This window comes from Paracoccus sp. (in: a-proteobacteria) (assembly GCF_030538695.1).
Classification (GTDB): Bacteria; Pseudomonadota; Alphaproteobacteria; order Rhodobacterales; family Rhodobacteraceae; genus Paracoccus.
The window spans coordinates 1-50,064 of the sequence record NZ_JAUNTN010000025.1 but is presented as its reverse complement, the minus strand read 5'-3'; the positions used below and the strand labels follow the sequence as shown (position 1 = coordinate 50,064).

General features: G+C 62.1%; 53 protein-coding genes, 1 tRNA gene and 2 pseudogenes. 12 read left to right on the top strand and 44 right to left on the bottom strand.

Going from position 1 to position 50,064, the window contains the following annotated elements; all coding sequences use genetic code 11:
- The 4 genes from Q4G24_RS13935 to Q4G24_RS13920 all read left to right on the top strand — a co-directional run.
- Positions 1–950, top strand: a 950-nt coding sequence (locus Q4G24_RS13935; RefSeq protein ID WP_303367146.1) for a 3-isopropylmalate dehydratase large subunit, incomplete at its 5' end; no start/stop codon positions are given.
- Complete coding sequence (locus Q4G24_RS13930; protein WP_303367145.1) at positions 947–1,684, top strand: DUF3800 domain-containing protein; 738 nt, start codon at positions 947–949, stop codon at positions 1,682–1,684. The genes Q4G24_RS13935 and Q4G24_RS13930, both read left to right, overlap by 4 nt.
- Before the next feature lie 115 nt (positions 1,685–1,799).
- Entirely contained in the window at positions 1,800–2,405 is a 606-nt protein-coding gene (leuD, locus tag Q4G24_RS13925; RefSeq protein WP_303367144.1) for a 3-isopropylmalate dehydratase small subunit, read from the top strand.
- Positions 2,396–3,451, top strand: coding sequence for an endonuclease/exonuclease/phosphatase family protein (locus Q4G24_RS13920; RefSeq protein WP_368660945.1), 1,056 nt, complete (start codon positions 2,396–2,398; stop codon positions 3,449–3,451). The genes leuD and Q4G24_RS13920 overlap by 10 nt, the downstream gene beginning before the upstream one ends.
- A 41-nt stretch (positions 3,452–3,492) precedes the next feature.
- Here Q4G24_RS13920 and Q4G24_RS13915 read toward each other — a convergent pair whose 3' ends face one another.
- Complete coding sequence (locus Q4G24_RS13915) at positions 3,493–3,888, bottom strand: hypothetical protein (RefSeq protein WP_303367143.1); 396 nt, start codon at positions 3,886–3,888, stop codon at positions 3,493–3,495.
- Between the two features lie 143 nt (positions 3,889–4,031).
- Between Q4G24_RS13915 and leuB the strand changes: the two genes are divergently transcribed.
- A complete protein-coding gene (gene leuB / locus Q4G24_RS13910) occupies positions 4,032–5,135 on the top strand; it encodes a 3-isopropylmalate dehydrogenase (protein ID WP_303367142.1) in 1,104 nt (367 codons plus the stop codon).
- Here the strand turns inward: leuB and Q4G24_RS13905 are convergent.
- Positions 5,113–6,663: a Na/Pi cotransporter family protein gene (locus Q4G24_RS13905; RefSeq protein ID WP_303367141.1), complete on the bottom strand. Its 1,551-nt coding sequence runs from the start codon at positions 6,661–6,663 to the stop codon at positions 5,113–5,115. The genes leuB and Q4G24_RS13905 overlap by 23 nt on opposite strands.
- Before the next feature lie 122 nt (positions 6,664–6,785).
- On the opposite strand from Q4G24_RS13905, the gene Q4G24_RS13900 reads away from it, so the two are divergent.
- Positions 6,786–6,862: transfer RNA gene (locus tag Q4G24_RS13900), tRNA-Pro, on the top strand.
- 82 nt (positions 6,863–6,944) lie between these two features.
- Here the strand turns inward: Q4G24_RS13900 and Q4G24_RS13895 are convergent.
- The 3 genes from Q4G24_RS13895 to Q4G24_RS13885 are packed head-to-tail and all read right to left on the bottom strand — an operon-like array spanning position 6,945 to position 8,775.
- Complete coding sequence (locus Q4G24_RS13895; protein WP_303367140.1) at positions 6,945–8,006, bottom strand: 5-(carboxyamino)imidazole ribonucleotide synthase; 1,062 nt, start codon at positions 8,004–8,006, stop codon at positions 6,945–6,947.
- Positions 7,999–8,499, bottom strand: a complete 501-nt coding sequence (purE, locus tag Q4G24_RS13890) for a 5-(carboxyamino)imidazole ribonucleotide mutase (protein WP_303367139.1) — start codon at positions 8,497–8,499, stop codon at positions 7,999–8,001. The genes Q4G24_RS13895 and purE overlap by 8 nt, the downstream gene beginning before the upstream one ends.
- A gap of 57 nt (positions 8,500–8,556) precedes the next feature.
- Complete coding sequence (locus Q4G24_RS13885; protein WP_303367138.1) at positions 8,557–8,775, bottom strand: YdcH family protein; 219 nt, start codon at positions 8,773–8,775, stop codon at positions 8,557–8,559.
- A 165-nt stretch (positions 8,776–8,940) separates the two neighbouring features.
- Between Q4G24_RS13885 and Q4G24_RS13880 the strand changes: the two genes are divergently transcribed.
- Both Q4G24_RS13880 and Q4G24_RS13875 read left to right on the top strand, forming a co-directional pair.
- The gene (locus Q4G24_RS13880; protein WP_303367137.1) at positions 8,941–9,351 is read left to right on the top strand and encodes an Hsp20 family protein; all 411 of its coding nucleotides are present in this window, start codon (positions 8,941–8,943) and stop codon (positions 9,349–9,351) included.
- A 13-nt stretch (positions 9,352–9,364) separates the two neighbouring features.
- A complete protein-coding gene (locus Q4G24_RS13875) occupies positions 9,365–9,589 on the top strand; it encodes a DUF1150 family protein (protein ID WP_303367136.1) in 225 nt (74 codons plus the stop codon).
- A gap of 18 nt (positions 9,590–9,607) precedes the next feature.
- Here Q4G24_RS13875 and Q4G24_RS13870 read toward each other — a convergent pair whose 3' ends face one another.
- The 3 genes from Q4G24_RS13870 to Q4G24_RS13860 form a co-directional block, all read right to left on the bottom strand.
- A complete protein-coding gene (locus Q4G24_RS13870) occupies positions 9,608–9,976 on the bottom strand; it encodes a hypothetical protein (RefSeq protein WP_303367135.1) in 369 nt (122 codons plus the stop codon).
- Positions 9,973–10,527 carry a hypothetical protein gene (locus tag Q4G24_RS13865; protein WP_303367134.1) on the bottom strand — a complete coding sequence of 185 codons (555 nt, stop codon included), beginning with the start codon at positions 10,525–10,527 and terminating at the stop codon, positions 9,973–9,975. The genes Q4G24_RS13870 and Q4G24_RS13865 overlap by 4 nt, the downstream gene beginning before the upstream one ends.
- An 88-nt stretch (positions 10,528–10,615) precedes the next feature.
- Complete coding sequence (locus Q4G24_RS13860) at positions 10,616–12,328, bottom strand: bifunctional sulfate adenylyltransferase/adenylylsulfate kinase (protein WP_303367133.1); 1,713 nt, start codon at positions 12,326–12,328, stop codon at positions 10,616–10,618.
- 258 nt (positions 12,329–12,586) lie between these two features.
- On the opposite strand from Q4G24_RS13860, the gene Q4G24_RS13855 reads away from it, so the two are divergent.
- Positions 12,587–13,066 carry a hypothetical protein gene (locus Q4G24_RS13855; RefSeq protein ID WP_303367132.1) on the top strand — a complete coding sequence of 160 codons (480 nt, stop codon included), beginning with the start codon at positions 12,587–12,589 and terminating at the stop codon, positions 13,064–13,066.
- Between the two features lie 44 nt (positions 13,067–13,110).
- Here the strand turns inward: Q4G24_RS13855 and trxB are convergent, their stop codons facing one another.
- Complete coding sequence (gene trxB / locus Q4G24_RS13850; protein WP_303367131.1) at positions 13,111–14,076, bottom strand: thioredoxin-disulfide reductase; 966 nt, start codon at positions 14,074–14,076, stop codon at positions 13,111–13,113.
- A gap of 98 nt (positions 14,077–14,174) precedes the next feature.
- Here trxB and Q4G24_RS13845 point away from each other — a divergent pair, with 98 nt between their 5' ends.
- Entirely contained in the window at positions 14,175–14,681 is a 507-nt protein-coding gene (locus Q4G24_RS13845; protein ID WP_303367130.1) for an Lrp/AsnC family transcriptional regulator, read from the top strand.
- A gap of 57 nt (positions 14,682–14,738) precedes the next feature.
- On the opposite strand, the gene aroA is transcribed toward Q4G24_RS13845, so the two are convergent.
- From aroA to Q4G24_RS13710, 27 genes and pseudogenes are all read right to left on the bottom strand, one after another.
- A complete protein-coding gene (gene aroA / locus Q4G24_RS13840; RefSeq protein ID WP_303367129.1) occupies positions 14,739–16,070 on the bottom strand; it encodes a 3-phosphoshikimate 1-carboxyvinyltransferase in 1,332 nt (443 codons plus the stop codon).
- Positions 16,071–16,165: 95 nt separating this feature from the next.
- A complete protein-coding gene (locus Q4G24_RS13835; protein WP_303367128.1) occupies positions 16,166–16,864 on the bottom strand; it encodes a tRNA (guanosine(46)-N(7))-methyltransferase TrmB in 699 nt (232 codons plus the stop codon).
- 2 nt (positions 16,865–16,866) lie between these two features.
- Positions 16,867–18,543, bottom strand: coding sequence for a ribonuclease J (locus Q4G24_RS13830; RefSeq protein WP_303367127.1), 1,677 nt, complete (start codon positions 18,541–18,543; stop codon positions 16,867–16,869).
- Entirely contained in the window at positions 18,536–19,315 is a 780-nt protein-coding gene (locus tag Q4G24_RS13825) for a type III pantothenate kinase (protein WP_303367126.1), read from the bottom strand. Before Q4G24_RS13825 ends, Q4G24_RS13830 begins: the two co-directional genes overlap by 8 nt.
- A gap of 3 nt (positions 19,316–19,318) precedes the next feature.
- Positions 19,319–20,077 carry a biotin--[acetyl-CoA-carboxylase] ligase gene (locus tag Q4G24_RS13820; protein WP_303367125.1) on the bottom strand — a complete coding sequence of 253 codons (759 nt, stop codon included), beginning with the start codon at positions 20,075–20,077 and terminating at the stop codon, positions 19,319–19,321.
- Complete coding sequence (gene nuoN / locus Q4G24_RS13815; protein ID WP_303367124.1) at positions 20,070–21,539, bottom strand: NADH-quinone oxidoreductase subunit NuoN; 1,470 nt, start codon at positions 21,537–21,539, stop codon at positions 20,070–20,072. Before nuoN ends, Q4G24_RS13820 begins: the two co-directional genes overlap by 8 nt.
- A gap of 11 nt (positions 21,540–21,550) precedes the next feature.
- Positions 21,551–23,095 (bottom strand): NADH-quinone oxidoreductase subunit M, encoded by a 1,545-nt coding sequence (locus tag Q4G24_RS13810; protein ID WP_303367123.1) that lies wholly within the window; start codon positions 23,093–23,095, stop codon positions 21,551–21,553.
- Between the two features lie 3 nt (positions 23,096–23,098).
- Positions 23,099–25,195 carry an NADH-quinone oxidoreductase subunit L gene (nuoL, locus tag Q4G24_RS13805; RefSeq protein WP_303367122.1) on the bottom strand — a complete coding sequence of 699 codons (2,097 nt, stop codon included), beginning with the start codon at positions 25,193–25,195 and terminating at the stop codon, positions 23,099–23,101.
- A 6-nt stretch (positions 25,196–25,201) separates the two neighbouring features.
- A complete protein-coding gene (nuoK, locus tag Q4G24_RS13800; protein ID WP_303367121.1) occupies positions 25,202–25,507 on the bottom strand; it encodes an NADH-quinone oxidoreductase subunit NuoK in 306 nt (101 codons plus the stop codon).
- 85 nt (positions 25,508–25,592) lie between these two features.
- Entirely contained in the window at positions 25,593–26,195 is a 603-nt protein-coding gene (locus Q4G24_RS13795) for an NADH-quinone oxidoreductase subunit J (protein WP_303367120.1), read from the bottom strand.
- A complete protein-coding gene (locus Q4G24_RS13790; RefSeq protein WP_303367119.1) occupies positions 26,192–26,599 on the bottom strand; it encodes a carboxymuconolactone decarboxylase family protein in 408 nt (135 codons plus the stop codon). The genes Q4G24_RS13795 and Q4G24_RS13790 overlap by 4 nt, the downstream gene beginning before the upstream one ends.
- 9 nt (positions 26,600–26,608) lie before the next feature.
- Positions 26,609–27,103 carry an NADH-quinone oxidoreductase subunit NuoI gene (gene nuoI / locus Q4G24_RS13785; protein ID WP_303367118.1) on the bottom strand — a complete coding sequence of 165 codons (495 nt, stop codon included), beginning with the start codon at positions 27,101–27,103 and terminating at the stop codon, positions 26,609–26,611.
- Between the two features lie 3 nt (positions 27,104–27,106).
- A complete protein-coding gene (nuoH, locus tag Q4G24_RS13780) occupies positions 27,107–28,138 on the bottom strand; it encodes an NADH-quinone oxidoreductase subunit NuoH (RefSeq protein ID WP_303367117.1) in 1,032 nt (343 codons plus the stop codon).
- Positions 28,139–28,157: 19 nt separating this feature from the next.
- Positions 28,158–28,925, bottom strand: a complete 768-nt coding sequence (locus tag Q4G24_RS13775; protein ID WP_303367116.1) for a hypothetical protein — start codon at positions 28,923–28,925, stop codon at positions 28,158–28,160.
- Between the two features lie 4 nt (positions 28,926–28,929).
- Complete coding sequence (gene nuoG, locus Q4G24_RS13770; protein ID WP_303367115.1) at positions 28,930–30,936, bottom strand: NADH-quinone oxidoreductase subunit NuoG; 2,007 nt, start codon at positions 30,934–30,936, stop codon at positions 28,930–28,932.
- 12 nt (positions 30,937–30,948) lie between these two features.
- Positions 30,949–31,359: a DUF5333 domain-containing protein gene (locus tag Q4G24_RS13765; RefSeq protein ID WP_303367114.1), complete on the bottom strand. Its 411-nt coding sequence runs from the start codon at positions 31,357–31,359 to the stop codon at positions 30,949–30,951.
- Between the two features lie 101 nt (positions 31,360–31,460).
- Complete coding sequence (locus Q4G24_RS13760; protein ID WP_303367113.1) at positions 31,461–31,922, bottom strand: TM2 domain-containing protein; 462 nt, start codon at positions 31,920–31,922, stop codon at positions 31,461–31,463.
- A 3-nt stretch (positions 31,923–31,925) separates the two neighbouring features.
- Positions 31,926–33,221: an NADH-quinone oxidoreductase subunit NuoF gene (nuoF, locus tag Q4G24_RS13755; RefSeq protein ID WP_303367112.1), complete on the bottom strand. Its 1,296-nt coding sequence runs from the start codon at positions 33,219–33,221 to the stop codon at positions 31,926–31,928.
- Positions 33,222–33,263: 42 nt separating this feature from the next.
- Positions 33,264–33,470, bottom strand: coding sequence for a DUF5337 domain-containing protein (locus Q4G24_RS13750; protein WP_303367111.1), 207 nt, complete (start codon positions 33,468–33,470; stop codon positions 33,264–33,266).
- Positions 33,470–34,303 carry a hypothetical protein gene (locus Q4G24_RS13745; protein ID WP_303367110.1) on the bottom strand — a complete coding sequence of 278 codons (834 nt, stop codon included), beginning with the start codon at positions 34,301–34,303 and terminating at the stop codon, positions 33,470–33,472. Before Q4G24_RS13745 ends, Q4G24_RS13750 begins: the two co-directional genes overlap by 1 nt.
- A gap of 22 nt (positions 34,304–34,325) precedes the next feature.
- Positions 34,326–35,027: pseudogene (gene nuoE, locus Q4G24_RS13740) on the bottom strand (NADH-quinone oxidoreductase subunit NuoE); the annotation flags it as partial.
- Between the two features lie 208 nt (positions 35,028–35,235).
- Positions 35,236–36,474 (bottom strand): NADH-quinone oxidoreductase subunit D, encoded by a 1,239-nt coding sequence (locus tag Q4G24_RS13735; protein ID WP_303367109.1) that lies wholly within the window; start codon positions 36,472–36,474, stop codon positions 35,236–35,238.
- A 3-nt stretch (positions 36,475–36,477) separates the two neighbouring features.
- Positions 36,478–36,915, bottom strand: coding sequence for a GFA family protein (locus Q4G24_RS13730; RefSeq protein WP_303367108.1), 438 nt, complete (start codon positions 36,913–36,915; stop codon positions 36,478–36,480).
- Positions 36,915–37,346: a thioesterase family protein gene (locus Q4G24_RS13725; protein WP_303367107.1), complete on the bottom strand. Its 432-nt coding sequence runs from the start codon at positions 37,344–37,346 to the stop codon at positions 36,915–36,917. Before Q4G24_RS13725 ends, Q4G24_RS13730 begins: the two co-directional genes overlap by 1 nt.
- Entirely contained in the window at positions 37,343–37,963 is a 621-nt protein-coding gene (locus Q4G24_RS13720; RefSeq protein ID WP_303367106.1) for an NADH-quinone oxidoreductase subunit C, read from the bottom strand. Before Q4G24_RS13720 ends, Q4G24_RS13725 begins: the two co-directional genes overlap by 4 nt.
- A 3-nt stretch (positions 37,964–37,966) precedes the next feature.
- Positions 37,967–38,500, bottom strand: a complete 534-nt coding sequence (locus Q4G24_RS13715) for an NADH-quinone oxidoreductase subunit B family protein (protein ID WP_303367105.1) — start codon at positions 38,498–38,500, stop codon at positions 37,967–37,969.
- Positions 38,491–38,856 (bottom strand): NADH-quinone oxidoreductase subunit A, encoded by a 366-nt coding sequence (locus Q4G24_RS13710; RefSeq protein ID WP_303367104.1) that lies wholly within the window; start codon positions 38,854–38,856, stop codon positions 38,491–38,493. Before Q4G24_RS13710 ends, Q4G24_RS13715 begins: the two co-directional genes overlap by 10 nt.
- Before the next feature lie 370 nt (positions 38,857–39,226).
- Here Q4G24_RS13710 and Q4G24_RS13705 point away from each other — a divergent pair, with 370 nt between their 5' ends.
- On the top strand, positions 39,227–39,625 hold the full coding sequence (locus Q4G24_RS13705; RefSeq protein WP_303367103.1) for a hypothetical protein: 399 nt from the start codon (positions 39,227–39,229) through the stop codon (positions 39,623–39,625).
- Between the two features lie 43 nt (positions 39,626–39,668).
- On the opposite strand, the gene Q4G24_RS13700 is transcribed toward Q4G24_RS13705, so the two are convergent.
- From Q4G24_RS13700 to queA, 8 genes and pseudogenes are all read right to left on the bottom strand, one after another.
- A complete protein-coding gene (locus Q4G24_RS13700) occupies positions 39,669–40,025 on the bottom strand; it encodes a DUF4260 domain-containing protein (protein WP_303367102.1) in 357 nt (118 codons plus the stop codon).
- On the bottom strand, positions 40,022–40,345 hold the full coding sequence (locus tag Q4G24_RS13695; RefSeq protein WP_303367101.1) for a hypothetical protein: 324 nt from the start codon (positions 40,343–40,345) through the stop codon (positions 40,022–40,024). The genes Q4G24_RS13700 and Q4G24_RS13695 overlap by 4 nt, the downstream gene beginning before the upstream one ends.
- Positions 40,346–40,402: 57 nt before the next feature.
- Positions 40,403–43,294, bottom strand: coding sequence for an excinuclease ABC subunit UvrA (gene uvrA / locus Q4G24_RS13690; protein WP_303367148.1), 2,892 nt, complete (start codon positions 43,292–43,294; stop codon positions 40,403–40,405).
- Positions 43,295–43,414: 120 nt separating this feature from the next.
- The gene (gene bluB, locus Q4G24_RS13685; protein ID WP_303367100.1) at positions 43,415–44,038 is read right to left on the bottom strand and encodes a 5,6-dimethylbenzimidazole synthase; all 624 of its coding nucleotides are present in this window, start codon (positions 44,036–44,038) and stop codon (positions 43,415–43,417) included.
- Positions 44,039–44,051: 13 nt separating this feature from the next.
- Positions 44,052–45,443 (bottom strand): dihydrolipoyl dehydrogenase, encoded by a 1,392-nt coding sequence (gene lpdA / locus Q4G24_RS13680; protein ID WP_303367099.1) that lies wholly within the window; start codon positions 45,441–45,443, stop codon positions 44,052–44,054.
- A gap of 31 nt (positions 45,444–45,474) precedes the next feature.
- On the bottom strand, positions 45,475–46,059 hold the full coding sequence (locus Q4G24_RS13675) for a DUF924 family protein (RefSeq protein ID WP_303367147.1): 585 nt from the start codon (positions 46,057–46,059) through the stop codon (positions 45,475–45,477).
- Positions 46,060–46,170: 111 nt separating this feature from the next.
- Positions 46,171–47,370: pseudogene (locus Q4G24_RS13670) on the bottom strand (MFS transporter); the annotation flags it as partial.
- A gap of 1 nt (position 47,371) precedes the next feature.
- Positions 47,372–48,436 carry a tRNA preQ1(34) S-adenosylmethionine ribosyltransferase-isomerase QueA gene (gene queA, locus Q4G24_RS13665; RefSeq protein WP_303367098.1) on the bottom strand — a complete coding sequence of 355 codons (1,065 nt, stop codon included), beginning with the start codon at positions 48,434–48,436 and terminating at the stop codon, positions 47,372–47,374.
- Between the two features lie 129 nt (positions 48,437–48,565).
- Between queA and ilvD the strand changes: the two genes are divergently transcribed.
- Positions 48,566–50,064 (top strand): dihydroxy-acid dehydratase (gene ilvD, locus Q4G24_RS13660; RefSeq protein ID WP_303367097.1); only part of this gene is annotated, 1,499 nt, incomplete at its 3' end.

The window sequence follows — 50,064 nt, the reverse complement described above, 5'->3', positions numbered from 1 at the left end:
AGCATGTTCTGGCCACGCAAACGCTGATCCAGAAGAAATCCAAGAACATGAAGGTGGAAATCACCGGCAAGCTGCGTCCCGGCGTCACCGCCAAGGACATCACGCTGGCCGTCATCGGCAAGACCGGCACCGCGGGCGGCACCGGCTATGTCATCGAATATTGCGGTGAAGCCATCCGCGACCTGTCGATGGAAGGCCGCATGACCGTCTGCAACATGGCCATTGAGGGCGGTGCCCGCGCCGGTCTGATCGCGCCGGATGAAAAGACCTTTGAATATGTCATGGGCCGCCCCCACGCTCCCAAAGGTGCCGCATGGGAGGCCGCGCTGAACTGGTGGAAGACCCTGCAATCCGACGAGGGTGCGCATTGGGACAAGGTTGTGACCATCGCCGCCGAAGACATCGCCCCGGTCGTCACCTGGGGAACCTCGCCCGAGGACGTTCTGCCGATCACCGACGCCGTTCCCGCGCCTGAATCCTTTGACGGCGGCAAGGTCGAGGCCGCCCGCCGCAGCATCGACTACATGGGCCTGACGCCGGGGCAAAAGCTGACCGACATTCGCATCGACGCGGTGTTCATCGGCTCTTGCACCAATGGCCGGATCGAGGATCTGCGCGCCGCCGCCGGCATCCTCAAGGGCAAGCATCTTGCCGATGGCGTGCGCGGCATGGTCGTCCCCGGCTCGGGTCTGGTGCGGATGCAGGCCGAGGAAGAAGGTCTGGACAAGATCTTCACCGACGCCGGTTTCGAATGGCGTCTGGCCGGGTGCAGCATGTGCCTTGGCATGAACCCCGACCAGCTTGCACCGGGCGAACGCTGCGCCGCCACCTCGAACCGCAACTTCGAGGGCCGCATGGGCTATAAGGGCCGCACCCATCTGATGTCGCCGGTGATGGCGGCAGCGGCAGGCGTTGCCGGTCATCTGGTCGATGTGCGGGATGTGATGTGACTGACTATTCGGACTTCATCATCTATGCGGATGAAAGCGGCTCGCCAGTCTTAGGCGCCGACATTGACGATTTTCCCGTCTTTGTTCTGGTGTTCATGCTGGTGAGCAAGCGGCACTATGCTGAACAGCTTGTGCCAAAAGTGCAGATGCTGAAGTTCGATTCAGTCGGGCACGATCAACTGATCCTGCATGAACGTGACATCCGGCGTCAGTCCAAGGATTTCGCGTTTCTGCAGGTCAGCGAACCCCGTCGCAATGCGTTTCTGGAACGGCTGAACACGATTATCGGCGACGCCGACATTGAACTTTGCTGCGCCATCATCGACAAATCCAAGCTACAGGAACGCTATAATACGCCGTGGGATCCCTATGCCTTGGCGCTGACCTTCTGCCTTGAGCGGGCTGCGCAAAGCCTTGCCCGCAAGAGGACGACCGGTCACGAGGTCAGCGTCATTTTTGAAGCACGCGGGGCGAAGGAAGACAGGCTGCTGGAACTGGAGTTTCGTCGTATCGCCAGTGGAGCGCCGCGGCTTGGGAAAGCATCAGCACAGGTCAAGGCAATCAAATGGAAACCACGTTTTGCAGATAAGCGCAGCAACTCGACCGGGCTGCAACTGGCTGACTTGGTGGCCCGCCCGCTTGGCCTGCACTACCTACGCCCCAGCCAACCCAATCGCGCGGCAGAGATCGCGCGACGCAAGATCAGTAATGGAGGCCCAAAGTGCTTCCCATGAAAAGCAGACGGGCCACCGAGAGACCCCAGTAGCCCGCCGCCGACCGAAAAACTCCAGCCCATTTGCTACGCAATATGCGAACAGGCGGGCTAAAAGTCAAGAAGCGAGACAGAACATGGAAAAATTCACCACCCTGACCGGCGTTGCTGCGCCGATGCCCTTGGTCAATATCGACACCGATATGATTATCCCGAAGCAGTTTCTGAAAACCATCCACCGTTCCGGGCTTGGCAAGAACCTGTTTGATGAGATGCGCTTTGACCAGCAGGGCAATGAAATCCCCGATTTTGTGCTGAACAAGCCTGCCTACCGGCAATCGCAGATCATTGTTGCGGGCGACAATTTCGGTTGCGGCTCGTCGCGGGAACATGCGCCTTGGGCGCTGCTGGACTTTGGCATCCGCTGCGTGATCTCGACCAGTTTTGCGGATATTTTCTATAATAACTGCTTTAAGAACGGCATCCTGCCGATCGTGCTGCCGCAAGATGCGGTCGATGCGCTGATGAAGGACGCCGAAAAGGGCGAGAACGCCCGCCTGACCGTGGATCTTGAGGCGCAGACCGTGACCGGCGCGGACGGCACCGCCTATCCGTTCGAGATGGACCCCCACCGCAAACATTGCCTGTTGAACGGACTGGACGACATCGGGCTGACGCTGGAAAAATCCGCCGCCATCGACACGTTCGAGGCGCAGATGGCGCAGTCCCGGCCTTGGGTCTGATCCTGAAACTTGGGGCGGCGGCGCTGGCGGCCGCCCTTTGCCATGCGGCGGCGGCAGAAACCATCCGGCTTGCGACATGGGATCCTGCGCTGACACGCGACGGGCCGGGGCTTTTGCTGCGCGACATGGCCCGCAAGGACGCGCAGATCGACGCAGCACTTGCCGTGCTGACCGAAGCCCGCGCCGATGTGATCCTGTTGACCGGCCTCGACTGGGACCATGACGGGCAGGCGCCGGATGCGCTGATCGCACGGCTGGCAGCCGCAGGGCTGGATTATCCCCACCATTTCGCACCGCGCCCCAACAGCGGCATGGCGACCGGGCTGGACCTGAACGGCGACGGGCGGTTTGGCACCCCCGACGATGCGCAGGGTTATGGCCGGTTCAGCGGCCAGAATGGCATGGCGATCCTGTCGCGCCTGCCGCTTGGGCCGGCGCAGGATTTCAGCGCGACCCTGTGGCGCGACCTGCCCGGCAACCTGCTGGACGCCCCGCCCGAGGTCGCCGCCATTCAACGCCTGTCCAGCACCGGCCATTGGGATGTCGCGGTGCAGACGACCTCGGGGCCGCTGCATCTGCTGGCCTGGTCCGGCTCTCCGCCGGTGTTCGGCGGCAAGACCGACCGCAACGCCCGGCGCAATCATGATGAAACCGCCTTCTGGACCGCCTATCTGGACAGCGCCCTGCCCTTTTCGCCCCCCGATGCGCCATTTGTTATCATCGGCAAGGCCAATCTGGACCCAGAGGACGGCGACGGGCGGCATCAGGCGATCCGCGCCCTGCTGAACGATCCGCGCCTGCAAGACCCACGCCCGCGCAGCACCGGCGGCCCGCTGACCGGCCTGCCCGGCAAGGGCGACCCGGCGCTGGATACCGGCCACTGGCCGGGGCGGGATCTGGCCCTGCGGGTCAGCTATATCCTGCCCGCTGCGGGGCTGAGCATCCATGATTCAGGCGTGCTCTGGCCCGCCGAAGGCGTGCTGGCCGATACGGTCGTCACAGCCTCACCGCACCGGCTGGTGTGGGTGGATGTCGAGATGCGCTGATGTTGCCGCCGTCGCACAAAACCACGGGCGACAGCGCCGCCTCAAGGCCCCAGCGGCTTTGTCCCCCCGCCCATGTCGATCAGCCGTTTCAACAACGGTCCAGCCTGCGGGCCGATCCGGTCGCAGGCCGTGGGATCGTCCAGCAGGCGAAAGGCCGGACCATAGTATTTCTGGTCATAGCTGGTCGGGTCCAGCCCAAGCTGCGCCGCCAGCTTGTCGCCGGTGCCGGTAATCAGCGTCCATTCGCCGTCCGTGATCTCATAACCCGGACAGTTCGATGTAATGACATTCACCTGCGCCAGCTCTGCGATCAGGCTTTGCGCCTCGGGTCGGGACAGGCCGGACACGTCGGGCAATTGCACCCGCACCCCGCCATCTGCCAAAGCAGGGCCGGTCAGGATCAGCGCCAGAATCATCGCGCGGGGAAAAATCTGCATGGGCATCGGCCTTCTGTGATTTCGCCCCAAACCACCGCAACCCCGCCCGGACTGCAAGCAAAATCAACGTGAGCTTGACCCCGGCAACCGGCAGCGTTACCCGAAACCCAACCAACGAAACCCCAACATATAAAGGCGAAATCATGTCTGACAGCTATTCCCTGCTGATCCTTCCCGGCGATGGCATTGGCCGCGAAGTCATGGCCGAAGTCCGCAAGGTCATCGACTGGTTCCAGAGCAATCGCGGGATGCGCTTTGACATCTCGGAAGACCTCGTGGGCGGTGCCGCCTATGATGTGCATGGCGTGCCGCTGGCCGATGCGACCATGGCCAAGGCGCAAGACGTGGACGCCGTGCTGCTTGGCGCGGTGGGTGGGCCGGCCTATGACAACCTGGATTTCAGCGTGAAGCCCGAGCGCGGCTTGCTGCGTCTGCGCAAGGAAATGGACCTGTTCGCCAACCTGCGCCCGGCACAGTGCTTTGACGCGCTTGCCGATTTCTCCAGCCTCAAGCGTGACGTGGTGGCCGGTCTGGATATCCTGATCGTGCGCGAACTGACCAGCGGCGTTTATTTTGGTGAACCGCGTGGCATCTCGGGTCAGGGCGACGACCGCGTGGGTATCAATACCCAGCGTTATACCACCGCCGAAATCCGCCGTGTGGCCCGTTCCGCCTTTGAACTGGCGCGCAAACGCGGCAACCGCGTCTGCTCGATGGAAAAGGCCAATGTGATGGAATCCGGCATCCTCTGGCGCGAGGAAGTGCAGTGGGTCCATGACAACGAATACCCGGATGTCGAGCTGTCGCACATGTATGCCGACAACGGCGCGATGCAGCTTGTCCGCAACCCGCGTCAGTTCGACGTGATCGTGACCGACAACCTGTTCGGTGACATCCTGTCGGACGCGGCGGCGATGCTGACCGGCAGCCTCGGGATGTTGCCTTCGGCCAGCCTCGGCGCACCGATGGCGAATGGCCGGCCCAAGGCGATGTATGAACCCGTCCACGGCAGCGCCCCCGACATTGCCGGTCAGGGCAAGGCCAACCCGATCGCCTGCATCCTGTCCTTTGCCATGGCGCTGCGCTATTCCTTTGACGAGGGCGCGGCGGCGGATGAGCTGGAAGCCGCGGTCGAAAAAGTGCTGGCCGATGGCGTGCGCACCGGCGACCTGATGGGACCAGAGGGCGGGACCCCGGTTTCGACCAGCCAGATGGGTGATGCGATTATCGCGGCGCTGACGGCCTGATCCCGCTTTGCGCGGTGGCGCGGTGCCGCGAGATGCTGGCAATATGGTCAGCAACCCGCGCCAGCCACCGCGCCGCATCGCTGCGGGTCAGCAGGTCCGGCACACCAGCCCGCCCCGAGCCAAACGCAACCCGGCGGGCCGCCTTGGCCCGCTGTTTTATCAGCCGGGACAGCCGGTCCAGACGCATCGCATCATCTGCAGGCACCGCCAGCATCAACCGCGCCGGACGCAGCAGCCCCGGCATCATGCCAACCGGACCAATCGCACCGTGATCGTCCAGCCGCGCCTGTAGCCGCACCAGATGGTCCACCTGATGCAACATCGCCGCATAACGCGCCATCAGCGGCTTGTTCCCCCGTGGCAGCCGGATCTGCGCCAGATAGCCCTTGACCGCCGCCAGCGCCGGGCCGCATTGCGCCTCGGCCGCAGCCAGCGGGCGAAGGTCGCCCGGCGGCATCAGCGCCGCCCGCAAGGCTGCCCGCTGCTGCGCGGCCACCATGTCGCAGACGCTTTGCGCCGCATCCATCGCAGCGGCTTCATCATCCAGCAAATGCGCGTCCAGCGCGGCTTCGGCACCTGTCCGGCGCTCTGGCACCATGCGTTCGATCAGCCGGGCAAAGCCAGCGGTAAAGGGCAGAAACACCAGCGTTCCGACCAGATTAAAGCCCGTGTGGAACATCACCAGCGCCGTCTGATCGTCCCCCAACCGTTGCGCCAGCGGTCCCATCAACGACAGCAGCGGAAAGGCCAGCGCCGCCGTGCCAAGGTTGAACATCAGATTGGCCAGCGCCGTCATCCGCACCGGGCGCGAGCCACCAACCGCCGCCAGCAGCCCGGTGAAGGTGGTCCCGATGTTCATGCCAATCACCATGGCCGCGCCCTGCATCAGATTGACTGCACCCGAGCCGATCAGCACCAGCGTCAACGCCACCCCGGCGGTGCTGCTTTGCGTCAGCGTCACCAGCACCAGCCCCACCAGCACCAGCACAAGCCGCCCGATCAGCCCATCCCCCGGCAGGTAACGCGCCAGAAATTCCGCCGGGATCAGCGCGGCATCGCCCGACATCGCGCCCTGCATCATGTCCAGCCCGATGAACAGCAGCGCCAGCCCCGCCAGCATCTGCCCCAGCCGCGCAACCCGGCCACCAGCCAGCAGCGCCATCAGGCTGGCGACCAGCATCACTGGCAAGGCGATCAGGCCAAGCTGCATCTTGAAACCAACCAGAACCACGATCCAGCCGGTGATCGTGGTGCCGATATTGGCCCCGAACAGCACCCCGAGCGCCTGCGTAAAGCCAATCACACCTGCGCCGACAAAGCCAATCGCCATCACCGTTACCGCCGTTGACGATTGCACCACCGCCGTCGCCGCCAACCCGGTCAGCGTGCCGCGCAGTGGCGTCGTGGTGAACCGCGCCAGCCAGTGCCGCAATCCGCCCCCGGCCAATTGCCGCAACGCCGCCGTCATCGTCTCCATCCCGAACAGGAACAGGCCGATACCACCCAGAAATGTAAAAATCGCCGTCATCAGTCGTTGATACAAGCCGCTGCAAGCAAGGACAATCCGCACCGGCAATGCAAAAATCATGGCCTGGCCGCAACTTCCCTCTTGCAATCCCCCCCCGCCCGCGCTACCTGCCCCGTCACGGTCGGAGCGTAGCGCAGCCTGGTAGCGCACCTGCTTCGGGAGCAGGGGGTCGGAGGTTCGAATCCTCTCGCTCCGACCAGTTTTCCCGAATGATATTTCCCCGCGACGGTTCAACCCTTTGCGCATCAGCACAGAGCCGGGGAGCATGCGCTACGTCAGCCTCAGCGCATAATCCGGTTCACATGGCCCATTTTGCGGCCTGCGCGGACCTCGGGTTTGCCATAAAGGTGGATCTGCGTGTCCGGCTGGGTCAGCAGGTCAGGCAGGCGGTCCATATCGGCACCGATCAGGTTTTCCATCACCACATCAGCATAGCGGCGACCGTCACCCAGCGGCAGGCCAGCCACGGCGCGGATGTGCTGCTCGAACTGATCGACGGTGCAGCCCGCCTGCGTCCAATGGCCGGAATTATGCACTCGGGGCGCAATTTCATTCACCAGCAGGCTCTCAGGCGTCACGAACAGCTCAACTCCCATGACGCCGACATAATCCAGCGCATTGACGATCTGACCGGCCATCAGAACCGCATCGGTCAGCAGCCGCGCGGGCAGGCCGCAAGGCACGGTGGTGGTCGCCAGAATCCCGTCGCGGTGGACGTTCAGACCCGGATCAAAAGCCGCAACCTGACCATCCGCCGCCCGCGCCACAATCACGCTGATCTCGGCGCTGAAACTGATGAACCCTTCCAGCACCGCAGGCGCAGCGATCTGCGCCCAGGCAGCCGCCGCATCATCGCCGGGGGACAGCCGCAACTGGCCCTTGCCGTCATAGCCCAGCCGCCGGGTTTTCAGGATACCCCGCCCCAGCTCTGCCTGCGCAAGCGCCAGCGTCGCCGCATCGTCCACCGCGCGATAGGGGGCGCAGCGCAGGCCAAGCCCGGTCAGAAAGTCCTTTTCCGCCAGCCGGTCCTGCGACACCGCCAGCGCCCGGCGGTTCGGACGGATCGGGCGCAGGGTCTCAAGCAGATCCAGCGCCTCGGTCGGGATATTCTCGAACTCATAGGTGATAACATCGACGCCTTCGGCAAAGGCCCGCAGCGCCGCCGCATCATCATAACCCGCCGTCACGCATCTTTCCGCGACCTGCGCCGCCGGACAATCCGCAGCAGGTTCATAGATATGGCAGCGATAACCAAGGCGGCTGGCCGCAACCGACAGCATTCGGCCAAGCTGACCGCCACCCAGAATCCCGATCACCGCGCCGGGCTGCAAAGGCTTATTCATCGCGCGGCACCTCGGGGATGGATGCGGACAGCGCCGCGCGCCAGTCGTCCAATCGCTGCGCCAGCGCAGGGTCGCTGATCGCCAGAATACCCGCCGCCATCAGCCCGGCATTGGCGGCCCCCGCCGCGCCAATGGCCATGGTCGCCACCGGGAAACCCTTGGGCATCTGCACGATGGAATAGAGGCTGTCCACGCCCGACAAGGCCCGCGTCTGAATCGGCACGCCCACCACCGGAATACGCGTTTTCGAGGCCATCATTCCCGGCAGATGCGCCGCGCCCCCTGCCCCGGCAACAATCACCCGCAAGCCACGCGCGGCGGCCTGTTTGCCGTAATCCCACAGCCGGTCCGGGGTGCGATGGGCGCTGACGATAAAGGTCTCATAAGCCACGCCAAGATCGTCCAGAATCACGGCCGCCTCGCGCATGGTGGGCCAGTCGGATTGGCTGCCCATGATGATGCCGACCGGCGGCGCCTTATCTGGAAATTGCATCGCTTGCCCCCTTATGCCTTGTGAAACCGGCATATACGCGCGGGCGATCCGCTGCAATCAGGCGATGATGTCGGGGGTCAGATCGTCTTCCAGACGGCTGATGCGGTCCTTTAACGCCAGTTTTTGCTTTTTCAGCCGTTGCAGCGTCAGGTTGCAACTGGTGCCGGTCCCGGCCAGCGCAGAAATCGCGGCATCCAGATCACGATGTTCGCGGCGCAGCATCTCCAGCCGGGTGCGGGCGATTTCTTCGTGAGACATTTCATGCATGGCGTTCATGGCGGCGGCTCTGAGCGGTTTTTCAAGATTATAGCCCGGCCCGATGCATCTGTTAATGCAAAACTTGTCTGCCCTTGCAGGAAAGCCATGCCGCACACATATTAAAGCCACAGGCTGCCGCAATCGGGGCCTGTCAGATGCCATCGCTTTTGGGAAAGGAACGGCATGAGCAAGGTTTCACTGGGAACCCACCCCTATCTGCTGGGCTTCGACCAGCTGGAACGACTGGCCGAACGCGCAGCCAAGGGGTCCGAGGGGTATCCGCCCTATAACATCGAACACATCGCCCCCGATGGGTTCCGAATTACGCTGGCCGTTGCCGGCTTTGCCGAAGATGATCTGACCATCACCCTGGAGGATCGCCAGCTGGTGATCCGTGGTCGCCAACCCGAAACATCCGACGAACGGGTGTTTCTGCACCGGGGCATTGCCGCGCGTGCCTTTCAGCGCCGCTTTGTGCTGGCCGATGGGGTCGAGATCATGGGCGCAGGCATGGAAAACGGCCTTTTGAATATCGACCTGCGCCGCGAAGAACCGCAGCAGGTTGTCCAAACCATACCGATCAGCCGCAAGTGAAAGGGGATCAGTGATGAACACGACGTTTAACCTTAACGATGACGGCACCCAAACCGTCTATATCCGCCGCATCCAAATGGACGCCCTGCCCGAAGAAGTCCGCGAACAGGCCCCCGGTCTGGACAGCCTTTATGCCGTCTATGGCGTGAATGGCGAGCGGCTGGCACTGGTGCGCGACCGCAGCACGGCCTTCATCCTGGCCCGCCAGAACGACATGGCCCCGGTCAGCGTGCATTGAACCCTGGCTCGGTCCGCATCAACGGACCGAGCCAATCGCCATTGCCGGAAACAGCGCAATGCCATGAATATCATCGCCCACCTGCGGGTCGGGCAGATCAGGCCAAAGCCCCGGCACCAGCACGATACCCAGCGCATATTCTGCATCTGGATCGGGGCTGCGCAGGGCCACCACATCCGCAATCATGTATTCCTTTTCCAAAAACCTGCCGCCGGGGCGCAAGGCCCGGATGGTGCCGCGGAAATAGCAGGCCGTCGGGCCGCCCTCCTCATGCGGAATCAGGCTGGCCAGACCTTTGGTCTGGAAATGAATGTTGCCGTCAGCCTCGACTGGCGCGCCATGATCGACCAGAACCTGAAAATGCCCCGCCTCTGGCGTCAGGATCACCGGCTGCGTATCCGCCAGCCCCACATCCAGAGGCAGGCCAATAATGCGGAAATCATGCTTACCCCCGTCTCCCATAACCCGGCAGCGGACGCATATTCCGGCAGCTTGGCCCAAAGCAGCATATCCTCAAACCCCGGAATCCTCAGCCCGACATAAGCCTGATGCGCGTCGCTGGACCGGATCATGCCGGCGATTTCAGCGATCACCTTGGCCCCACCGGACAGCGAGGGCCACAGCCCGGTCAGACAGGGCTGCCCATCATCGAAGTGCAGCAGCAGGATCAATTGACCCGCGCCGATTTCAGACGGCCAGACCAGCAGCGCCCCCGGTTTCTGCGCGACCGGAATCGCATTACGGCTGCGCACATCGGGCAGCAGCGTGTCCCGAAGTCGGGCATCGGCCAGAATATCACCAATCCGTGCCCGCATGGCCTGAGCATCATAGCCAAGGCCAGCACATTCGCTGACCCATTCAAAGGCAGAATCATCAATCTCAACAGGGATCACATTTTCCATGATCCGCAGCCCGACCAGAACAGGCCATAAAATCAAACACTTAACACTTGCGGCTTTAACGATCCCATATGCAAAAGCCCCGGCGAAAGACCGGGGCTTTGTATTTTCGCACTGAAAGCCGGGATCAGTTCAGACCGATCAGGCCCATTGCTTCCAGCTTCAGCAGCACCTGATGCGCGGCATTGTCCACGTCGATGTCGCTGGTATCGACGCGCAGTTCCGGGTTCTGCGGGTCTTCGTAGGGGTCCGAAATCCCGGTGAACTCTTTGATCTTGCCTTCGCGGGCCAGCTTATACAGGCCCTTGCGGTCGCGGCGCTCACATTCTTCGACCGGGGTCGAGACATGGACCTCGACAAAGGCACCAAAGGCCTCGATCATCTCGCGCACAGCACGGCGGGTCGCGGTATAGGGCGCGATCGGGGCGCAGATGGCGATACCACCGTTCTTGGTGATCTCCGACGCGACATAGCCGATGCGCTTGATGTTGATGTCACGGTGTTCCTTGCTGAAGCCCAGCTCGGACGACAGATGCTTGCGCACCACATCACCATCCAGCAGCGTGACCGGACGGCCGCCCATTTCCATCAGCTTGACCATCAGCGCGTTCGCAATGGTCGATTTGCCGGAGCCGGACAGGCCGGTGAAAAACACGGTGAAGCCCTGCTGCGCACGCGGCGGAGAGTTCCGGCGCAACTCGCGCACAACCTCGGGGAAGCTGAACCATTCCGGGATTTCCAGCCCTTCACGCAGGCGGCGGCGCAATTCCGTCCCCGAGATGTTCAGCACGGTGACACCTTCTTCGATCTCATCCGCCGGCTCATACTGAGCGCGTTCCTGCACATAGACCATGTGTTTGAAATCGACCATTTTCACGCCGATCTCGTCCTCGTGCTTGCGGAACAGCTCCTGCGCGTCATAAGGACCGTAGAAATCCTCACCAGCCGAGTTCTTGCCGGGGCCAGCGTGGTCGCGGCCAACGATGAAATGGGTCACGCCATGGTTGCGGCGGATCAGCCCGTGCCAGACGGCTTCACGCGGGCCAGCCATACGCATGGCCAGGTTCAGCAGCGACAGCGCGGTGGTCGAGGACGGGTATTTGTCCAGAACCGCCTCATAGCAGCGCACGCGGGTGAAATGGTCCACATCGCCCGGCTTGGTCATGCCGACGACCGGATGGATCAGCAGGTTGGCCTGCGCCTCGCGCGCGGCGCGGAAGGTCAGTTCCTGATGGGCGCGGTGCAGCGGGTTGCGGGTCTGGAAGGCCACGACCTTGCGCCAGCCCAGCTTGCGGAACTGCGCGCGCAGCTCGTTCGGGGTGTCGCGGCGCGCGCGGAAATCATAGTGCATCGGGGATTGCAGACCCTTGACCGGGCCGCCCAGATAGATCTTGCCTGCGGTGTTGTGCAGGTAATTCACCGCCGGATGCGCCAGATCATCCGCACCGAACACCTTCTCAGCCTCACGCGCTTTGTTCGGCTCCCATTTGTCGGTGACGGACATGATCGCCAGAATGACACCCTCGGCGTCACGCAGGGCGATGTCCTGCCCCGGCTGAACCGTTTCAGCAAAACCTTCGTTCACGTCCAGGGTGATCGGCATGGGCCAGAGCGAACCATCTTCCAGCCGCATGTCTTCGACGACACCGTTGTAATCGGCCTCGGTCAGAAAGCCCTTCAGCGGATAGAAACCGCCGTTCATCAGCAGCTCCAGATCGCAGATCTGGCGCGGGGTCAGGTCCCAGGACGGCATATTGCCAGCCTCGTCCTTCAGCTTCTTGGCCGACTCGGGCGAGACATACAATTCGGGAATGGGAACAAGGTTCGGTTCGGCGGTCATGGCAGCTTCTCGCGGTTGCGGCCGAGGGGTCCGGCCGGGAATGAGCACGATGCCCGTTGCAGCGGACCTGCACGGGCTTGCAGCGGCCATTAGACCGCAACCCCTCACAAATCAACCGTATTCTTTTACGATTTTGCGCTTTTTCACGACCGTTTGAGAGTCCGGCGACATTCCGCCGGGCAGCTTCGACCCCAATTCGGGAACCCATCCGCGCCTGACCTGTTATCTTAGGGTAATAGGTGAAAAGGGAATGAAAACATGACCAAAGCAGACGCACCCGCCAGCGCCGAGGAAAAACGCGCCCTGACCCGTGACGAGTTGGAACTGGCCGATCAGGCCCGCCAACCTGCTTTGGGGGCTTTGTCAGACCGCGACCTGTCCGATCTGATTTCCCGGCTGCGCGACCGCCGCAATCGCGCCCGAGACATTGGCGACCGTCAAAGCCGGGCCGATCAGGGCAATGCCGGCACCCGCAGCAAGCACGCCTATCTGAACGAGGCGCTGGACCGCGCCCGCAGCGAGCGGGACAGCCGGGGCGTCGAAGCCGATGCCGAAGATGCAGAGGATCAGAAGGTCAATCCGATGATGGAAACCGGCGGCCCGCTGCATCCGCACGACCCGGATGCTGACAAGGGCAAGAAGGCCATGGCCGAGACCCATCTGCGGCAGGCCCCTTCCGGGGCGCTGGATCATTCGGGCGAGCTGGCCTCGCGCAAACGATCCGGCGGGGCGCGATAAAGCCCAAAGCCAAAGGCCCGCCTGTTCCGGCGGGCCTTTGACGTTTATTCCTGTTCCGCCAGCCAGCGTTCTGCATCCAGCGCCGCCATGCAGCCCATGCCTGCGCTGGTGACGGCCTGACGGTAAACGTCATCGGTCAGATCACCCGCCGCAAACACGCCGGGAATACTGGTCCGCGTGGTGCCGGGCTGAACCTTTACATAGCCGCCATTGTGCAATTCCAGTTGATCGCGGACCAATTCGCTGGCCGGAGCATGGCCGATGGCAATGAAAATCCCATCCGCTGCGACCTCTTGCGCCGCACCATCCTTGACCGAGCGCAGAACGGCACCCGTGACCCCCAAAGGCGTCTCATCGCCCTTGACCAGTTCCAATTCGTGATCCCAGATGACCTCGACCTTGGGGTTCTTGAACAGCCGGTCCTGCATGATCTTTTCGGCCCGCAGGCTGTCGCGGCGGTGAACCAGAGTGACCTTGCTGGCGAAATTGGTCAGGAACAGGGCCTCCTCGACCGCCGTATTGCCGCCACCGACGACGATCACCGGCTTGTTGCGGTAAAAGAACCCGTCGCAGGTCGCACAAGCGCTGACGCCAAAGCCTTTGAACTTTTCTTCCGACGGCAGGCCCAGCCAGCGCGCCTGCGCCCCGGTCGCCAGAATCACCGCATCCGCCGTCACCCGCAGGCCGGAATCACATTCCGCAACAAACGGCCGTTGGCCAAGGTCCAGTTTCATCACCAGATCGGTGACGATCTCGGTCCCCATCTCGCGGGCGTGGGCTTCCATCCGCACCATCAGTTCGGGGCCTTGCACCGAGGTATCGCCGGGCCAGTTCTCGACCTCGGTGGTGATGGTCAACTGGCCACCGGGCTGCATCCCCTGAATCAGCAGCGGGTTCAGCATCGCACGGGCGGCATAGACCCCGGCGGTATAGCCCGCAGGGCCAGAGCCGACGATCAGAAGGCGGGTGTGCTTGGTCTCGGTCATGGCATCCTCATGTCTTTGCCGCATAGCTAAGGGCTGACAGGCCCCGCCGCAATGGTTGCGAACAGCAGAAATAATATTGCGCAGACAAGCCATCTAAGGTAGTTTCCGGCAAGATTTTCAACATGGTGGAAAACGTGGCCCGGCTGGATGACATAGATCGCAGGATTCTTGCGGAATTGCAGGCCGACGGGCGGATGACCAATGTTGAACTGGCCCGCCGCGTCGGGATCTCGGCCCCACCCTGCCTGCGCCGCGTCCGCGCGCTGGAGGAACAGGGCTTCATCCGTGGCTATCACGCCGATGTGGACCCGCGCGAATTGGGGTTCGAGGTGCAGGTTTTCGCCATGGTCCGCCTGAACAGCCAGTCCGAGCGCGACCTGTCCGCCTTTGAAGAACAAGCCCGCGGCTGGCCTCTGGTCCGCGAATGTCACATGCTGAACGGCGAAATTGACTTTATCCTGAAATGCGTCTCGCCCGACCTGTCCACGTTCCAGCGGTTCTTGATGCAAGACCTGACCGGCGCAGCGAATGTGGCCAGCGTCAAGACCTCGCTGGTGATCCGGGGCGCCAAGGATGAACCCGGCGTTCCGTTCGACATTCTGGAACAACGGATGGCGGAACAACCGTAAAGGGGGCTGCGCCCCCTTGCCTCCGGCGGGGATATTTAGGGACAAAAGATAGGCGGGTCAGCCCAAATCCGCGCCAAGCCCCTGCATCAGCGGCACAAAATCCGGGAAGCTGGTGGCAATCGGGCTGCCGTCATCGACGCTGATCGGCTGATCCGAGGCCAGCCCGGCAATCAGAAACGACATGGCGATGCGGTGATCCAGATGGGTGACGGCGGTGCCGCCGCCGGGCAAACCGCCCTGACCATGAACGGTCAGGCTGTCGCGGGTTTCCTCGACCTTCGCACCGTTCAGCTCCAGCCCGCGGGCCATCGCGTCGATCCGGTCGGATTCCTTGACCCGCAGTTCTGCCACGCCATTCATCACCGTGGGACCATCGGCAAAGGCAGCAATCACCGACAGGATCGGAAACTCGTCAATCATGCTGGCGGCGCGTTCGGCGGGGACGGTCACGCCCTTCAGCGGGCCGTGGCGCACGATCAGATCGGCAACCGGCTCGCCGCCTTCTTCGCGCGTGTTTTCCCATGTCAGATTGGCGCCCATCTCCTCTAGCGTGATATAAAGACCATCGCGCGTCGGGTTGCGGCTGACGCCCGGCACACGGATTTCCGACCCCGGCACGATCAGCGCCGCAGCCACAGGAAAGGCCGCGCTGGACGGATCGCGCGGAACGGCGACCGCGCAAGGGCGCAGTTCCGGCTGGCCGGTCAGGGTAATGACATGGCCTTCATCGGTGTGTTCGGTGGTCACGGTCGCACCAAAACCACGCAGCATCCGTTCGGTATGGTCGCGGGTCGGTTCGCGCTCGATCACCACGGTTTGCCCGCGCGCATTCAGCCCGGCCAGCAGCGCCGCCGATTTCACCTGCGCCGAAGGCACCGGCGTCGCATAACGCAGCGGCACCGCATCCGCCGCGCCCCGGATCGTCACCGGCAACAGGCCGCCCTCCCGCGCCGTGATCTGCGCCCCGAACAGCGCCAGCGGGTCGGTCACACGGCGCATCGGACGGCGCGACAGGCTGGCATCGCCGGTAAAGGTGGCGGTAATCGGCGTGGTCGCCATCGCCCCCATGATCAGCCGCACGCCGGTGCCGGAATTGCCGCAGTCGATCACGCCTTCGGGTTCTGCAAAACCACCGACACCCACGCCATCGACCAGCCATTCCCCCGGCCCGACACGTTCCACCGTTGCGCCAAAGGCGGCCATCGCCTTGGCCGTATCCAGCACGTCCTCGCCCTCCAGCAACCCGGTGATATGGGTCCGTCCCACCGCCAGCGCGCCAAGGATCAGCGCCCGGTGGCTGACGGATTTATCCCCCGGCACCTGCGCCACGCCAGCAAGCGGGCCAGAGCGGCGGGCGGTCATCGGGCGGGGATCAGCGGAATGGGACATGGCACACCTCTTTGTTGCCCGCGTGATAGCGCAAACCGCGCCCCGCCTGCCAGCATCTTTTGTCCATAAATATCCCCGCCGGAGGCACCGGCGCGTCAGCGCCGGAAGGTCGCGTAATGCGGCACCCGGCCTTCGCGCAGGGCTTTTTGTTCGTAACGGGTGCTGATCCAGTCATCCCATGCATCCGGGCCTTCATGCACCAGCGTGAACCCGGCCTTTGGCACTTCCTCAAGCGTCTGGCGCATATAGTCGGGGATGTCGGTCGCCACCCGGAACTCGGCCCCCGGCGCCATCACCCGGCGCAGCGGTAAAAGATGTTCCGGCGTCACAAAGCGGCGGCGGTGGTGGCGGGCCTTCGGCCACGGGTCGGGATAGTTCAGAAACGCCCGCGCAATCGCACCATCAGGCAGCACATCCATCAGATCCCGCGCGTCGCCCGGATGGACCGAGACATTCGACACCCCTGCCGCACGGATCTTGCCCAGCAGCATGGCCACGCCATTGATGAACGGCTCACACCCCACAATCCCGATGTCAGGGTAACACGCAGCCATATGCACCATATGCTCACCGCCGCCAAAGCCGATTTCCAGCCAGACGGGCCGATCATCCCCGAACCAGTCGGCGGGGTTGACCGGGCTGCGGTCCGGGTTTTCCTCGGGGTGGATGCGCGCCGGGCGCAACTCTCCAAGGTCTTCGGCCAGATAGCCCTTTTGGCTGCCGCGCAGGGTTTTCCCATGTCGGCGGCCGTAAAAATTCCGCTGCGGCGGGATCGGGAAATCGCTGTCAGACATGGTTAATCGGCGGTCAGGCGGCTGATGGTGACGGTGACTTCGGGCTTTTTGCCGATTTCCTCCATCGTGACCTGCCGGGTGATCTTGCGGATGGCCTCATCCAGCTTGTCGTCATTGGCCACGGTTTTCGCGTCGGCGCGTTCCAGAAACTCGGCCAGTTCGGCCTCGATATGGCGATCCAGCGGCACACCGGCCCGGCCCCGCGCGGGCAGGCCCATCAGCTCGACCCAGGCATCGGGCAGCAGGTTGTCGCCCTCATCCACGATCACCGAGACCAGCGCGTGACCGTTCAGCGCCATGCGGATACGGTCGCGCACCACCCCATCCATGGCCCCGATCAGCACCGAGCCGTCCAGATAGACCCGCCCGGTCTCGATCTCATCAACCACGCGCGGGCGCTCGCCCGTCAGGTCCAGCATGGTGCCGTTCACCACCACCGCCGAGGCGATCCCCTTGCTTTCCGCGATCTTCATATGCTCACGCAGATGCATATGCTCGCCATGCATAGGAATCAGAATCTCCGGTTTCAGCAGGTCGTGCATCGCCTCGATGTCGGGGCGGTTGGCATGACCGGAAACGTGGTAAACGCCATCATCAGCATCAAAGACATCGACGCCCATTTCGGAGAAGGCGTTCATAATGCGGATCACACCACGCTCATTTCCGGGGATGGTTTTCGAGCTGAACAGAAAGCTGTCGCCCTCTTTCAACTGCAACCCAAGATAGCGCCCGCGCGAGAGCTGCGCCGAAGCCGCGCGGCGTTCCCCCTGCGAGCCGGTGACAATCAGCATCACCTTATCGCGCGGCAATTCGCTGGCCTGTTCAGGACCAATGACCGGCGGGAACTTGGTCAGGATGCCGGTCTCGATCGCTGCCGTCACCATCTTGCGCATGGCCCGACCCAGCAAACAGACCTGACGGCCCGCCGCCTGCCCGGCCTCGGCCAGCGATTTCAGCCGGGCGATGTTGCTGGCGAATGTCGTCGCCACCACCATATTCGGCTGCGCCATCACGAAATCCAGCAGCGGATTGGCCAGCAACGCCTCGGAACGGCCCGGATTGGGGCTGAACACATTGGTCGAATCGCAGGTCATCACTTTAACGCCCCGGCCTTCATGGGCGATTTCATGCCACAGGATCGGGTCAAAAGCCTCGCCCACCACCGGGCTGCCGTCCAGCTTGAAATCGCCGGTATGCACGATCCGCCCGGCAGGTGTGTCGATCAACAGCGCCGAGCTTTCGGGGATGGAATGGCTGATCGGCACGAATTGCACCGTAAAGGGGCCAAGCCGCGTGACCTCGGGCCGGGGGCCGGTGACGCGCAGGTTGTCGGTGGGCTGGCCGGCCTCCTCCAGCTTCATCCGGGCCAGCGTCGCGGTAAAGGGCCGCGCATAGATCGGCACTTGCAGCTTGTGATACAGATGCCCGACCGCGCCGACGTGATCTTCGTGACCATGGGTGATGAAAACCGCCTCCAGCCGGTCGCGGTTCGCGGCCAGCCAGTCCAAATCCGGCATAATCAGATCAATGCCGGGCGAGCCGTCCATATCGCCAAAGGTCACGCCCATATCGACCAGAATCAGGCGCTCCTGCCCCGGTTTGCCATAGCCGTAAACATAGGCGTTCATTCCGATTTCGCCCGCCCCGCCAAGGGGCAGATAGATCAGGCGTTCAGACATGCCCGTTCTCCTTGTTATAGTTCCAGATCAGCCGGAGACCATGAACGGTCAAGTCATCCTCGATCGCGTCGAACAGGTCGAAACCCTGATCGAACAGCGGCGCAAGGCCCCCGGTTGCGATGACCTTCATCGGGCGGTCACGCTCGGCCCGTATTCTTTTTGTCAGCCCTTCGATCAGGCCGATATAACCCCAGTAAATCCCTGACTGGATACAGGAAACCGTATTCTGCCCGATCACCTTTTCGGGCATGGTAACGTCAACATGCGGCAGCGCGGCGGCGGCCATATGCAGCGCCTCAAGCGAAGTATTTACCCCCGGCGCAATCACCCCACCAATATAAGCACCGTCATGGTCCACCACATCCAGCGTCGTCGCGGTGCCGTAATCGACAACAATCAGATCGCCGCCGTGACGGTCAAACGCGCCAACCGTATTCACCAGCCGGTCGGGACCAACCGTCGTGCCCGGCTCGACCCGAGGCGGCACCGGCAGCGCCACCTCTGGCTTGCCAACCACCAGTGGGCGGGTGTTGAAATAACGGTTGCACAGCACCCGCAGGTTAAAGACCACACGCGGCGCGGTGGCGCTGATGATGCAATCGCTGATGTCCAGGTCGAAATGCTGAACAGAGATCAGCGTTTGCAGCCAGGTGTAATATTCATCCGCCGTCCGGGTGTGGTTGGTCGAGATCCGCCAGTGCGAGATGAACTTGCGCCCGTCCCAGATGGAAAACATCGTGTTGGTGTTCCCGCAGTCGATACACAACAGCATAGATCAGCCCTTCGGGAAATGAACATCGGCCGCCGCAATCACGCTGCGCCCGGCGGCAGTGGTCAGGATCAGCGCACCATCGGGGTCGATGCCCTCGAAAATGCCGGTCTGTTCGGTTGCGCCGGTGCGAGCGGTGATCTGCTCGCCCAAGCGTGCAGCGCGGGCCAGCCATGCCTGCCGGATCGGGGCAAAACCCTGTGCGGCATGGACGGCCTGCCACCCCGCAAAGGCCGGGGCCAGCAGGTCAAGGAAATCATCCGGGCTGACATTCGCCCCGGTTTCCGCAGCCAGACTGACCGGACGCAGCGCCCCCGGCTCCAGCGCCGCAGCATCGGGGGCGCTGGCAAGGTTGACACCAATACCCAAGGCCAGCGCATCGACCTGCGGACCGCGCCCGGCACTTTCCAGCAGGATACCAGCGACCTTGCCGCCGTTCAGAAGCACATCATTGGGCCATTTCAGTGCCAGCCGCGCCGAGGGGCCAGCCACCTGCGCCAGCGCCTCATGCAAAGCCAGCGCCGCAACAAAGGAAAGCTGCGCCACCTGCGCCGGCGGCCCAACGGGGCGTAACGCCAGCGAAGCCGCGAAATTGCGCAGGCCTGAAACCCATGCCCGGCCACGACGACCACGACCCGCGACTTGCTCGCGGGTCATAATCCATGCCGGATTGCTGAGGTTCGGGGCCAGCCGCAGGGCTTCGGCATTGGTGCTGTCGCAACGCGGCAGAATGTGCCGGCCAACGCCGTCAGGCCACTCAGCCACCTTGAGCAACAGCCGCAACCGCCGGGCCAACCAGCGATTCCGCCGCACGGCCCGCCGCATCCTCCAGCCCGAACATGCCAAACACGCCCAGCAGGATAAAGGCCGCCGAAGCCAGCATCAGCACATATTGCGGCAGGCTCATCCGCGCCTCGACGCCTTCGGATTCGTCACCGAAATACATGTAATAAACGATGCGCAGGTAATAGAACGCGCCGATCACCGAGGCGATCACCCCCAGCACCGCCAGCCACGCCATACCCGATTGCACCGCCGCATTCAGCACCGCAAACTTGGCGAAAAAGCCCAGAAGCGGCGGCACACCGGCAAGGCTGAACATCAGCACCAGCAAGGCAGCAGCCTTGACGGGGTCCGCTTTGGCAAACTGGTTCAGATCCGTCAGCTTTGTGACCGGCTGACCGTCACGCGACAGCGACAGGATCACGGCAAAGGCGCCGACATTCATCACCACATAAATCGCCATATAGATCAGCATTGCCTGCACACCATAGACCGTGCCAGCCGCAAGCCCCACCAGCGCAAAGCCCATATGCGCGATCGAGGAATAGGCCATCAGCCGCTTGATGTCCGTCTGTCCGATCCCGGCAATCGAGCCAAGGAACATCGACAGCACCGCCAGCAGCGCAATGATCTGGCCCCAATCAGCGGTGACATGACCAAACGCATCGAACATCAGCCGAGCGATCAGCGCCATGGCTGCAACCTTGGGCGCGGTGGCAAAAAAGGCCGTCACCGGCGTGGGCGAGCCTTCGTAAACATCCGGCGTCCACATATGGAACGGCACCGCGCTAACCTTGAACGCCAGGCCGACCAGCAGGAACACCAAACCGAACAGCAGGCCAATCGACATCTGACCGCCGTCGATGGTCTGCAAAATCCCGGCGAAAGAGGTGGTCCCGGCAAAGCCGTAAACCAGCGACGCCCCATACAGCAGCAGCCCCGAGGACAGTGCGCCAAGAACGAAATATTTCAGCCCCGCCTCGGACGATTTCACGCTTTCGCGGCGCATGGCGGCAATGACGTAAAGCGACAGCGATTGCAGCTCCAGCCCCATATAGAGGATCAGCAGATCGCCCGCCGAAATCATCATCATCATGCCCAGCACGGCCAGCGCGACAAGGATCGGAAACTCGAACCGCAGCATCCCGCGGCGGTCCAGATAATCCGCGCTCATCGCCAGAACGGCGGCGGCGGCGGTCAGGGTCACGGCCTTGGCAAAGCGGGCGAAGGCATCATCGGTGAACTGGCCAAAGAAGGCCGTCGTCGCCCCGGTGCCGCGCATCCCGACCATCGCCGCCAGCGCCAAAAGCACCGCAACCGTCAGCCACAACAGGCCCCGTGCCAGCTTGTCCTTGCCCAGATAGGCACCAGCCAAGAGCGCCAGAAGCGCGTAAAGCGCCAGCAGGAACTCGGGCAGGATCGTTTGAAAATCAAGCGAACTCATCTCGTGTCCCCTCAGTGGCTGGCTTCGGCCGGGGCGGCATCAACCGCGACAGGCAGGCTTTGGTGGTAATTGGTCAGCAGCGCCTGAACGCTGGGGCCGGTGATGTCGGTGACAAGCCGCGGGTAAACCCCAAGCAGCAGCGTCATCACCACCAGCGGCACGAAAATCCAACGCTCACGCACGGTCATGTCGGTGATGGTTTTCAGGCTTTCCTTCAGCAGCTCGCCAAAGGTGACGCGACGGTAAAGCCACAGCGCATAGGACGCCGACAGGATCACCCCCGAGGTCATCACCAGCGCCACCCAGGTATCGACACGGAACACGCCAAGCAGGGTCAGAAACTCACCCACGAAACCCGAGGTGCCGGGCAAACCGACGTTGGCCATGGTGAAGAACATGAAGATCAGCGCGTATTTCGGCATCCGGTTGACCAACCCGCCATAGGCGTCGATCTCACGCGTGTGCATCCGGTCATAAATCACGCCGACGCAGAGAAACAGCGCGCCCGAGATGAACCCGTGGCTGAGCATCTGGAAAATCGCGCCATCCACGCCGACCTGATTGGCCGCGAAAATCCCGGCGGTGACGTAACCCATATGCGCGACCGAGGAGTAAGCGATCAGCTTTTTCATATCCGACTGGACCAGCGCCACCAGCGAGGTATAGACCACCGCAATGGCCGACAGCCACAGCACGAAAGGCGTCAGCATATCGCTGGCTACCGGGAACATCGGCAGGCTGAAACGCAGGAAACCATAGCCGCCCATCTTCAGCAACACGGCGGCCAGCACGACCGAACCAGCGGTCGGCGCCTGAACGTGCGCATCCGGCAACCAGGTATGCACCGGCCACATCGGCATCTTGACCGCGAAACTGGCAAAGAAGGCGATGAACAGCAGCATTTGCAACCCGCCCGGAATGGTCCAGCCCACCACCATCAGCGGATCCGAGGCGAACTCATACCCCAAGAGCGCCGGAATGTCGGTCGTCCCCGAAATGCGGAACATCGCAATCATCGCCACCAGCATCAGCACCGAGCCGAGGAAGGTGTAGAGGAAGAACTTGAACGCCGCATAAATCCGGTTCGCGCCGCCCCAGATCCCGATAATCAGGAACATCGGGATCAGCCCAGCCTCGAAGAACAGATAGAACAGCACCAGATCCAGCGCCACGAACACGCCGATCATCAGCCCTTCGAGGACCAGAAAGGCGATCATATATTCCTTGACGCGGGTGGTGACATGCCATGCCGACAGGATCACCAGCGGCATCAGGAAGGTGGTCAGCATCACGAACAGGACCGAAATCCCGTCCACGCCCAGTTTGTAGTTCAGGCCCATGATCCACGGCCGTTCCTCGACAAACTGGAAGCCGGTGTTGGCCGGATCAAAGCCGAACAGCACGAACAGCGAGATCAGGAAAGTAGCCGAAGTGGCGACCAGCGCCAGCCATTTGGCGTTGCGGCCCGCCGCCTCATCATCGCCGCGCAGGAAAACCCCAAGGATCAGCGCCGCAACGATGGGCAGAAAGGTGATGATGGAAAGAAGGTTCGACATGGTTCAGTGGCTCCCCCGCACCATCATCCAAAGCAACAACCCGACGATGCCGATCACCATCGCAAAGGCATAGTGGAAAACATAGCCCGACTGAACCCGCCCGGCAAAGCGCGTCAGACGCGGGATCAGACCAAGCGCCAGCCCGTTGATGGCACCGTCGATGATTTTCATGTCACCGACCTTCCACAGCATCCGGCCCAGCCACAGCGACGGGCGCACGAAGATCCAGTCGTAAAGCTCATCGAAATACCACTTGTTCAGCAGGAACTGATACAGCGGACGCTGAGCCGCAGCCAGTTTCGCCGGCGCTTTTGGATAGGCGACATACATCAGCCAGGACAGCACCAGACCCAGCACCATAGCGACAAAGGGCGACAGTTTCACCCATTTCGGAACATAATGCGCCTCATGCAGCACATGGTTGTCGGGGTGCATATAGATCGCGCCCCCAACCGGCGCAGCGATTTCCGTCGCCGGGGCATGGCCCTCGGTTGCGGCGTGATCCTCAGTGACCGGGGCATGGTCCGTCGCGGCGGCGTCTGGCGCGGCTACGTCAGTCGCGGGGGCATGTGCCTCAGCCACCGGCATGTGGAAGAAGCTCTCCACCTTGTCGCCAAAGAAGCTGTTATACCAGACCATCCCCGAGAAGATCGCACCAATCGCCAGCAGGCCCAGCGGAATCGTCATAACCGGCGGGCTTTCATGGGCGTGGTCATGCGCATGATGGTCGCCGCGCGGCTTGCCAAAGAAGGTCAGGAAGATCAGCCGCCAGCTATAAAAACTGGTCAGCGCCGCCGCAATCACCAGCAGCCAGAAGGCATAGCCGATCCCCGAAGCATAGGCGCTTTCGATGACCGCATCTTTCGACAGGAAGCCGGCAAAACCGATAGTGGTCAGCGGAATCCCCACGCCGGTAATCGCCAGCGTACCAAGAATCATGATCCAGAACGTGAACGGGATCTTTTTGCGCAGCCCGCCATAGTTCCGCATGTCCTGCTCATGGTGCATCGCATGGATCACCGAACCGGCACCCAGAAACAGCATCGCCTTGAAAAACGCATGGGTCAGCAGGTGGAACATGGCGACCGAGTAAACCCCCACGCCCGCAGCAACGAACATATAGCCAAGCTGCGAACAGGTTGAATAAGCGATCACGCGCTTGATGTCGTTCTGAACCAGACCGACGGTCGCGGCGAACAGCGCCGTGGTTGCGCCGATGATGACAATGAACATCTTGGCTTCGGGCGCGAATTCATACAGTGGCGACATCCGGCAGACAAGGAATACGCCAGCCGTCACCATGGTGGCGGCGTGGATCAGCGCCGAAACCGGGGTCGGGCCTTCCATCGCGTCGGGCAACCAGGTGTGCAGGAACAACTGCGCCGATTTCCCCATCGCACCGATGAACAGCAGCAGCGCCAGCAGGTTGGCCGCGCTGAACTCCCACGACAGGAAGTGAATATTCTGCTGCGCCAGCGCCGGGATTTGCGCGAAGATTTCATCGAACTGGATCGTGCCGGTCAGCCACCACAGCCCGAAAATCCCCAGAAGAAAGCCGAAATCGCCCACACGGTTCACGATGAACGCCTTCATCGCCGCAGCACCAGCCGATTGTTTCTTATAGTAAAAACCGATCAGCAGATAAGAGGCGACCCCCACGCCTTCCCAGCCAAAGAACATTTGCAGCAGGTTGTCCGCCGTCACCAGCGACAGCATCGCAAAGGTAAAGAAGGACAGATAGGCAAAGAACCGCGCCTTGTAATGCGCATCATGGCCGAAACTTTCGTCATGGGCCATGTAACCGATGGAATACATATGCACCAAGGCCGAAACGCTGGTCACAACGATCAGCATGATCGCGGTCAGCCGGTCAAGGCGGATGCCCCAGCTTGCGGTAAAATCACCGGCCACAACCCAGTCAAGGATCTGGATATGGCGGGTTTCGCCGTCAAAACCCAGAAACACGATCCATGACAAGGCGCAGATCAGGAACAGCACGCCCGTGGTCAGGTATTGAGCGCCTTTTTCGGTCAGCACCCGCCAGCCAAAACCGGCGACGATGGCGCTGAACAGGGGCGCAAGAAGGATGATCTTTTCCATTGCCCCTCAGCCCTTCATCACGTTGACATCTTCGACTTCGATCGTGCCGCGGTTGCGGAAGAACACGACCAGAATGGCCAGACCGATCGCGGCTTCGGCGGCAGCGACGGTCAGCACGAACAGCGTGAACACCTGCCCGCCCAAGTCGCCCAAATGGGTCGAAAAGGCGACAAAGTTGATATTCACCGCCAGCAGCATCAGTTCAATCGACATCAGGATGACGATGACGTTCTTGCGGTTCACGAAAATGCCGAAAACGCCGGTGACGAACAGCACCGCGCCCACGATCAGGTAATGTGTCAATCCGATCATCGCCTTTGTCCCCTCTCCGGGTCGGTCCCGGTATCGTTCCTGCCAGTCCGGCGTTGCCCCGCCGGACCGGAAAATCCCTTTGGCCTTACAGCCCCTGCCCCGGTTTGATGTCCCGCAGCTTGACCGCCTCGGCCGGGTCGCGCCACATCTGTTGCAGCACATCCTGACGTTTGATGTCCTTGCGATGGCGCAGGGTCAGCAAAATCGCCCCGATCATTGCCACCAGCAGCACCAGACCAGCAAGCTGGAAGGCCAGCAGATAGTGGTCATACAGCACCGCCGAAATCGCCTGCGTGTTGTGCAGTTCCGCCGGAACCGGCACCTGCCGCAGCGCCGCCGCCTGATCCGAAACCTGCCAGGCCCCAAAGGCGATACCAAGCTGCGCCAGCAGCACCAGCCCGATCAGCAGGCCCAGCGGCAGATAACCCGCCAATTCGCCGCGAAGCTGCGCAAAATCCACGTCCAGCATCATCACCACGAACAGGAACAGCACCGCGACCGCGCCGACATAGACGATCACCAGCAGCATCGCCACGAACTCGGCCCCTTGCAGGACGAACAGACCCGATGCCGAGAAAAAGGCCAAAATCAGCCACAGCACCGAATGGACCGGGTTGCGCGACAGCACCACCATCAGCCCCGACACGATCACGCTGATCGCAAACAGGTAGAAGGCGAAAATCATCATTCCTCGGTCTCCTCTTCGGCATAGACATCTGCGGCGATGTCCAGCGCCTTTTGCATGGCGGGCAGACCGCCGAACATGCTCATCTGATAGATCGTTTCCGCGATTTCGCGTTTCGTCGCCCCGGCTGCCAGCGCGTGACGGATGGTGATGCGCAACTGCGGCGCGGCCAGCGCCCCCTGCGCGGTAATCGCGCCGATGGTCAGCAGAAGCCGGGTTTTGGCGTCCAGCCCTTCACGGTTGAAGGTCTTGCCAAACCACATCTCCAGCATATCGGCGGGCATGGTCGGGATCATCCGCTCGAACGCCGTGGTGTCGAGTTGTTCCAGCGCCGGGTTAAAGGCACGCGCCATCTCCTGCCCCGACTGGAGCATTTGGGAAAACAGCTTGGGAAAGGCGTCGTTCACAGCAAATCCTTAGCGATAGGGCGCGTCCAGAGCGATGTTGCGGGCCAGTTCGGATTCCCACATTTCACCATTTTTCAGCAGCTTGGCCTTGTCATAGAACAGTTCTTCGCGGGTCTCGGTCGCATATTCAAAGTTCGGGCCTTCGACGATGGCATCAACCGGGCAAGCCTCCTGACAAAAGCCGCAATAGATGCACTTGGTCATGTCGATGTCATAGCGCGTCGTGCGGCGGCTGCCGTCCTCGCGCGGTTCGGCGTCGATGGTGATGGCCTGCGCGGGGCAGATCGCCTCGCACAGCTTGCAGGCAATGCAGCGTTCCTCGCCATTAGGATAGCGGCGCAACGCATGTTCACCCCGGAAACGCGGCGACAGATGGCCCTTTTCATGGGGATAGTTCAGCGTGGCCTTGGGGCCAAAGAAATACTTAACACCAAGGCCAAAGCCCTTGATGAAATCCCACATCAGGAAGTATTTGGTGGCGCGGGCAAAGTCGATATTGGCCATTGGTCAAACCCCCGTCCAGCGCGCCCAGAAGCCGCCGAACACTTGATAACGAGCAAGGAACGCGATCAGCACGACCCAGAACAGCGACAGCGGCAGGAACACTTTCCAGCCAATGCGCATCAACTGGTCATAGCGATACCGCGGCACAATCGCCTTCACCATGGCGAACATCCAGAACCAGAACACCATCTTGACGAACATCCACAGCGCCCCGTCCGGGATGCCCGGAATGGGCGACAGCCAGCCGCCAAAGAACAGCACCGAAATCAGCGCACACATCAGCCAGATGGCTATATATTCGCCGGCCATATACAGCAGGTAGGGCGTGGACGAATATTCGACCATGTGACCGGCAACCAGCTCGGATTCGGCTTCGGCAAGGTCAAAGGGCGGGCGATTGGTTTCCGCCAGCGCCGAGACAAAGAACAGCACAACCATCGGCAGATGCGGCAGCCAATACCACGACAGGAACCCGGCCCCGCGTTGTGATTCGACAATATCCGACAGGTTCATCGACCCGGCCGAGATAATCACACCAATGATAATCAGGCCCAGCGACACCTCATAAGAGATCATCTGCGCAGCAGAGCGCAGCGAGGCCAGAAACGGATATTTCGAGTTCGACGCCCAGCCGCCCATAATCACGCCGTAAACCTCAAGCGAGGAGATGGCGAAGATGAACAGGATGCCAACATTCAGGTTCGACATCACCCAGCCGGGGGCAAAGGGAATCACCACCCAAGCCAGCAGGGCCAGCATCATTGACAGGAACGGCGCAAGGAAGAACACAAACTTGTCGGACCCGGCAGGCACGACGATTTCCTTCAGCACATATTTCAGCGCATCGGCAAAGGTCTGCAACAGGCCCCAGGGACCAACCACGTTCGGACCGCGACGGATCTGCACGGCGGCCCAGATCTTGCGGTCGCCATAGACCAGAAAGATCAGCGAAATCATCACAAAGGCAATGACGGCCAGACCTTGCAGCAGCATGATGATGGCCATGCCAAGCGGGGATGCCAGAAATTCAGCCATTACAATCGTGTCCCTCTCATCACGCTGCCGGGATGCCCCGGCTTTCACATTCGCGCAAGGTGGTTTCGGTTTCCATCACCTGCAAACCCATGGGCCGGGTCCGCGACAGGGTAAAGGCCGAATCCACCAGCAGCTTTCCGTTCCGCGTGTCCTTTAGCGTTCGGACATGCCGTGCGTATGGGCTGCCATTCGCCTTGGCCCAACCGGCCAATGCGCAGGTGGCATAGGCGAAGGCGGTGCGGTCGTCCACCCCTGCCCGCAAGTTTGCGACCACTTCGATCAGATCAGAACCCGCACCTTCGCGCGGAACCGGCGTCACCCGCGTGGCGATAAAGCTATCCGCATCCGCGACATAGCCCGCCGGAAAGCGCGGCAGCGCCGGGCCGCTGCGTTTGTTGAACGCTTCGATCTTTTGTTCTTGCAGGGATTTTCCGGCCGGCATCCGGACCCGTGGCAGGCTGGAAACCGTCCGATTGTCCAGCATGTCCAACAGTTCCGGGTTCAGCGCCACCGATTCCGTCGCCATCATGGCCGCCCGCCCGCGCTGTGAATCCAGCGTCATGGTCGAGATCGAGCCATCCGGCTCCAGAATCATGATCTCGCCGGTTTTGGTCGAGACCCGCGCCGTTGTCAGCACCGGACGCGCCTTACCACCCTGCTGGCCTGCGGCCACCAGTTGCGTGGCCAGTTGTTCCGGCTTGGGCTGCGGGCGGTCCTGCACAGCATCCTGCGCACAGGCCGTCAGCCCCGCCGTCAGAACAAGCGCAATTCCCCCCCGCCGCAGCATCGCCTTACTCCGCCGCGAGCGGCGCAGCCTTGCGCGCCGCAGCCTGTGCCGCAACCTCGCCCATCAGGGCCGAAGCGCGGGCGATGGCATTGGTCAGGTAATAATCGCCCCGCTGCGACAGGAAATCGGCCTGCCCCATATCCAGACGGGTCAGCGCCTGCCATGCATTTTCCGGCACGCTGTCCACCTGCCCCAGATGCGGCACCGCCTGAACCAGAGCGCGGCGCAGCGCGGCAAGGCTGTCCCACGGCAGGGTCGCGCCCAGTTCCGCCGACAGCGCCCGCAGGATTGCCCAGTTTTCCTTGGCCTGACCGGGCGCGAAATTGGCCCGGACCGCAAGCTGAGGCCGCCCTTCGGTATTCACGAACAGGCCCGATTCCTCAGTGTAGCAAGCGGCGGGCAGGATCACATCGGCGCGGGCCGCGCCACGGTCGCCGTGGCTGCCCTGATAGATCACGAAAGCACCCGGCGCGATTTCGATTTCATCCGCACCAAGGTTAAAGATCACCTCGGCACCTTCGGTCGCGGCAATCAGCCCGCCTTCGGTCACGGCACCGACATCCATCGCGCCAACCCGACCTGCCGCCGTATGCAGAACCAGCAGCTTGCCGCCGGTTGCCTCGACCAGCTTTTGCGCATTGGCCAGAACCGCCTCGCCATCGGCCTCGCGGATCGCGTTCTGACCGACGATCACCAGCGCGGGCTTGTCGCCCGGCGCGGCAACCAGACGGGCCAGCGCAGCACGGTCGGCGCCAAGATGGTCATAACCATAGGTCAGGTCCACGGCCTCGCCGATCAGGGCAACATCAGCGCCACGCGCCCAAGCCTTGCGGATGCGGGCGTTCAGCACCGGCGCATCGAAACGCGGGTTGCAGCCGATGATGACCACACGATCTGCCGAATCCAGATCGGCAATCTGCGCCGTGCCAACATAGGCCGAGCGATTGCCGGCGGGCAGCCGCGCGTTATCCGTGCGACATTCCACGGAACCGCCAAGCCCTTCGATCAGGGTTTTCAGACTGAAGGCCGATTCCGCCGACGCCAGATCACCGACCAGCCCCGCGACCCGCTTGCCCTTCAGCGCCTTGGTGGCAACGGCCAGCGCCTCAGGCCAGTCCGCCGGACGCAGCTTGCCGTTTTCGCGGACATAAGGCCGGTCCAGACGCTGGCGACGCAGCCCATCCCAGACGAAACGGGTTTTGTCGCTGATCCATTCCTCATTCACGCCATCATGGTTGCGCGGCAGGATGCGCATGACTTCGCGCCCCTTGGTGTCCACGCGGATATTGCTGCCAAGCGCGTCCATCACGTCGATGGTCTCGGTCTTGGTCAGTTCCCACGGGCGGGCGGTGAACGCATAAGGCTTGCTAACCAGCGCACCCACCGGGCACAAGTCAATGATATTGCCCTGCATATTGCTGTCGAGCGTCTGGTTCAGATAGCTGGTGATCTCGGCATCCTCACCCCGGCCGGTCTGGCCCATCTGGGTGATCCCCGCGACCTCAGTCGTGAAACGCACGCAGCGGGTGCAGGAAATGCAGCGGGTCATATGGGTTTCGACCAGCGGGCCAAGGTTCAGATCCTCAGACGCCCGTTTCGGTTCACGATAGCGGCTGAAATCAACGCCATAGGCCATCGCCTGATCCTGCAAATCACACTCTCCGCCCTGATCGCAGATCGGGCAGTCCAGCGGGTGATTGATCAGCAGAAACTCCATCACGCCCTCACGGGCCTTGCGGACCATCGGGCTGTTGGTCTTGATTTCCGAGGGTGCGCCATCGGGACCGGGGCGCAAATCCTTGATCTGCATGGCGCAGCTTGCCGCAGGCTTGGGCGGGCCGCCGACGACCTCGACCAGACACATGCGGCAGTTCCCGGCAATCGACAAACGCTCGTGATAGCAGAAACGCGGAACCTCGATCCCCGCCTGCTCACACGCCTGAATCAGCGTCAGGTTGGGATCGACCTCAACGTCGATCCCGTCGATCCGAATTGTCCGCAGGTCAGCCATGCGTCCTCGTCCTTATCTTGCGCGAAGCAACGATCCACTGACCGTATTCTTCGCAATTTCATCCCGCCCGATGCGGCAAAAACTTTCAGCGTCACCCGCACGGGCGCCGTTCTTTTTCAGGTAATCCTCGGCCACGGCATAGATGCGCTGGCGATCCGGGCGGCTGTCGAGGAAAGCGTCAATCTGCGCCGCGCTGTAACCCTGCCGTTCGGCATAGCGTTTCAGGGCGCGGGCCTCACCCCATGCCTTGACCATTCGCGCGTCGATGCTGGGACATTCGCGGCGCACCCGGTCAGCCACGCGGGCGGCGATCAGACGGTCGTTGATGTAGCGGTTCTGCGAAAGTGGTTCCAAAGCAGCGGCAGGCTGCGCCAGAATCACGGCCCCCAAGGCAAAAGCGGCAAATTGTGCGAGTCGTTTCATCGTTGTGGTCCTGTTCGGGATTTTACCACAACTGTAACGCCCCTGCACCGCGCCGCGCTGCATCAGGCTTTCGTGACCCTTATGTGTGCGATACCCCGCCATCAGAACCATGCCTTCTTGCCCAGTTCATACTGACGGTAAAAATCCTCATCCGAGCGGGTCGCGTAGATCAGCGCCTCAATCAAAGCGATGGTCCAGACGATAACGGTCGGGACAAACAGCAAAACCCAGCCGAACAGCCCGCAAACTGCCATGATCACGCCAGCCCCATTGGCGCCGATATAGAACTTGTGCGCACCGAAACCGCCAAGGAAAAACGCCAGAAGCGCCGCAATAACCTTGTTCTTCTGCGCCCCGGACCAAGCCTGAACCGGCGCACCGGGATCGGGGTAGATGTCAAAGGCGAAATCGTCCTGCGGCTGGAAATCGACCGCCACACCGGCCCGCGCCACCTGACCATCGCCCAAAAGCTGATCCGCATGGAACGCAAAGCGCCGCCCGTCCGGGGTGGTAATCACCCCCCGGCCCGTCGCTTCGTCCAGATGCAGGATCTGCCCTTTCATCGCTTATTCCGCCGCCATCGCGCCCATGCGCCCGGTTTTCTGCGCCTTGATACGATCCTCGATTTCCTCGCGGAAGTTGCGGATCAGGCCCTGAATCGGCCATGCCGCCGCATCGCCAAGAGCGCAGATCGTATGGCCTTCGACCTGCTTGGTCACATCGAACAGCATGTCGATTTCCTCGACCTCCGCCTCGCCGCGCACCAGACGGTCCATGACGCGCATCATCCAGCCGGTGCCTTCGCGGCAGGGGGTGCATTGGCCGCAGCTTTCATGCTTGAAGAACTTGGACAGCCGCCAGATCGCCTTGATGATGTCGGTCTGCTGATCCATCACGATCATGCAGGCGGTGCCGAAGGACGAGCGCAGCTCACGCATCCCGTCGTAATCCATGATCGCATCTTCGCACATCTCGGCGGTCAGCACCGGGCAGCTTGCACCGCCAGGGATCACGGCTTTCAGGTTTTTCCAGCCGCCGCGCACACCGCCGCCATGACGCTCGATCAGCTCTTTCATCGGGATCGACATGGTTTCCTCGACCACGCAGGGCGTGTTCAGGTGGCCAGTCAGGCCGAACAACTTGACGCCTGCGTTATTCGGACGACCAAAGCCCGCGAACCATTCCGGGCCACGGCGCAGAATGGTCGGCACCACGGCAATGGATTCGACATTATTCACCGTGGTGGGGCAGCCATACAGACCCGCGCCAGCCGGGAACGGCGGCTTCATCCGGGGCATACCCTTCTTGCCTTCGAGGCTTTCCAGCAGCGCGGTTTCCTCGCCGCAGATATAGGCCCCGGCGCCATGGGCCAGGAACAGGTCGAAATCCCAACCCGAGCCTGCCGCGTTCTTACCCAGCAGCCCCGCGTCGTAACATTCGTCGATGGCGGCTTGCAGCGCCTCACGCTCGCGGATGAACTCGCCCCGGATATAGATATATGAGGTATGCGCCCCCATCGCAAAGGACGCGATCAGCGCCCCTTCGATCAGCGTATGCGGATCGTGGCGCATGATTTCGCGGTCCTTGCAGGTCGCGGGTTCGGATTCATCAGCGTTAATCACCAGATAGGACGGGCGACCATCCGATTCCTTGGGCATGAAGGACCATTTCAAGCCCGTCGGAAAGCCCGCGCCGCCGCGACCGCGCAGACCGGAATCCTTGACCTGCTGCACGATTTTATCGCGGCCGCGCTGGATGATTTCGGCGGTGTTGTCCCAGCAGCCACGCGCACGCGCGCCTTTCAGGCTGCGGTCGCCCATGCCGTAGATATTCGTAAAGATCCGGTCCTGATCGTTCAGCATTCCGTCATCGTCCTTTTCCGTCCGGGGCAGCCCCGGCCAAGATCATCCTTGCCGCCGCTTCCACAGCCGCCATGTGACGGCCAGCGACCAGATCAACGCCCCAATCGCGGCCAGATCGGCCAGAAAGGCGTATTGCGCGGGCCAGCCATAGGCCCGCCCGGCCCAGTTCACGGCCAGCCAGACCAGCATCGTGGCGGCGATCACGCCCCCGACCAGCCGCATCTGCCCGAAATCCGCGTTCTGCGCCATTACTCATATACCTCACCTTTGCCCACGCGTGAGGAAAATTCTGTCGCACCACCCGCCGCAAGGATTTGCGCCTGCGCGACCCATTCATCGCTACGGATGCGGCTGCCCAAGCGGCCCAGCTTTGCCGCCAGCGCGTCAATTTGCGCATCGTCCAGTGCCGCGACCTGTTCGAAGCGGGTAAGACCCTCATCAGACAGCACTTTTTCCAGCTTCGGCCCAATGCCTTTGATCTGCTTCAGATCATCGGCGGGCAGAACCGCAGCGGTTTTCGCAGCTTCTTTTACCGCTTTTGCCTTTTTGCGTGGTTTCGAGACCTCTTTCAGCCCCTTTTCCAGCTTTTTGATACGGCTTTTCGCCTTGTCCGCCTTTTCAGCCTTAGCCGCTTTTTTCGCGGCCTTCTCCTTTTTGGCCTTTTTCTTAGCCTTGGCATCCGTCCGATCTGCGACAGGTTCCACCGCAGGTTCTTCGGCCACAACCTCAGGCGCAGGTTCCGACACAGCCTCAGCCACGACCTCGGCACGGGCAGGAACCGCCATCAACGGCTGCGCGACAGGTTCCGCAACATCCTGCTGATCCTCTGCCTCAACGACCGGGGCGGTTTCCGGCACCGCAGCCCAGACCGAACCTTCGACCAGCGCCCAATCGCCGTTCTTGTAGCGGTCCGAACACAGCCCCCAGATCAGGAACCGCGCCAGGAACCACATGGTCAGCAGGCCAAACAGCAGACCAGCCAAGGGCGGCAAAGCCCCCGTAATCCACGACAACAGCCAGACCAGCAGGCCCGCAACCGCGCCCGCTATCCAGCAATTCATCGTGCATTGTGCCTTATCCATCGCCCTGCCCTCAGCGTCCTTTCAGCCACGGAGTCAGGATCGGAGCTTCGGTTCCGTCAATACGCTTGACGGTTTCACCCAGATCAACGGCGCGCTGCACGCTGCCGTTATACTGCGCCCCGGTGCCTTTCAGCCCGGCCAGAGCGGTCGGCCCGCCCAGCGCCTCGGACGAGAAACGCCCGTTCTGCGGCCCCGGAACCGGCACCTGACCGGCGGCAAAGGCGTCGATCAGCCCGGACAGCTTTTCAGCCGTCAGATCTTCGTAGAAATCCTTGCCGATCTGGACCATCGGCGCATTGGTGCAGGCACCAAGACATTCGACCTCCTCCCAAGAGAAGCGGCCATCGGCGGACAGGGTATGCGGCGTCGGCGCTATCTTTTCCTTGCAGACACGAATCAGATCCTCGGCCCCGCAGATCATGCAGGTGGTGGTGCCGCAAATCTGAATATTCGCAATGCTGCCCACCGGCTGAAGCTGGAACATGAAATAGAAGGTCGCAACCTCCAGCACCCGGATATAGGCCATGCCCAGCATATCCGCGACATATTCGATCGCGGGCTTGGTCAGCCAGCCCTCTTGTTCCTGCGCCCGCCACAACAGCGGAATCACCGCCGATTGCTGGCGGCCTTCGGGGTATTTGGAAATCCACGCTTGCGCGTATTCCAGATTCGCCGGGGTAAAGGCGAAACTGTCGGGCTGGTTGGGTGACAGGCGGCGAAGCATCGGGTGCAGCCCTTTCCTTACAAAACGAAAATCTGGCCAGAAAGGCCGTTAAACGAGCGGGTAAACATCACAACGATACCCCCAGAAACAGCACGGCAAGGGGCAGCAGAACCGGCACAGCTGAAAGCCCGAACGAGGTGGAAACCACCCCGACAAGCATAATAAAGTTTGTCACGTCCGCCATACCCTGCCCTTTCATGTCAACCGCTTAGCGGTCAACCTCACCGAACACGATGTCCATGGTGGCGATGATGGCGGCCACATCGGCGAGCAAATGCCCCCGCGCCATCCAGTCCATCGCCTGCAAATGTGCATAACCCGGCGCACGCAGCTTGACGCGATAGGGTTTGTTGGTGCCATCCGCGACCATATAGACGCCGAACTCTCCCTTCGGGGCCTCAACTGCGGCGTAAACTTCGCCTGCCGGAACCTTGAACCCTTCGGTATAAAGTTTGAAGTGGTGGATCAGGCTTTCCATGTCGCGCTTCATGTCAGAACGACGCGGCGGCGTCAGCTTGCCCCGCGCCAGCACGTCACCCGCCGGTTCCGCCCGCAGTTTCGCAATCGCCTGCTTGATGATCTTGGTGCTTTCATACATTTCCGCCATGCGGATCAGATAGCGGTCGTAGCAGTCGCCATTCTTGCCGACCGGCACCTGAAAATCGAACTCATCATAACATTCATAAGGCTGGCTGCGGCGCAAATCCCATGCCAGACCCGAACCACGGGCCATCACGCCGGTAAAGCCCCACGCTTGCGCCTCCTCGGGCGAGACGATACCAATATCGACCAGACGCTGTTTGAAAATACGGTTCTCAGTCAGCAGGGTGTGGATGTCATCGACCTTCTTGGGGAACGTCTCGCACCAGGCTTCCAGATCGTCGAGGAAGTTCGCATCCAGATCCTGATGCACACCGCCGGGGCGGAAATAATTGGCATGCAGACGCGCCCCCGAGGCGCGTTCATAAAAGATCATCAGGTCTTCGCGCGGCTCATGCCCCCAAAGCGGCGGAGTCAGCGCCCCCACGTCCATCGCGCCGGTGGTCAGCGTCAGGAGGTGGTTCAGCAGGCGCCCGATTTCGCAGAACATCACCCGGATCAGGCTGGCGCGGCGCGGAATAACCGTGCCGGTCAGCTTTTCAATCGCCAGACAATAGGCGTGTTCCTGATTCATCGGAGACACATAGTCCAGACGGTCCAGATAGGGCGCGTTCTGCAAATAAGTCCGCGATTCCATCAGCTTTTCGGTGCCGCGATGCAGCAGACCGATATGCGGATCGGCGCGTTCGACGATTTCGCCATCCAGCTCCAGCACCATGCGCAGCACACCATGCGCAGCCGGGTGCTGCGGGCCAAAGTTGATGTTGAAATTGCGGATGCGCTGTTCGGCGGTCAGCCGATCCTCGCTGCCGTCGTCGTATTTGTTATTGCGAATATCACCATCCATGCCTCAGCCCTCGCTCGTTGGGGCAAACATCGCCATGACCTCGGCTCCGGTCATGGTCTGATGATGCCCGGCCAGCGCATAGCTGGCGGGTTTTTCGTCAATGAAGATTTCCGATTCCAGCGCGAATTGCCCCGGATCGTCGAAACACTGGACCGAGGCCGCGCTCATCGCCCCGTCCTGCATCCGCCAGATCAGCGAGGCCCCGCAGGTCTTGCAAAACACCCGCTCGCCCCATTCGGAGGACCGGAACACAGCCACGGGCACGGCATCGTCAAAACGTGCCGCTTCGGCCAGCCCGACGCTGATGAACATGCCGCCGGTCCATTGCCGGCACATGCTGCAATGACAGACATGCGCACGCCCCTGCGGACGGGCGACAAAGGTGCAGGCACCGCAGAGGCAGCGCCCCATGACCTCAGCCGGTTGCAACGTCACCGCCATCACGCCCCCAATCCGGCAGCGGCACGTTTCTTCGCCAGCCGGTCGTTAAAACGGTCATCGCGGATCAGCGCCCGCTGATGGCGGCCCTGCCCGATCAGGTCTACACCATCATGCGCCGAGACCGTGAACCACAGGAACTTGCCGTCGTTTTCCTCCAGCCGCGCGGTCACAGTGACCTCCTGCCCCGGCAGGGTCGGCGCGACATGGCTGAAATCGACATGGGTGCCAAGGGATTGTTCGCCCGCCTCATAGAAAGGCTTGATCAGCTCGACGCAGGCCCATTCCATCAGCCCGGTGTAATAGGCGGTCGCCATCACCTCTGGCATATCCGGGAAAGCCCCCACCTCGGAAAACAGCGCGCGCACCGTATGGTTCGGCAGAACCGTCATACGATGCTGATGCGTAGCGCCGATTTCCAGGCCGGGTTTCACTTTTCCGCCCCTTTTTCATCGCCGGGCAGGACGTATTGCGCACCTTCCCACGGCGAGAGGAAGTCGAACTGGCGGTATTCCTGAACCAGCTTGACGGGTTCGTAAACCACGCGCTTTTCGGCGTCGGAATAGCGCACCTCGACATAACCAGTCGTCGGAAAGTCCTTGCGCAACGGGTGGCCGCGGAAACCATAATCGGTCAGGATGCGGCGCAAATCCGGGTGGCCCGCAAACAGGATGCCGAACAGGTCGAACACCTCACGCTCATACCAGTTGGCATTGGGATAGACCGGGATCAGTGAGGGAACCAGATCATCCTCACGCGCCGCAGCCTTCAGGCGGATGCGGCGGTTACGGTGCATCGACAGCAGGTGCCAGACCATATCGAACCGCGCCGCCCGCTGCGGCCAGTCAATCGCGGTAATGTCGATCAGCGAAGTGAACTGGCACGACGCGTCATTGTGCAGAAACTCGGCCACTTCGCGCAGACCGGACAGGGTAACGGTCACGGTCAGATCGCCCGCATGGATCGCGTGGCCCTGCACATGATCCGGGAAGCGGGCGGCGATCATCTCGGCCAGATCGGCCAGACCTTCAAGATCGGGATAAACGCTCATCGCTTACCTCACCAAAGTGCCGGTGCGCCGGATGCGGCGCTGAAGTTGCAGGATACCATACAGCAGGGCTTCGGCCGTCGGGGGGCAACCGGGAACGTAAATGTCCACCGGCACCACGCGGTCACAGCCACGCACCACCGAATAGCTGTAGTGGTAATAGCCGCCGCCATTGGCGCAGGAACCCATGCTGATAACGTAACGCGGTTCCGGCATCTGGTCATAGACCTTGCGCAGCGCCGGGGCCATCTTGTTGGTCAGCGTGCCGGCAACGATCATCAGGTCAGACTGACGCGGAGAGGCGCGCGGGGCGGTGCCAAAGCGTTCCAGATCGTAACGCGGCATGGAAAGCTGGATCATTTCCACCGCGCAGCAGGCCAGACCAAAGGTCATCCAGTGCAGCGAGCCATTGCGCGCCCAGTTGATGATGTCCTCGGTCGTGGTCAGCAGGAAGCCCTTATCCTGCAATTCGCGGTTCAGCGCGGCAGTGGCCACCTCGCGGTCGGGTCCGGCGGTATTCGCCCCGGTCATCACGCCCATTCCAGCGCCCCTTTCTTCCATTCATAGGCAAAGCCCACGGTCAGCACACCCAGGAACACCATCATGCCCCAGAAGGCCACATCGCTCATCCCTTGCAGGCCGATGGCCCAGGGAAACAGGAACGCGACTTCAAGATCGAAAATGATGAACAGGATCGACACCAGATAGAATCGCACGTCGAACTTCATCCGCGCATCGTCAAAGGCGTTGAAACCACATTCGTAAGCCGACAGTTTTTCCGGGTCGGGATTGCGCACCGCGATCAGCGCGGCGGCCAGCACCAGAACCAGCGCAAGGGCCGAGGCCATGCCAAGGAAAACAAGGACGGGCAAATATTCGGACAGGATATAGTCCACTGGCGGGCTCCCTACTGGCGCAGCGCGGGGCGCGTGCATTGGGTTTGGCTATGGTCCGTTTAGCCGCGCCATTGGGCAGGGTCAACGGCAAGCGCGGTCGAATCGGGCCTGCAAAGGCTGGCGTTTCATTGGCTGCGACAATCCTCCCCCCTTTGGACAGACTGAAATTATCCCTCAGTTTAGACCATAATCCCTAAGATTCGCCTAACAGCCCCAGAAAATCTGCCAAGGCCGCAATGATTTCCACCCGTTTCGCTTTGGTTTGGCAAGCTCGGCCTATCCTATCAGCAGGCCAGAGGTGATTCTCTGCCGCATTAACCAGCATTGGGGCAAGGTATCCGCTCCCAAAAGCCCTATAAAGGATAAGGCCATGAACATCTTGAAACCGCTCAGCATCGCTCTGATTGCACTGGCAACCTCGGCCACGGTTCCCGCCATCGCGCAGACCAGCAACAACAACCAGACCGTCCGCCCCTTGCCGCCGCAGGATCAGGCCCAGCGCCCGCAGCAGGACCGTCAGCGGGCGATGACCCGGCAGCGTGACCACCAGCAGGCCGGGCGTCCGCAGGGCCAGCGCCCTGACGCCAATGCCGGGCCGCGTCAGGATCGGGGTCAGTCTGACGCCCACCGCAGCGAGCGCCGCCCGGACAGCGCCGGGGCGCGTCAGGGCAAGCGCGATGGCAACAAGCGGGGCAAGCACCCCCATTGCACACAGGGCCAGAACTGCACGCCTCCCGGTCGTCCCAGCGGCGAGGCCCTGCGCGGTTAACCTGCGCACAAAACACGAAAAGCCGCTTTTCAAGGCGGCTTTTTCAGCCGATCCGGCCCAGATGCGTGTCGCGGAAGCTGGCCCCTTTCAGGCCGAAGCCAAGCGCCCGATCCGCGCCGACATGGGCGATCCAGACCATCCCTGCCGCGATCAGACCGACCTGCGCCGTCGCCACGCCAACTGCTGCCAACGCCAGCCCGCCCGCATAAAGATGCAGCACATTATAGGCAAACGCCCCGACCCGAGGCCCTGCCACATAGCCGACCATCCCAAGATCCGGGGCCAGCAGCGCCAGCGGCCAGACCCACCACGGCCAACCCGGCCCGGCCATCATCGCCACGACCAGCGCGACCACCGCCAGCAGCCCGCCCTCGACCCGCTGCCAGCCGACGGCGCTCACCCGGCCAGCTCGCCGATCCAGCGCAACAGCGCAGCATCATCCATCGCGGCAAGCTCCTGCGCCTCCTCCGGGTCTTCCAGATGGATCAGCGCAACATAGGTGTCGCTGGCGTCAATCACGTTGATATATTCACCATCCTGACCGCCTGCGCCCATGAACTCAACGCGATAGCCCCGATCCTCAAGGGCCAGCGCAAGCCGTTCCGCCTGTGCTTCATAGGCCGGGGAAAACCGTTCCCAGACCTCCAGCGGAACATCGCCGGTCAGCCCCCATGCATGTGGGGCATCATCATGTGGGCGCGGGAAGCGCGGTCGTGTCATGGCCTTCCTCATGTGCAGAGCCACTTTGGCTAAACGCTGCCACGTTCCACGGGTTCCTTATTCCCTGGCCTTTGCCCGACGCTTGGGCTTTGGCGCGACAGGCGGCGCGGCCTCTCGCCCCGACAGCAGTGGTGCCAGATAGCGCCCGGTGTGACTGGCCGCGACCTGCGCCACGGTTTCGGGCGTCCCCTCGGCCACGATGCGCCCGCCACCATCGCCACCTTCGGGACCAATATCAATGATCCAGTCCGCGGTTTTGATAACGTCAAGATTATGTTCGATCACCACCACGGAATTGCCCTGATCGACCAGTTCATGCAGCACTTCCAACAGCTTGCGCACATCTTCGAAATGCAGGCCGGTCGTGGGTTCGTCCAGAATATACAGCGTCCGGCCCGTTGACCGCCGCGACAGTTCCTTGGACAGTTTGACCCGCTGCGCCTCGCCGCCCGAAAGCGTCGTCGCCTGCTGGCCGACCTTGATATAACCCAGGCCCACCCGCATCAGCGCGTCCATTTTCTCGCGGATCGAAGGCACCGCCTTGAAAAACTCCTGCGCGTCCTCGACGGTCATATCCAGCACATCCGCGATGGATTTGCCCTTGAACTGAACCTCCAGCGTTTCGCGGTTGTAACGCTTGCCTTTGCAGGTCTCGCACTCGACATAAACATCGGGCAGGAAGTGCATCTCGATCTTGATAACACCGTCGCCCTGACAGGCTTCGCAGCGGCCGCCCTTGACGTTGAAACTGAACCGTCCGGGTTTGTATCCGCGCGCCTTGGCCTCGGGCAGCCCGGCGAACCAGTCGCGGATCGGGGTAAACGCGCCGGTATAGGTCGCCGGGTTCGAGCGGGGTGTGCGGCCGATGGGGCGCTGGTCAATGTCGATCACCTTGTCCAGGTGCTCCAGCCCTTTGATCTGCTGGCAAGGTGCAGGCACCTGACGCGCGCCGTTCAGGCGCATCGAGGCCGTCTTGAACAGCGTTTCGATGGTCAGCGTCGATTTGCCGCCCCCTGACACGCCGGTGACGCACAGAAACTTGCCCAAAGGAAACTCTGCCGTCACATCTTTCAGGTTGTTGCCGGTCGCGCCGATGACCTGCACCGATTTGCCATTCCCGGCGCGGCGCTGCACAGGGACCGCGATTTCCCGCGCACCGGACAGATATTGCCCGGTCAGGCTGGCCGGGTCCGCCGCAATCTGCGCCGGAGTCCCATGGCTGACCACCGTTCCGCCATGCACACCAGCACCCGGCCCCATATCGAACACATAATCGGCGTGGCGGATCGCATCCTCGTCATGCTCGACCACGATCACCGAATTGCCCGCGTCGCGCAGCCCCTTCAGCGTGTCCAGCAGCCGGTCGTTGTCGCGCTGATGCAGGCCGATGCTGGGTTCGTCCAGCACATACAGCACCCCGGTCAACCCGCTGCCGATCTGGCTGGCCAGCCGGATACGCTGGCTTTCGCCGCCCGAAAGCGTCCCCGCCGCGCGGGAAAGCGTCAGGTAATCCAGCCCGACATTCACCAAAAACCCCAGTCGTTCGCGGATTTCCTTGAGGATTGCCGCCGCGATCTCGTTCTTTTGCTTGCTGAGATGGTTCGGCGCATCCTTGGCCCAGTCCAGCGCCTCGCGGATGGACAGATCGACCACCTGCCCGACATGGCTGCCCGCGATTTTCACCGCCAGAGCCTCGGGCCGCAGCCGGAACCCATGACAGGCACCGCAGGGACGGTTGTTCTGGTATTTCTCGAACTCCTCGCGCACCCATGCGGAATCGCTTTCGCGCAGGCGGCGTTCCATATTCGGGATCACGCCCTCGAAGCTGCGGGTGATGGTGTAAACCCGGCCCGCATCGTCGAAACGAAAGGCGATTTCCTCGCCACCCGAGCCGCGCATGAACAGGTCACGCACCGATTGCGGCAGGTCTTTCCATGGCGTGCGCTTGTCAAAACCATAATGCGCCGCCAGCGCGCTGATCGTCTGCGTCAGATAGGCCGATTTTGACTTGGCCCATGGCGCAATCGCCCCGCCCGCGATGGACAGCGCCGGGTCCGGCACCACCAGCCGTTCGTCAAAGAACAGCTCGACCCCCAACCCGTCGCAGACCGGGCAGGCACCGAAGGGCGCGTTGAAACTGAACAGGCGCGGTTCGATTTCCGGGATGGTGAAGCCGCTGACCGGGCAGGCAAAGTTTTCGGAAAACGTGATGCGCTCCGGCGTATCCGCGACAGTTTCCAGAATGGCGATGCCATCGGCAAGGTCCAGCGCCGTGCGCAGGCTGTCAGCCAGCCGGGTCTCGATCCCCGCGCCGACGATCAGCCGGTCCACCACCACGTCGATGTCGTGGCGGAACTTTTTGTCCAGCGTGGGCGGCTCATCCAGCTCATAAAACTGGCCATCGACCTTGACCCGCTGAAAACCCTGCTTGCGCAGGTCCAGAAACTCTTTCCGGTATTCGCCCTTGCGGTCGCGCACGATGGGGGCCAGCAGATAGGCGCGGGTGCCGGGTTCCATCGCCATGATGCGGTCCACCATGTCCTGCACCTGCTGCGCCTCAATCGGCAGGCCGGTGGCGGGGGAATAGGGTGTGCCGGCGCGGGCAAACAGCAGCCGCAGATAGTCATAGATCTCGGTCACGGTCCCCACGGTCGAGCGCGGGTTCTTCGATGTGGTTTTCTGTTCGATACTGATTGCGGGTGACAGGCCGCTGATATGATCCAGGTCCGGTTTTCCCATCATATCAAGAAATTGCCGCGCATAGGCCGACAGGCTTTCGACATAGCGGCGCTGGCCCTCGGCATAGATCGTGTCAAAGGCAAGGCTGGATTTCCCCGACCCCGACAGGCCGGTGATGACCACAAGCTGATCGCGCGGAATGTCCATATCCACGTTTTTCAGATTATGTTCGCGCGCGCCGCGAATCTCGATGAACTTCTGTTCCATGATCGGCCCTTCTGCACCCAAGCGCATCAGATAGTCACAGTGCGCGGAAACGCAACCGGAAAGATGAACATAAGCGGAACAAGCAGCCATGCCGCCAGCTTGCGGCTCAAGACGCGGCAGCCTTTAGACCCGCAGCCAATCTCTGCTGATATTTTCCTGCCAGCCGTTGCGATGCAGCAAGGGCGTATCATCCACTGTTTCCGGGTGGCCGATGCACAGGCAAGCCGTAAAGCGCCAGCCCGCAGGCACCGCCAGATCGGCTTCGACCCGGCGCGGATCAAGGATCGAAACCATCCCCACCCCCAGATTTTCCGCCCGCGCGGTCAGCCACAGGGAAAAAATCGCCATGGCGGTGGATTGTTCCAGCGTCTCGGGAATACTGGCGCGACCAAGCCCGTGGCCCTCGGCCGGATCGGCCTCGGTGAAGATGCACAGGATCAGCGGCGCGGCATCCAGCCCGGCCAGTTTCAGCGTCGCATAATCGCGGGCCTGCTGGCCATGATATCCCGCCGCTGCCTGACGATTTGCCGCAGCGAAATTATCCCGCAGCGCGGCGCGGGCGGCGGGGCTTTCGACCTGCATCACCCGCCAGGGCCGCGCATTACCGACCGAGGGCGCAAGCTCCATCGCCTGCCGCAGCCGGTCCGCCGCCCCCTCGGGCAAAGGATCGGGCCGGAAATGCCGCACATCGCGCCGCCAGATCAGCAGATCCCGCAGCATCGCAGCATGTTCCGGCCCGAAGCGCATCAGAAGTGGCCCGTCAGAAGTGGATCGCCCGCCCATAGGCCGACAGCACCGATTCATGCATCATTTCCGACAGCGTAGGATGTGCAAAGACCGTCTGCATAAAGTCCTGTTCGACCAGTTCGGCGGTTTTACCAACGACATAGCCCTGAATCAGCTCCGTCACTTCGGCGCCGATCATATGGGCGCCCAGCAGTTCCCCCGTCTTGGCGTCGAACACAGTTTTCACCAGCCCTTCGGGTTCGCCCAAGGCAATCGCCTTGCCATTGCCGACAAAGGGGAAACGACCGACCTTGACCTCATACCCCTGCGCCTTGGCCTTTTCTTCGGTCAGGCCGACGCTGGCCACCTGCGGGTTGCAATAGGTGCAGCCGGGGATATTCGTCACTTTGCACGGATGCGCATGTTGACCAGCGATCAGTTCCGCGACCATCACCCCTTCATGGCTGGCCTTATGCGCCAGCCAGGGCCCGCCCGCGATATCCCCGATGGCGTAAAGGCCATCAACCCCGGTGCGGCAATATTCATCGGTCACGACATGGGTGCGGTCAATCTTGACGCCCAGCGCCTCCAGCCCAAGGTTTTCGACATTGCCGACGATGCCAACGGCGGAAATCACCGTGTCGAAATCGCGGGTCTCGGTCTTGTCGCCGGTCTCGATATGGGCAGTGACGGTTGCGCCCTTGCGGTCCAGCTTCTTGACCGTCGCCTTTTCCAGAATGGTCATGCCCTGCTTGACGAATTGCTTTTTCGCCAGCGCGCTGATCTCGGCATCCTCGACCGGCAGCACGCGGTCCATGACCTCGACCACCGTGGTTTCCGCGCCCAGTGTGTTGAAGAAGCTGGCAAATTCAATACCGATCGCGCCCGAACCGATCACCAGCAGCTTTTTCGGCATATGCGGCGGGTTCAGCGCGTGTTTATAGTTCCAGACCAGCTTGCCATCAGGTTCCAGCCCCGGCAGTTCACGGGCGCGGGCACCGGTGGCCAGAACGATGTTCTTGGCCGTCAGTTCCTCGGCCCCCTTGTCGGTCTTGACGCTGATCTTGCCGGGGGCGGTAATCGTGGCCTCGCCCATGATGACCGTCACCTTGTTCTTTTTCAGCAAATGACCAACGCCACCGGAGAGTTGCTTGGCGACCCCGCGTGAGCGTTCGACAACCTTGGCCAGATCATAGCCGGGCTTTTCAACGGTCAGGCCGAAATCCTTGGCGCGGTGCATCAGGTGGAACACCTCAGCCGAGCGCAGAAGCGCCTTGGTCGGGATACAGCCCCAGTTCAGGCAGATACCGCCCAGATGCTCACGCTCTACGCAGGCAACCTTCAGCCCAAGCTGCGCCCCGCGAATGGCGGCGACATAGCCGCCCGGACCCGCGCCGATCACGATCATATCGAAGTTCTGAGCCATATGCGCCCCCTCGCTGAAAATTGGTTCAACGTTAAACTATCTCGCCAAAATCAGCAAGCGACAGCTTGCCCGAAACCAGCGCCCCATAGCCGCCCGCATCCAGCAGCCGTTGTTCATCAGCCGTATTGTCCCGCCCCAAAGCGGCATTGCGCCATGGAAAGCGCCCGAATGTCGCAATCGTGTCGCGGTGCAATTCAGCATGGCGCAGGTTCTCGCCCGGCATACGTTCTGCGAACAGGGCGACGGCACGGTTCTGGTCGTCCAGATCCTCGGAATGTTCAAATGGCATATAAAAGAACTGCCGCTGCGGTTCCGGCGTCGCCATGTCATAGCCCGCCGCGATCGCCTGATCGGCAATCCGCCGCGCCAGCGCATCGGTGGCAAAGGCCCGTGGATCATCGCGGAACATATTGCGCGAGAACTGATCCGTCACGATCAGCGCCGCAAGCGCGCTGTCGGCATCCTCGGGCCAGTCCTGCATCCGCGCCTCAATTTCCGCCCAAACGGGCATGAAGCGGTCACGGATGGTCTGATCCAGCGCGTCGGACCGCTGATACCAGCCGTTTTCACCCACTTCGTTCAGCCAGAAGTCCAGAACATCCTGTGGGGTCGTCATGCTGTCCTCCTCGGGGATGGCGCGCAGGGATACGGCGTCAAAGACCTCCCCCCGGACCGGACCGGCGGGGCGGTCCTCGTCCTCCTGCGGGTTGCGATCCATCGCCCCTTCGACCGCCAGCACCGTGGCCGTGGGCGAGATGATGGCGAAGCTGCCGGTTTCCTCGACCGTCGGTGCAGCACGCTGGGTCATGCGATAGGCCGAATAGGCCGCCAGCGCCACAAACATCAACGCGATGAACAGCCAATAGCCATTGCTTCCGACCGCCCCCATCAGCCAGCCGACGATCAGCGGCCCGGCCAGCGAGCCAAGCCCGTTGATGAACAAAAGCCCCGCCGAGGCCGCCGCCATCCGCGACTGGTTCATAAAGTCGTTCGTATAGGCCAACAGCAGCGAATACAGCGGGTTCGCCATACCGCCGACCACCGCCGCCACCAGCAGCAAGGCCCAGATGCCGCCACCGATCAGCACATGCAGCAGGATCGTCAGCGCCCCGATGACCGACAATGCAAAGATCAGCCGCCGCCGGTCCATCCGGTCGGACAGCCAGCCCAGCGGAAATTGCAGAACCAGCCCGCCCGCGTAAATCGCCGCGATAAAGGCCGAGACCTCTGCCACCGACAACCCGACCTGCGTCCCCCAGACCGCGCCCATCCCGAACAGCGCGGAGAACACCCCGCCCATCAGGAAAATCCCGACGCAGCCCAGCGGAGAGATGCGGTAAAGTTCGGTAAAGCTCATCCTCTGGATGGTTTCAAACGTGGGGGCGGGGCGGGCGGACAGCAGGATCGGCGTGAAGGCCAGCGAAACCAGAACCGAGGGGATCACGAACAGCAGATAACCGCCTGGATCACCGACGTTGACCAGCGCCTGTGCGGTCACAATGCCGATCATCTGCACCAGCATATAGGCCGACAGCGCCTGCCCCCGGTTTTCGTTGGTGGCGCTGGCGTTCAGCCAGCTTTCGGCGGTGATATAGACGCCCGAGAAACAGAACCCGACCAGCAGCCGCAGCAACGTCCACGCGACCCAGTTCGGCCATGCGGCATAGACCACCAGCACCGCCGAAATCATCGAGCCAAGCGCCGCAAACACCCGCACATGCCCGACGCTGCGGATCATTTCCGGCACCAGCCGCGACCCCAGCAGGAAGCCCCCGAAATAGGCCGCCATGACCACCGACATCTGCCCGGTCGGGATGCCCTCGATCCCGCCGCGGATCCCCAGCAACGTGCCTTGCATCCCGTTGCCCACCATGAACAACAGAACCCCCAGCAACAGCGGCCATGTCGTGCGCAGCACGCCCAGCATCTTAATCAGCCCCCTTTTCACGCGCAGGAATCAGCAGCGATGCATCACCATAGCTGAAGAACCTATAATTTTCCGTTACCGCATGTTGGTAAATCTGTCTCACCTTTTCCCGCCCGATCAGCGCCGAAACCAGCATCAAAAGCGTGGATTTTGGCAGGTGAAAATTGGTTATCAGCGCATCGGTGACGCGGAATTGATAGCCGGGATAGATGAAAATATCGGTCGGTTGCGCAAAAGGCCGCACCTTTCCGTCTGTCGCCGCTGATTCGATGAGGCGCAGCGCGGTGGTGCCGACCGGGATCACGCGGCGGCCTTCGGCGCGGGCAGCGTTGATGGCAGCGGCGGCCTCGGCCGTAACCTCGCCATATTCGGCGTGCATCTTGTGGGTGGCCACGTCCTCGACCTTGACCGGCAGGAACGTCCCCGCGCCGACATGCAGCGTCACATGCACGAATTGCACCCCCATATCGCGCAGCCGGTCCAGCAAGGGCTGGTCGAAATGCAGGCTGGCGGTCGGGGCGGCAACAGCGCCGGAATGACGCGCCCAGACAGTCTGGTAATCGTTCTTATCCTGCGCGTCAGGCGCACGTTTTGCCGCGATATAAGGCGGCAGGGGCATCGCACCGACCCGCGCCAGCGCCGCATCGAACGCCGCACCCTGCGCATCGAACCGCAGGATAAGGCCCTGATCCTCAAGGCTTTCCACCGCGGCTGACAGGGCATCCCCGAAGCGGACCACCTCGCCCGCCCGCAGTTTGCGCAGCGGCTTGGCCAGCGCGTGCCAGGCACCATCCCCGGCGGGTTCCAGCAGCGTAACCTCGACCCGCGCGACGGCTTCGCCCTGCGGGGTCTGGCGGGTACGGGTGCCGGACAGCCGCGCCGGGATCACCTTGGTATCGTTCAGCACCAGCAGATCACCAGGACGCAAAAACTCTGGCAGATCGTGCATATGCGCATCGCGGATCGTCCCATCCGAAACCAGCAGGCGCGAGGCGCTGCGCGGTTTCGCCGGGCGCGTGGCGATCAGCCGTTCGGGCAGGTCAAAATCAAAATCACTCAGCTTCATGGCCCGGTTGTCACCCCGCTGTCGGGTAAGGTCAATGCTCGCATCTGGACGAATCCCCGTCATTTCCGTTATGCCAGCAACACCCCGCCGGGCCAAACCCGCCGGGCAGCGCACAAAGGATCAAGACCCATGCCCGCATATCGTTCCCGCACAACCACCCATGGCCGCAATATGGCTGGCGCCCGTGGCCTTTGGCGGGCAACAGGCATGAAGGATGGCGATTTCGGCAAGCCAATCATCGCGGTGGTGAACAGCTTTACCCAGTTTGTGCCGGGCCATGTCCACCTGAAAGACCTTGGCCAGATGGTCGCGCGGGAAATCGAAGCCGCAGGCGGCGTCGCCAAAGAGTTCAACACCATTGCCGTGGATGACGGCATCGCCATGGGCCATGATGGGATGCTGTATTCCCTGCCCTCGCGCGAGATCATTGCGGATAGTGTGGAATACATGGTTAACGCGCATTGCGCCGATGCTATGGTCTGCATCAGCAATTGCGACAAGATCACGCCGGGGATGCTGAATGCGGCGATGCGGCTGAACATTCCGGTGGTGTTCGTATCCGGCGGCCCGATGGAGGCTGGCAAGGTCGTGCTGAATGGCAAGACTCATGCGCTGGATCTGGTTGATGCGATGGTCGCAGCGGCTGATGACAGCATTTCCGACGCCGATGTGCAGGCGATCGAGCAATCCGCCTGCCCGACCTGCGGTTCCTGTTCCGGCATGTTCACCGCCAATTCGATGAACTGTCTGACCGAGGCGCTTGGCCTGTCGCTGCCGGGCAATGGCTCGACCCTTGCCACCCATGCCGACCGGCGCGAGCTGTTCCTGCGGGCAGGCCGCCTGATCGTCGATCTGGCGCGGCGCTATTATGACCAGAACGATGAAACCGTGCTGCCCCGGTCTATCGCTACCAAGGGCGCGTTTGAAAACGCCATGTCGCTGGATATTGCGATGGGCGGGTCAACGAATACCGTGCTGCATATCCTTGCCGCCGCGCATGAGGGCGGGGTCGATTTCACCATGGACGACATCGACCGGCTGTCGCGTCAGGTGCCGTGCCTGTCCAAAGTCGCGCCCGCCAAAGCCGATGTGCATATGGAGGATGTTCACCGCGCCGGTGGCATCATGGCAATCCTTGGTCAGCTTGACGCGGGCGGGCTGATCCACCGCGACCTGCCAACCGTCCACAGCCCGACGCTGGGTCATGCCATCGACACCTGGGACATCAGCCGCACCAATGATCCCGAAGTGCGCCGCTTTTTCAGCGCCGCGCCGGGTGGGGTGCCGACTCAGGTCGCATTTTCTCAGGACCGGCGCTGGGACAGTCTGGACACCGACCGCGAAACCGGCGTGATCCGCTCGGTCAAGACGCCGTTTTCCGAAGATGGCGGACTGGCCGTGCTGAAGGGCAACATCGCGCTGAACGGCTGCATCGTGAAAACGGCGGGGGTGGATGACAGCATCCTGACATTTGCCGGGCCTGCGGTGGTTTACGAAAGCCAGGACGCAGCGGTGCTTGGCATCCTGAACGGCGGCGTCAAGGCCGGGGATGTGGTGGTGATCCGCTATGAAGGCCCCAAGGGCGGGCCGGGGATGCAGGAAATGCTGTATCCGACCAGCTATCTGAA

What these genes read in the sequence shown, in the direction of transcription:
- leuD (WP_303367144.1), top strand. Translation starts at nt 1,800, where the DNA reads ATGGAAAAATTCACCACCCTGACCGGCGTTGCTGCGCCGATGCCCTTG.
- Q4G24_RS13915 (WP_303367143.1), bottom strand. Translation starts at nt 3,888, where the DNA reads ATGCAGATTTTTCCCCGCGCGATGATTCTGGCGCTGATCCTGACCGGC.
- leuB (WP_303367142.1), top strand. Translation starts at nt 4,032, where the DNA reads ATGTCTGACAGCTATTCCCTGCTGATCCTTCCCGGCGATGGCATTGGC.
- Q4G24_RS13905 (WP_303367141.1), bottom strand. Translation starts at nt 6,663, where the DNA reads ATGACGGCGATTTTTACATTTCTGGGTGGTATCGGCCTGTTCCTGTTC.
- Q4G24_RS13895 (WP_303367140.1), bottom strand. Translation starts at nt 8,006, where the DNA reads ATGAATAAGCCTTTGCAGCCCGGCGCGGTGATCGGGATTCTGGGTGGC.
- purE (WP_303367139.1), bottom strand. Translation starts at nt 8,499, where the DNA reads ATGCAATTTCCAGATAAGGCGCCGCCGGTCGGCATCATCATGGGCAGC.
- Q4G24_RS13885 (WP_303367138.1), bottom strand. Translation starts at nt 8,775, where the DNA reads ATGAACGCCATGCATGAAATGTCTCACGAAGAAATCGCCCGCACCCGG.
- Q4G24_RS13880 (WP_303367137.1), top strand. Translation starts at nt 8,941, where the DNA reads ATGAGCAAGGTTTCACTGGGAACCCACCCCTATCTGCTGGGCTTCGAC.
- Q4G24_RS13875 (WP_303367136.1), top strand. Translation starts at nt 9,365, where the DNA reads ATGAACACGACGTTTAACCTTAACGATGACGGCACCCAAACCGTCTAT.
- Q4G24_RS13860 (WP_303367133.1), bottom strand. Translation starts at nt 12,328, where the DNA reads ATGACCGCCGAACCGAACCTTGTTCCCATTCCCGAATTGTATGTCTCG.
- Q4G24_RS13855 (WP_303367132.1), top strand. Translation starts at nt 12,587, where the DNA reads ATGACCAAAGCAGACGCACCCGCCAGCGCCGAGGAAAAACGCGCCCTG.
- trxB (WP_303367131.1), bottom strand. Translation starts at nt 14,076, where the DNA reads ATGCGGCAAAGACATGAGGATGCCATGACCGAGACCAAGCACACCCGC.
- Q4G24_RS13845 (WP_303367130.1), top strand. Translation starts at nt 14,175, where the DNA reads ATGGTGGAAAACGTGGCCCGGCTGGATGACATAGATCGCAGGATTCTT.
- aroA (WP_303367129.1), bottom strand. Translation starts at nt 16,070, where the DNA reads ATGTCCCATTCCGCTGATCCCCGCCCGATGACCGCCCGCCGCTCTGGC.
- Q4G24_RS13835 (WP_303367128.1), bottom strand. Translation starts at nt 16,864, where the DNA reads ATGTCTGACAGCGATTTCCCGATCCCGCCGCAGCGGAATTTTTACGGC.
- Q4G24_RS13830 (WP_303367127.1), bottom strand. Translation starts at nt 18,543, where the DNA reads ATGTCTGAACGCCTGATCTATCTGCCCCTTGGCGGGGCGGGCGAAATC.
- Q4G24_RS13825 (WP_303367126.1), bottom strand. Translation starts at nt 19,315, where the DNA reads ATGCTGTTGTGTATCGACTGCGGGAACACCAACACGATGTTTTCCATC.
- nuoN (WP_303367124.1), bottom strand. Translation starts at nt 21,539, where the DNA reads ATGAGTTCGCTTGATTTTCAAACGATCCTGCCCGAGTTCCTGCTGGCG.
- Q4G24_RS13810 (WP_303367123.1), bottom strand. Translation starts at nt 23,095, where the DNA reads ATGTCGAACCTTCTTTCCATCATCACCTTTCTGCCCATCGTTGCGGCG.
- nuoL (WP_303367122.1), bottom strand. Translation starts at nt 25,195, where the DNA reads ATGGAAAAGATCATCCTTCTTGCGCCCCTGTTCAGCGCCATCGTCGCC.
- nuoK (WP_303367121.1), bottom strand. Translation starts at nt 25,507, where the DNA reads ATGATCGGATTGACACATTACCTGATCGTGGGCGCGGTGCTGTTCGTC.
- Q4G24_RS13795 (WP_303367120.1), bottom strand. Translation starts at nt 26,195, where the DNA reads ATGATGATTTTCGCCTTCTACCTGTTTGCGATCAGCGTGATCGTGTCG.
- nuoI (WP_303367118.1), bottom strand. Translation starts at nt 27,103, where the DNA reads ATGGCCAATATCGACTTTGCCCGCGCCACCAAATACTTCCTGATGTGG.
- nuoH (WP_303367117.1), bottom strand. Translation starts at nt 28,138, where the DNA reads ATGGCTGAATTTCTGGCATCCCCGCTTGGCATGGCCATCATCATGCTG.
- Q4G24_RS13775 (WP_303367116.1), bottom strand. Translation starts at nt 28,925, where the DNA reads ATGCTGCGGCGGGGGGGAATTGCGCTTGTTCTGACGGCGGGGCTGACG.
- nuoG (WP_303367115.1), bottom strand. Translation starts at nt 30,936, where the DNA reads ATGGCTGACCTGCGGACAATTCGGATCGACGGGATCGACGTTGAGGTC.
- Q4G24_RS13765 (WP_303367114.1), bottom strand. Translation starts at nt 31,359, where the DNA reads ATGAAACGACTCGCACAATTTGCCGCTTTTGCCTTGGGGGCCGTGATT.
- Q4G24_RS13760 (WP_303367113.1), bottom strand. Translation starts at nt 31,922, where the DNA reads ATGAAAGGGCAGATCCTGCATCTGGACGAAGCGACGGGCCGGGGGGTG.
- nuoF (WP_303367112.1), bottom strand. Translation starts at nt 33,221, where the DNA reads ATGCTGAACGATCAGGACCGGATCTTTACGAATATCTACGGCATGGGC.
- Q4G24_RS13750 (WP_303367111.1), bottom strand. Translation starts at nt 33,470, where the DNA reads ATGGCGCAGAACGCGGATTTCGGGCAGATGCGGCTGGTCGGGGGCGTG.
- Q4G24_RS13745 (WP_303367110.1), bottom strand. Translation starts at nt 34,303, where the DNA reads ATGGATAAGGCACAATGCACGATGAATTGCTGGATAGCGGGCGCGGTT.
- Q4G24_RS13735 (WP_303367109.1), bottom strand. Translation starts at nt 36,474, where the DNA reads ATGGATGGTGATATTCGCAATAACAAATACGACGACGGCAGCGAGGAT.
- Q4G24_RS13730 (WP_303367108.1), bottom strand. Translation starts at nt 36,915, where the DNA reads ATGGCGGTGACGTTGCAACCGGCTGAGGTCATGGGGCGCTGCCTCTGC.
- Q4G24_RS13720 (WP_303367106.1), bottom strand. Translation starts at nt 37,963, where the DNA reads ATGAGCGTTTATCCCGATCTTGAAGGTCTGGCCGATCTGGCCGAGATG.
- Q4G24_RS13715 (WP_303367105.1), bottom strand. Translation starts at nt 38,500, where the DNA reads ATGGGCGTGATGACCGGGGCGAATACCGCCGGACCCGACCGCGAGGTG.
- Q4G24_RS13705 (WP_303367103.1), top strand. Translation starts at nt 39,227, where the DNA reads ATGAACATCTTGAAACCGCTCAGCATCGCTCTGATTGCACTGGCAACC.
- Q4G24_RS13695 (WP_303367101.1), bottom strand. Translation starts at nt 40,345, where the DNA reads ATGACACGACCGCGCTTCCCGCGCCCACATGATGATGCCCCACATGCA.
- bluB (WP_303367100.1), bottom strand. Translation starts at nt 44,038, where the DNA reads ATGCGCTTCGGGCCGGAACATGCTGCGATGCTGCGGGATCTGCTGATC.
- lpdA (WP_303367099.1), bottom strand. Translation starts at nt 45,443, where the DNA reads ATGGCTCAGAACTTCGATATGATCGTGATCGGCGCGGGTCCGGGCGGC.
- Q4G24_RS13675 (WP_303367147.1), bottom strand. Translation starts at nt 46,059, where the DNA reads ATGACGACCCCACAGGATGTTCTGGACTTCTGGCTGAACGAAGTGGGT.
- queA (WP_303367098.1), bottom strand. Translation starts at nt 48,436, where the DNA reads ATGAAGCTGAGTGATTTTGATTTTGACCTGCCCGAACGGCTGATCGCC.